The sequence below is a fragment of the Shewanella sp. SM71 genome (assembly GCF_025653905.1).
GTDB classification, from domain to species: Bacteria; Pseudomonadota; Gammaproteobacteria; order Enterobacterales; family Shewanellaceae; genus Shewanella; species Shewanella oncorhynchi.
The window spans coordinates 57672-115342 of sequence record NZ_JAKKRW010000017.1 but is presented as its reverse complement, the minus strand read 5'-3'; the positions used below and the strand labels follow the sequence as shown (position 1 = coordinate 115342).

The 57671-nt window shown below is 44.5% G+C and carries 51 protein-coding genes, 1 tRNA gene and 1 pseudogene (2 of these 53 cut by a window edge); 19 read left to right on the top strand and 34 right to left on the bottom strand.

What is annotated here, in order from left to right:
• The 14 genes from L5L97_RS16635 to L5L97_RS16570 form a co-directional block, all read right to left on the bottom strand.
• Positions 1-1342: the 5' portion of an SIR2 family protein gene (locus tag L5L97_RS16635; protein ID WP_263182992.1), read on the bottom strand. It extends 92 nt beyond the left edge of the window; 1342 of the gene's 1434 nt are visible here — the first part of the coding sequence; the start codon lies at positions 1340-1342; the stop codon falls past the left edge of the window.
• A 107-nt stretch (positions 1343-1449) separates the two neighbouring features.
• Positions 1450-2082: a uracil-DNA glycosylase gene (locus L5L97_RS16630; protein WP_011625458.1), complete on the bottom strand. Its 633-nt coding sequence runs from the start codon at positions 2080-2082 to the stop codon at positions 1450-1452.
• Positions 2079-3239 carry a nucleoside triphosphate pyrophosphohydrolase family protein gene (locus L5L97_RS16625; protein WP_263182988.1) on the bottom strand — a complete coding sequence of 387 codons (1161 nt, stop codon included), beginning with the start codon at positions 3237-3239 and terminating at the stop codon, positions 2079-2081. The genes L5L97_RS16630 and L5L97_RS16625 overlap by 4 nt, the downstream gene beginning before the upstream one ends.
• Positions 3199-3834 (bottom strand): hypothetical protein, encoded by a 636-nt coding sequence (locus L5L97_RS16620; protein ID WP_263182986.1) that lies wholly within the window; start codon positions 3832-3834, stop codon positions 3199-3201. Before L5L97_RS16620 ends, L5L97_RS16625 begins: the two co-directional genes overlap by 41 nt.
• The gene (locus L5L97_RS16615) at positions 3831-4301 is read right to left on the bottom strand and encodes a TIR domain-containing protein (RefSeq protein WP_263182983.1); all 471 of its coding nucleotides are present in this window, start codon (positions 4299-4301) and stop codon (positions 3831-3833) included. The genes L5L97_RS16620 and L5L97_RS16615 overlap by 4 nt, the downstream gene beginning before the upstream one ends.
• A gap of 418 nt (positions 4302-4719) precedes the next feature.
• Positions 4720-5085 (bottom strand): hypothetical protein, encoded by a 366-nt coding sequence (locus L5L97_RS16610; RefSeq protein ID WP_263182981.1) that lies wholly within the window; start codon positions 5083-5085, stop codon positions 4720-4722.
• A 434-nt stretch (positions 5086-5519) separates the two neighbouring features.
• Positions 5520-5909: a hypothetical protein gene (locus L5L97_RS16605; RefSeq protein WP_263182911.1), complete on the bottom strand. Its 390-nt coding sequence runs from the start codon at positions 5907-5909 to the stop codon at positions 5520-5522.
• A 28-nt stretch (positions 5910-5937) separates the two neighbouring features.
• Positions 5938-6750, bottom strand: coding sequence for a hypothetical protein (locus L5L97_RS16600; RefSeq protein ID WP_263182910.1), 813 nt, complete (start codon positions 6748-6750; stop codon positions 5938-5940).
• A gap of 236 nt (positions 6751-6986) precedes the next feature.
• A complete protein-coding gene (locus tag L5L97_RS16595) occupies positions 6987-7247 on the bottom strand; it encodes a hypothetical protein (RefSeq protein ID WP_263182908.1) in 261 nt (86 codons plus the stop codon).
• Between the two features lie 145 nt (positions 7248-7392).
• Positions 7393-9015 (bottom strand): hypothetical protein, encoded by a 1623-nt coding sequence (locus tag L5L97_RS16590; protein ID WP_263182907.1) that lies wholly within the window; start codon positions 9013-9015, stop codon positions 7393-7395.
• On the bottom strand, positions 9016-12126 hold the full coding sequence (mobF, locus tag L5L97_RS16585) for a MobF family relaxase (protein ID WP_263182906.1): 3111 nt from the start codon (positions 12124-12126) through the stop codon (positions 9016-9018). It abuts the gene before it with no gap.
• Positions 12123-12305, bottom strand: coding sequence for a hypothetical protein (locus L5L97_RS16580; RefSeq protein WP_263182904.1), 183 nt, complete (start codon positions 12303-12305; stop codon positions 12123-12125). The genes mobF and L5L97_RS16580 overlap by 4 nt, the downstream gene beginning before the upstream one ends.
• A gap of 2 nt (positions 12306-12307) precedes the next feature.
• Positions 12308-14098: a type IV secretion system DNA-binding domain-containing protein gene (locus tag L5L97_RS16575; protein WP_263182903.1), complete on the bottom strand. Its 1791-nt coding sequence runs from the start codon at positions 14096-14098 to the stop codon at positions 12308-12310.
• Positions 14085-14441: a hypothetical protein gene (locus tag L5L97_RS16570; protein WP_071180751.1), complete on the bottom strand. Its 357-nt coding sequence runs from the start codon at positions 14439-14441 to the stop codon at positions 14085-14087. The genes L5L97_RS16575 and L5L97_RS16570 overlap by 14 nt, the downstream gene beginning before the upstream one ends.
• Before the next feature lie 1314 nt (positions 14442-15755).
• Between L5L97_RS16570 and L5L97_RS16565 the strand changes: the two genes are divergently transcribed.
• Positions 15756-16160, top strand: coding sequence for a hypothetical protein (locus L5L97_RS16565; RefSeq protein ID WP_263182898.1), 405 nt, complete (start codon positions 15756-15758; stop codon positions 16158-16160).
• A 78-nt stretch (positions 16161-16238) separates the two neighbouring features.
• Here L5L97_RS16565 and L5L97_RS16560 read toward each other — a convergent pair.
• Positions 16239-17441 (bottom strand): annotated as a pseudogene (locus tag L5L97_RS16560) (IS4-like element ISSod3 family transposase); the annotation flags it as partial.
• A 649-nt stretch (positions 17442-18090) separates the two neighbouring features.
• Between L5L97_RS16560 and L5L97_RS16555 the strand changes: the two are divergent.
• The 7 genes from L5L97_RS16555 (at position 18091) to L5L97_RS16525 (ending at position 27008) form a co-directional block, all read left to right on the top strand.
• Entirely contained in the window at positions 18091-19347 is a 1257-nt protein-coding gene (locus L5L97_RS16555) for an efflux RND transporter periplasmic adaptor subunit (RefSeq protein WP_263141722.1), read from the top strand.
• A 2-nt stretch (positions 19348-19349) separates the two neighbouring features.
• On the top strand, positions 19350-20021 hold the full coding sequence (locus L5L97_RS16550; protein ID WP_263141724.1) for an ABC transporter ATP-binding protein: 672 nt from the start codon (positions 19350-19352) through the stop codon (positions 20019-20021).
• A gap of 12 nt (positions 20022-20033) precedes the next feature.
• Positions 20034-22472: an ABC transporter permease gene (locus tag L5L97_RS16545; RefSeq protein ID WP_218738445.1), complete on the top strand. Its 2439-nt coding sequence runs from the start codon at positions 20034-20036 to the stop codon at positions 22470-22472.
• Positions 22473-22482: 10 nt separating this feature from the next.
• On the top strand, positions 22483-23859 hold the full coding sequence (locus L5L97_RS16540; RefSeq protein ID WP_263141727.1) for a radical SAM/SPASM domain-containing protein: 1377 nt from the start codon (positions 22483-22485) through the stop codon (positions 23857-23859).
• A gap of 66 nt (positions 23860-23925) precedes the next feature.
• On the top strand, positions 23926-24123 hold the full coding sequence (locus L5L97_RS16535; protein WP_218738442.1) for a hypothetical protein: 198 nt from the start codon (positions 23926-23928) through the stop codon (positions 24121-24123).
• Positions 24124-24199: 76 nt separating this feature from the next.
• Positions 24200-25294 (top strand): aromatic ring-hydroxylating oxygenase subunit alpha, encoded by a 1095-nt coding sequence (locus L5L97_RS16530; protein ID WP_218738441.1) that lies wholly within the window; start codon positions 24200-24202, stop codon positions 25292-25294.
• Entirely contained in the window at positions 25287-27008 is a 1722-nt protein-coding gene (locus L5L97_RS16525) for an ABC transporter ATP-binding protein (protein WP_218738440.1), read from the top strand. The genes L5L97_RS16530 and L5L97_RS16525 overlap by 8 nt, the downstream gene beginning before the upstream one ends.
• A gap of 1453 nt (positions 27009-28461) precedes the next feature.
• Here the strand turns inward: L5L97_RS16525 and L5L97_RS16520 are convergent.
• The 5 genes from L5L97_RS16520 to L5L97_RS16500 all read right to left on the bottom strand — a co-directional run bounded on the left by L5L97_RS16520 (position 28462) and on the right by L5L97_RS16500 (position 30846).
• Positions 28462-28752, bottom strand: a complete 291-nt coding sequence (locus L5L97_RS16520; RefSeq protein WP_263182896.1) for a hypothetical protein — start codon at positions 28750-28752, stop codon at positions 28462-28464.
• Positions 28742-29659 (bottom strand): helicase RepA family protein, encoded by a 918-nt coding sequence (locus L5L97_RS16515; protein WP_263182894.1) that lies wholly within the window; start codon positions 29657-29659, stop codon positions 28742-28744. Before L5L97_RS16515 ends, L5L97_RS16520 begins: the two co-directional genes overlap by 11 nt.
• Positions 29656-29895 (bottom strand): hypothetical protein, encoded by a 240-nt coding sequence (locus L5L97_RS16510; RefSeq protein WP_263182893.1) that lies wholly within the window; start codon positions 29893-29895, stop codon positions 29656-29658. The genes L5L97_RS16515 and L5L97_RS16510 overlap by 4 nt, the downstream gene beginning before the upstream one ends.
• 238 nt (positions 29896-30133) lie before the next feature.
• Positions 30134-30259 carry a hypothetical protein gene (locus L5L97_RS16505; RefSeq protein WP_263182892.1) on the bottom strand — a complete coding sequence of 42 codons (126 nt, stop codon included), beginning with the start codon at positions 30257-30259 and terminating at the stop codon, positions 30134-30136.
• A 20-nt stretch (positions 30260-30279) separates the two neighbouring features.
• The gene (locus tag L5L97_RS16500; RefSeq protein WP_263182889.1) at positions 30280-30846 is read right to left on the bottom strand and encodes a hypothetical protein; all 567 of its coding nucleotides are present in this window, start codon (positions 30844-30846) and stop codon (positions 30280-30282) included.
• Positions 30847-31267: 421 nt separating this feature from the next.
• Between L5L97_RS16500 and L5L97_RS16495 the strand changes: the two genes are divergently transcribed.
• The 3 genes from L5L97_RS16495 (at position 31268) to L5L97_RS16485 (ending at position 34893) form a co-directional block, all read left to right on the top strand.
• Entirely contained in the window at positions 31268-31855 is a 588-nt protein-coding gene (locus L5L97_RS16495) for a hypothetical protein (RefSeq protein WP_263182888.1), read from the top strand.
• A gap of 422 nt (positions 31856-32277) precedes the next feature.
• Positions 32278-34386 carry a hypothetical protein gene (locus L5L97_RS16490; protein WP_263182886.1) on the top strand — a complete coding sequence of 703 codons (2109 nt, stop codon included), beginning with the start codon at positions 32278-32280 and terminating at the stop codon, positions 34384-34386.
• Positions 34387-34482: 96 nt separating this feature from the next.
• Positions 34483-34893, top strand: a complete 411-nt coding sequence (locus L5L97_RS16485; protein WP_263182884.1) for a hypothetical protein — start codon at positions 34483-34485, stop codon at positions 34891-34893.
• Positions 34894-34949: 56 nt separating this feature from the next.
• On the opposite strand, the gene L5L97_RS16480 is transcribed toward L5L97_RS16485, so the two are convergent.
• Positions 34950-35090: a hypothetical protein gene (locus L5L97_RS16480; protein WP_263182882.1), complete on the bottom strand. Its 141-nt coding sequence runs from the start codon at positions 35088-35090 to the stop codon at positions 34950-34952.
• A gap of 316 nt (positions 35091-35406) precedes the next feature.
• Here L5L97_RS16480 and L5L97_RS16475 point away from each other — a divergent pair, with 316 nt between their 5' ends.
• Complete coding sequence (locus L5L97_RS16475; protein WP_011625439.1) at positions 35407-35634, top strand: DUF4224 domain-containing protein; 228 nt, start codon at positions 35407-35409, stop codon at positions 35632-35634.
• On the top strand, positions 35627-36643 hold the full coding sequence (locus L5L97_RS16470) for a tyrosine-type recombinase/integrase (RefSeq protein WP_263182875.1): 1017 nt from the start codon (positions 35627-35629) through the stop codon (positions 36641-36643). The genes L5L97_RS16475 and L5L97_RS16470 overlap by 8 nt, the downstream gene beginning before the upstream one ends.
• A 92-nt stretch (positions 36644-36735) precedes the next feature.
• Here L5L97_RS16470 and L5L97_RS16465 read toward each other — a convergent pair.
• A tRNA-Trp gene (locus L5L97_RS16465) sits at positions 36736-36812 on the bottom strand.
• A 381-nt stretch (positions 36813-37193) separates the two neighbouring features.
• Between L5L97_RS16465 and L5L97_RS16460 the strand changes: the two genes are divergently transcribed.
• Positions 37194-37532, top strand: a complete 339-nt coding sequence (locus L5L97_RS16460) for a PBPRA1643 family SWIM/SEC-C metal-binding motif protein (protein ID WP_113939267.1) — start codon at positions 37194-37196, stop codon at positions 37530-37532.
• A 100-nt stretch (positions 37533-37632) separates the two neighbouring features.
• On the opposite strand, the gene L5L97_RS16455 is transcribed toward L5L97_RS16460, so the two are convergent.
• The 4 genes from L5L97_RS16455 to L5L97_RS16440 are packed head-to-tail and all read right to left on the bottom strand — an operon-like array spanning position 37633 to position 40673.
• Complete coding sequence (locus tag L5L97_RS16455; RefSeq protein ID WP_263182873.1) at positions 37633-38577, bottom strand: hypothetical protein; 945 nt, start codon at positions 38575-38577, stop codon at positions 37633-37635.
• 40 nt (positions 38578-38617) lie between these two features.
• Positions 38618-38776, bottom strand: coding sequence for a hypothetical protein (locus L5L97_RS16450; RefSeq protein ID WP_168822757.1), 159 nt, complete (start codon positions 38774-38776; stop codon positions 38618-38620).
• Complete coding sequence (locus tag L5L97_RS16445) at positions 38773-39705, bottom strand: 3'-5' exonuclease (RefSeq protein WP_263182871.1); 933 nt, start codon at positions 39703-39705, stop codon at positions 38773-38775. The genes L5L97_RS16450 and L5L97_RS16445 overlap by 4 nt, the downstream gene beginning before the upstream one ends.
• 35 nt (positions 39706-39740) lie before the next feature.
• Positions 39741-40673 carry a DUF808 domain-containing protein gene (locus L5L97_RS16440; RefSeq protein WP_105251669.1) on the bottom strand — a complete coding sequence of 311 codons (933 nt, stop codon included), beginning with the start codon at positions 40671-40673 and terminating at the stop codon, positions 39741-39743.
• 239 nt (positions 40674-40912) lie between these two features.
• Here L5L97_RS16440 and rpiA point away from each other — a divergent pair, with 239 nt between their 5' ends.
• On the top strand, positions 40913-41575 hold the full coding sequence (gene rpiA, locus L5L97_RS16435; RefSeq protein WP_028761507.1) for a ribose-5-phosphate isomerase RpiA: 663 nt from the start codon (positions 40913-40915) through the stop codon (positions 41573-41575).
• A 183-nt stretch (positions 41576-41758) separates the two neighbouring features.
• On the opposite strand, the gene L5L97_RS16430 is transcribed toward rpiA, so the two are convergent.
• Both L5L97_RS16430 and L5L97_RS16425 read right to left on the bottom strand, forming a co-directional pair.
• Positions 41759-42949, bottom strand: coding sequence for a class I SAM-dependent rRNA methyltransferase (locus L5L97_RS16430; protein WP_012090004.1), 1191 nt, complete (start codon positions 42947-42949; stop codon positions 41759-41761).
• A 302-nt stretch (positions 42950-43251) separates the two neighbouring features.
• A complete protein-coding gene (locus tag L5L97_RS16425; protein ID WP_263182870.1) occupies positions 43252-44457 on the bottom strand; it encodes an endonuclease/exonuclease/phosphatase family protein in 1206 nt (401 codons plus the stop codon).
• Between the two features lie 784 nt (positions 44458-45241).
• Here L5L97_RS16425 and L5L97_RS16420 point away from each other — a divergent pair.
• The 4 genes from L5L97_RS16420 (at position 45242) to L5L97_RS16405 (ending at position 49684) form a co-directional block, all read left to right on the top strand.
• The gene (locus tag L5L97_RS16420; protein ID WP_263182867.1) at positions 45242-45949 is read left to right on the top strand and encodes a hypothetical protein; all 708 of its coding nucleotides are present in this window, start codon (positions 45242-45244) and stop codon (positions 45947-45949) included.
• A gap of 19 nt (positions 45950-45968) precedes the next feature.
• On the top strand, positions 45969-47342 hold the full coding sequence (gene mgtE, locus L5L97_RS16415) for a magnesium transporter (RefSeq protein ID WP_263182866.1): 1374 nt from the start codon (positions 45969-45971) through the stop codon (positions 47340-47342).
• Positions 47343-47607: 265 nt separating this feature from the next.
• Positions 47608-48696 (top strand): methyl-accepting chemotaxis protein, encoded by a 1089-nt coding sequence (locus tag L5L97_RS16410; RefSeq protein WP_263182864.1) that lies wholly within the window; start codon positions 47608-47610, stop codon positions 48694-48696.
• A 214-nt stretch (positions 48697-48910) separates the two neighbouring features.
• The gene (locus L5L97_RS16405; RefSeq protein WP_263182863.1) at positions 48911-49684 is read left to right on the top strand and encodes a substrate-binding periplasmic protein; all 774 of its coding nucleotides are present in this window, start codon (positions 48911-48913) and stop codon (positions 49682-49684) included.
• A 73-nt stretch (positions 49685-49757) separates the two neighbouring features.
• Here the strand turns inward: L5L97_RS16405 and L5L97_RS16400 are convergent, their stop codons facing one another.
• From L5L97_RS16400 to L5L97_RS16375, 6 genes are all read right to left on the bottom strand, one after another.
• The gene (locus tag L5L97_RS16400; protein ID WP_263182862.1) at positions 49758-50489 is read right to left on the bottom strand and encodes an RluA family pseudouridine synthase; all 732 of its coding nucleotides are present in this window, start codon (positions 50487-50489) and stop codon (positions 49758-49760) included.
• 187 nt (positions 50490-50676) lie between these two features.
• Complete coding sequence (carB, locus tag L5L97_RS16395) at positions 50677-53901, bottom strand: carbamoyl-phosphate synthase large subunit (protein WP_105251663.1); 3225 nt, start codon at positions 53899-53901, stop codon at positions 50677-50679.
• Between the two features lie 27 nt (positions 53902-53928).
• Positions 53929-55089 (bottom strand): glutamine-hydrolyzing carbamoyl-phosphate synthase small subunit, encoded by a 1161-nt coding sequence (carA, locus tag L5L97_RS16390; protein ID WP_263140018.1) that lies wholly within the window; start codon positions 55087-55089, stop codon positions 53929-53931.
• A gap of 168 nt (positions 55090-55257) precedes the next feature.
• Positions 55258-56070: a 4-hydroxy-tetrahydrodipicolinate reductase gene (gene dapB, locus L5L97_RS16385; protein WP_105251661.1), complete on the bottom strand. Its 813-nt coding sequence runs from the start codon at positions 56068-56070 to the stop codon at positions 55258-55260.
• Between the two features lie 71 nt (positions 56071-56141).
• Positions 56142-56759 carry an FKBP-type peptidyl-prolyl cis-trans isomerase gene (locus tag L5L97_RS16380; RefSeq protein ID WP_006083907.1) on the bottom strand — a complete coding sequence of 206 codons (618 nt, stop codon included), beginning with the start codon at positions 56757-56759 and terminating at the stop codon, positions 56142-56144.
• A gap of 219 nt (positions 56760-56978) precedes the next feature.
• Positions 56979-57671, bottom strand: the 3' portion of a protein-coding gene (locus L5L97_RS16375) for a M48 family metallopeptidase (protein ID WP_263182861.1). The gene runs 117 nt beyond the window's last position; 693 of the gene's 810 nt are visible here — the last part of the coding sequence; its start codon lies beyond the right edge, outside the window — the gene reads right to left on this strand; the stop codon is at positions 56979-56981.

The following is a 57671-nucleotide window of genomic DNA, read 5'->3' as shown; positions in this document are numbered from 1 at the left end:
ATATTAGTTCTGTATTTGATTCATCATAATAAACGGTTAAATTATTCATTACTTCGGTCCAGATCTCTTGTGCCATAAAGCCGCTACAACCGATAGGAATTAAAGCTAAGCCTAACTTATGAGCAATTTCAAACTCCTTTCGGACGCCATCTGCTGAAACAATTTTACCATCAACAATCTTGTTCCCCATAAAGAATATTGCGATTCCTGCAGAACCTATTATCTCATGTCGATATTTTGACCATGTTTCATTGCGCTGATTGATATCGTCGATGTGTTGTGGAAACGGCTTCATATTCAGATAGTCATTTATACGTCCGTTGTGGCGAGCGTATACACCTTGGATTGCACCTGTAATGAATACATTCCCAATACCTAAGCCAATCCCAGATGAAATTTTATAGTTTCTTTCGATTAACACTCTTCCTAATTGGCAAAGGAATGTTTCTATATCTGCTTGGTTAAACTTCCCGAAATCACTGGCGCTACCAGATAAAAATATGGTTTTTCTCCTGAAAGTTCTCTCAATTCGACTAAGGATAAGTGTTACATCGGAATATGATTCTACGAGTATTGTTTTGACTTGAAATCTTGAAAGATCTTTAATCAGCAGACCCTGCTTGATTACTGCATTTTCATACGTTGGTATATCACGGAAATCGTCTTTATTGCACTGCTTAAATATGCAGTAATGTTGCCTCTGGTGTTCTTCAAAATATGCCCTGACCCGACTCATTATGTAGTCCAAATTTGGGTCAGTGAAACTGAAACCTAAGAACAGAAAAGTCTTGGATACTAGATCGCCTGACAAAGCTGTAATATAAGGTTTCTTGAGTAATGGATATCTCTCATAGTCATCTTTCGTTATGACAGCTGAATCAGCATGATCTATATCGCCATGCATTTTATAGATTATCGCATCTCTTTTCTTCTTCGTTACGGCCAAGTGATTATTCGTGTACTTTACATCAACTACTTTTCCTTGCTCTTCCAGTGATCTTTCAATCAGCTTATCGTAGTTGGTAGTCCAATATGTCCTGATAGGAAGTCTGGCTAGAATACTGTGATTTTCTGTAGGTTTTTTTGCCGTGGCTATTTCATCTATTAATTGCTGACTTATGCGGTTCCTGCCGTTTTCGTTTAAATAAAACTGTGCAACCCCAACTAAATCTTGTTCATTATCTATGTCAAGATTCAACTCTTTAGCTAACGGCCTTAATAGCTCTCTCCAATTTACATAGCCAGCCGAGCAGGACATACCGGCTCCAGCAAATATGGCGACATTATCTTCTTCAAGTTCACTTAAAAAACGTTGGATAAATTGTTCTTGTTCTTTTGTCATTAAATAACTCCTTTTAAACAACATTGCCGACAAAAGAGTAGTTTTCAACACTCAAAAACTGCTAATGCAGCAACTTCATCCTTCTTAGCCACATGTCTAGTTGGCTACTAGATCTGATAAAGTTCAGAAATTTGATTTAAAAACTCTATGTGCCCGCCATAGCTCGGGTGTCGTACCTTATAAGTCTGAATTGTTCCAGTCATCAACGATGCCGAACGTGCGGCATCATTTCCAATGGCTATAATTTTCTGAGGTTGGAGCAACGTGATTAATTGTTTTAAAACTTCCTCACCATGCTTTCTCTCAAGCGAATTATGTTGGCGGTTAGTGAATGGCTGATCTTGCTCGTGTGGATGTAACGGAAAGACGTTCCATAAGAAAATATTAGCGTTTATCTGATTGAGTTTGCTCCAAATAACAGAGGCTGTTCTTTCTGTAACCATGGAACTAGATGTTGGGCGTGAAGCTTCAAGGTCCCAACGTTGAGCGTGTTGACTGATATGAGCATCATCTGTCAATGCTAATCCTGTCCGGCGACCTCCCCGATAGCCAAGATCTCTTCCGATCCAGATTGCATCTATGGGACGTGACTCAGCTCTTCTAATTATAGCTGATAATGCTAAGGCTCTGAGTTGAGGAGCATTATCATGATCATGTATTTCGCAACGATCTGAATATGGATTAAAGCAACGTTCTAACCTAATGGAGGTCAACTCTTTTACAAAAGGATGTATGTTCATTTTTCATATTCCAATGGTTCGTACTTTAATGTCCGATTCTCTCGGTCTCCAATGATCCATCCCCCTTTAGAAGACTTTATTGCTCGAAATACTTCATATCCTTGGAGGATAGCTTTTTCCCATAATTTTAAGGGACATTGCGCCACTTCATACCCCGCTACAAACTCTTCAATCGTTTTTAGCATGCCTAATGAAACACGTTCTTGGCCTTCAAAGAAGTTTAGCTCCTTTGCTCTTGAGAATATCCAAGCCGTTAAGCCCTCTTCTACAACAATCGCTCTACCTCCATCCTGTGACTCATCACATTTTGGGTTACTTTTACGTTTGTGTTTAATCAGGGCTCTCATTACTGGAGACCAATGAAGTATGGCGGCATAAGACAAGTGAAAAATATCGTGAAATCTGTAACCATCAGCATCGGCGATGTTATCTGTTAGTGGATCACCAATGAATACACCTTGCCATTGAAGGTAGCACTTTCCTCCATTCCGTTGACTAACCCGAATACGAAATTTAGTCGGAAGTCTCTCTTCTTCTTGATACTCCACATCAAAGTCAGGTAGTTCAGAGGTATCGGGTTCAACATAAGCTCCACGAGTTTTTTTAATGTTACTTCTTACCACATTTGAAAACGTCATATTGGCGGCATTTAGAGATACCAGATAACTTTTCGCAAAGTTCACTATTTGGTCTCTGGAAGGGCTATCGGTGAGAAGTGCCGCTGCGGCATGACCTAACTCGAACATTGTTTTGTCTATGGATTGGCTTGCCGGAAGGATAAAAATTTGGCCAAATGCTCCTTCACTAAAGTCACTCGCAACACCAACCCTTTGCGGCATTGCGCTGCTTGTAGCATCATTAAATATATCTTCTAAGGGATATTTTAACCGCCTGCAAAGCGCTGCCAGATACCATAAGGTATCTCCAAATTCTTCCTCAGCAGCTTTTGTTGAACCTGGAAATGCTTCTTTATCTCTTGTCACCTTTTTGGCTGTCGACATTATGCCGCCAACTTCTCCAAAAAGTCCTTGTAGTATTGGGTTTAGCTCGTCTTGATTTATTATGTCGGTATCTCTGACTGCTTGCTCATAGTCTGAGATTTTAATCGTGCTTGAACTAGCGACTATTTGTTTGTTGCCTAATACTGATCCATTCATAAGGTACTCCTTGGTATCCATCAACCCTTAAACCCGCTAACCATTCTTCGAAAGCTTTAATTAATTGCTGGTCTGTAAATATTGAATACCCTATACCTGAGTGGACCACCGTTGTAGATCCACCGCTCTTAAGGTTTTCGGGTATTTTTGGGCCTTGTCCGCCGAAATAGACAAAATCGTTACTTATTAAAACACGGTCTGTTTTTGTATCTTTTTTGAGGTGATCGTAGTTGATAGAGCCGTCATCTCTTGAATGGAATGAGTCTCTTTGCAGGCGTGAAATACCATCAACGTCGTGGTAATAGATATTATCCCCACAACTTTGTCTTCTGCTGCCTTGTCGGAAAGGTTTTTTTGCTTCAAATCTGGGGTCGTTATTAAACTCTTCAAAGGTCAGAATTTCTGTAACTCGCATTGCATAAACAAGAAAACCACCACGACCGACACTTTTACTACCCGAGCCAACAACCCAGTTACCAACACTTGCAGTACGTCTAATGTCAGGTTTACAGGTGGCGAGTGAGCAAAATCCATAAAATGGATTAGGTGCAAATCCGCTGTCATACCTCACTACGTAAGAATAGAGCTTACTCATGAGCAGGGGTGCCGCTTGATCCCAACTTTGTCGTAAGATTCACCATCTGGTTTTTCCCATGAATCCTTTCCGTTGATGGCATCTATAATCGAGTCACCGTTCCACCCAACGACTGCGTCTGCATATTCACTTAATGCTGCCGGTAAGTCGCATTCTTTTTCTCCGTGAGCCCAAACGCCAACAATCCGTTTACCTTGTTTAGCAGCGTATTCGATTTCCCAATTTACATAGTCACTGTTTTTGGTTTGTGGGGACACATAACAGATAAAAACTCCTGCCCACTTAATTGCCGGTGCGAGTATGCCAGTCTTTATATAGTTGGGTTCTTTGGCGTCGTTAAACTTACCAGTATGTATTGACGAATCTCTGACTTCAACACCTTTGGGAGACAACAAGTCCTTAAGTTTTTTTAGACCTGCGTCATCTTCGTGAACATGACTAATAAAGACATTCCTGATGTCAGTCATTTTACCCTCCTTGAACTAATCCCATTGACTAAGAAATACACTCTATTAGCAGACGATCCTTTTAGGCAAGTAGGGAGGCTCTTTTTTTCTATTTTAGTTACTTTATTTTGAGGGCGACTGCCTGTTCTCTCTTGGATTTAATCTTACTTAACTATCTGAATTTATTGAGTCATATCCTCTGTTTTTTGATGACTTAAATTAGAGCTTGATTGAATATTATTTATTTTTTTAAATGACATAAATGTTCACTTTCAGTTAAAAGCAACGATTCGAAAAAGGTCAGAACCATCGTCAGCAATTGGTACATGTGTGACTGCCAGATTGGATATAGTCCTATTAGTCAAATCTGACAGATTAAGTTAAGACTTAACTATATAATTTATTCACAACCGGAGCATGGCTTTGCAAATGGACTTACTTACGCTTTGTTATCTTCAACATAGGCCTTGTAAGCTTCCCAGTATGAGTCCCTATCCAATATTACGTCTCTGATAAACTCAGGATATAGCTTGAGTGCGGAACAATAGGACTCCCGGTATATACCTTTGATTCCACTTGGATCTTCTGGCACACAATTCTTCACAATCTCCAGTGCTTGTTCTTCTGAAAAAGTGGATCTGTGCCTTTCTAATTTTTCAACGTCGGTAGCGATCACGCGGCAATTTTCTACTAATTTTATAAATGGCTGTAAGGTTAGGCATATTGGCTCGAACTGGTCCCTGCGCAATATTTCAATTCGTCCATCACGATTTTTAATAAAGGGACTAACATCTAGTTCAAACATGCCTCGTTCTGCGGCCGATTCAATTGGCGGAGGTTTATACCCTAGAGCTTGTTCCCTCCATTTGATATATTCGCCCTTACACTCACTGTAACTGTTTACTGCACCTTATTTTTAAACACAAGTCTATATCACTAAATGTCTCTCCACCTCTAGCCAAACAGCCAACTAATGCGACCTCCTCTATTTCATAGTAGAAAGAGTAAAGCTCATTCCAATCTTTTAGCCTTACTAAATCCCTTTTAAGTTCTTGTAAGCAAATGCTTTGCTTATCTTAGAACTATAGTTTTTTGGCACGGCAATCCTCGGACTTATACCTATTAGAATCATTTTTACTCGAACATACACCAAGGTTTGGTTAATTTTAAGCCACTATAAATAGCAAAAAAGGCAGGTAACCTGCCTTTGTTTATAAATGTTAAAATTTGAGGTAACTCTTATTTTGCCTCATCCGGCTTAAGCGCTACTAGTTCCTCTAAAGGGCTCGGTCCAGTCTGCTTATAATTAATTACCACCGGATTATTATGACGAACATCAGAGAAGTCCAGACGCAATCCTGCTTGGCTCTCTCCTGTTACATCCTCCAGGCAACGTCGAGATTCCCCATCAAGAGCAGCCATATATTTCTGCTCATTACCTTGAGGGCCTAGTGCCATGGTAATAAGGCAATCTTTGCCATGTTCGATCTTGTAGGTAACATCAATGGTCTCATCACTTGCTGGGATCTTAAAAATAGTTAGTGAGGTGGTACAGATTTCTGGTTTAGTTGCACACCCGGCCAAAGAAAACAGGGATGCAGCAGTCAGAATGAAGATTATTTTTTTCATTTCAGTTTCCTCAATTGCTTAAAAATAATTAACGAGAAATAGACTTGTTTTTGTCTCGATCTATTTTGGGCTCGTTGCTTAGTTGATTTTGGTTTTCTATTGCGGAGTGACGCACTTTCTCTCTCGCTTGAGCTTGAGCTATGGCTTTATGATGTTCTGGTTGAGGTTGATATTGGCTATAGTCTTTTCGAGCAGACTGGGATAGCTTGTTATAGGTGCTAACAATCAGTCTGTCGGCGTCTTTCTGTTGACCACCTTGTTCTAATTGCTTGGCATTAGTGATGGCTTCAGACATAAGTCCATGTCGCTGTTCTGTTTTGGCGTCTAGTTGAAGACGTGACAACTCAACACCAAGGGTTTTTGTCATTTTCCCAATATCTTTTTTTAGTTCCTGGACAGCTTGTTGTTGCTTAGGATTATCTGGCTCAAAAAAGATTTTCTGAATAGCCTTTGCCGCCATCCAAACCAAAGCACCTGCGGCCTCGGTAAAAATATCGTTCTCTAAATATCCCCGCTGATAGTTAGAAAGTGTTTTAGAGAGCCAGTTATCTTGGGTTGGTTTCTCGTGCCCCATGCTTTCAACTTGCTTAATTAGCAACTGAACCGAATCAACAATTTTCATCTGCTGCTCAGATAGCTGTCGATACTGCTCATTCATATGAGCATAATCAAAAACGCTGGTTTTCATCTGCTCATCTTTAATAGGATGGCTATTCATGCTTTGCACAATTGACTTAGCCGCTGATTCAAGCTGCCCAACCAACTTGTTGGGGTCAGAGCCATCAGCTTTGCTAAGTTCTTGATAGAGCGCCGCAACTTTCGCTTTTTCGTTCAATTCCATTCCAATTACCTCTTAATGACGATGTTTTACATGTAGGTTTCCATTAACCCACTCTGCGCTAATGAAATTATTGGGCTCGATGATGTGTTCAAAGTGGCTAGCTGACGCCTCTATATCTGCATGAAAGCGCTCGATCTTAGCCTGAAAAGTCCGCATTTCAGCCACAAGGTTAGATAGTTGAGAGTACAGATCAGGCTTGGGCTCTCTTCTGAAGATTTTTCTGAAAATACTATTAATCATTGAGTGCCCCCTTGATACCAAGAAGCAATAGGTTCGAAATGATCTCCCCACTCCATGATCTTCAAAAAGTCATCGGTATTATCGACTCTGGCAAGTCCACAATATGTTTTCGTGTATCGACCATCGAGACACTTTAATACCGTGAAGTGAAGAGGTTCACCTGCTTCTGTTCTTGCAGCGGTTACACCTCGTCTTTGATGAATATGAGCGTCATTTATTGGAAGTACTAATCCGTTAACTTGAATATCTGCCGTCATAGTGTCCTCATTTATCTATACTCTCTTTGAGCTAATATTCTCTCAGGTGAGCAAGCATCAGATGGCACGCCAAAGTGCCCAATTTGGACAAAAAGAAAGGGGCATGAGCCCCTAAACGAAGAGTGTAGAAATTGAATTCAATGATCTAGCGTTTGTGTTCGCCAGCTTCTATCTGTTCGCGAGAAAAGACTGTGGGACAACGTGACAGATCCGGTTTGCCATATCCATTCACAGCCTCAGACCTGCTGCATATATAGGCATCAAACCGACCTGCGGCTTGCATCATTTTTTCTTTGGCCTTCTTTGACTCGCTTGCCTTTTCTAGGTAATCACAGGCAGGATAAGACCAACTTGTGAGTCCTGAATGGCCTGCCGCATATGTGGAGCAGGTTTCCCGATCCGTAACTTTCTCTGTGTAACTTGCAATACCACTTCCTTTTTTCTGGAGTTGAGTCTGAATAATTGAGTCGTGCTGGTACGGACCGGGATAGCTCCAATAGGGCACCTGATAGCTGTTGAATGTAGGAGAGTACACCGACATAAACCCACGAAGACCCTCGGTTTCGCCAGCAATGTAATCAGCAACACGTTTCCAGTTACCATCTGTCCATTTCAAGCAGTGATAACCACCATCCGCTTGACGAGGTTTAGCTCCCAGCGCGATAGCGAGCTCATCAATTTCGATGTCACTATCCTGGCTGCTATTACCTGCACCAAACGCTGCACACATACCACCCACGTGCATTACGGATATGACACTGGATCGCCCGATCGCGTAAGGTCTGATATCAAACGCATCAAAGTATCCAGTTCGTTGATAATTATAGAAGTTGGCAGCTATTATATTCATTGCTCCAGATCTGGATTGCATGTTTAACACATCACGAGACATTTTAAGCGCACTATCCCAACCAACTCGCGATGCAGCCGCCGCAATAAGACTACCCATCACATCATTGTCATGAGACGAGATAGTATATTGAATAGATGAAACAGGAGTTCGCACAGCACAGTATTCATAATATTCATTAAAGGCTTGATCCTTGTTCTCCTGCGAGGCGGCTTCATTATAGTTCACCAAGAATTTCTCTAGGCTCAGCTCCTGACCGTCCTTCGTACACTCATTGCCTCCGTTGATCAAACATCGCTCATAAAGCTCAGCCGTTCCATTGAAAGAAGCAACATTAGTACGCGCATAGTGACTGATAAAATCGTCAACTGAGAGCAACTGGCTAGAGTCATCGAAGCAATCATGGAATCCATATTTCATAGCCATATTAGCTTTATCGGAACTGCTATCTAGGTTTGAGAAACTCCAACTCCTTTGTTCTTGGCGTCGTTTATCGTTGGCGGTGCGAATGCGCTCCAAGGCTTGCGTTTGATTCTCTTGACCTAGCAGCTTGACTGTCCACAAGTTGAAGGTTTGCCATTCCGCACCTAAGTTTGCCACCGTCTTAGCTGCCGAGTTAAATGCCTCCTCGCTACCGAAGTCCTCCTGTTTGAATCCAACGAGTTTCATGTCGGCTAGTGCCGCTTGTATGTCCGGATCTGTTTTTTCAATTTTTTGGACCGACGTATCTGTCTTAGTCTTGCCGGCGATGTTAGGCATGCTCGCGGAGCAACCTGCCAGTGCAGTCATTACAACGATTGACGTAAAAAGAACTTTCACTTTTAGATCTCCCTTTAGGTTCTGTATCCATTCCATTTTTAAATAAAAGGGCAGTCTAGCCAGTACGCCAAACTGCCCTTTTTGGACAATAGACTGCAATCATCTTGTTAGACTGTGCTGTCTGCCGCCTCTCGATTTATCCCGTTCTTGAACCCTATCCGCTGATTGCTCTAACGGGCGTCCTGACTCTGGATGTTGCCATAGCTTATCAATCAAGTGATCAAGCGGTTCCAGCGACTGATAACTGCTTTCCTTAGCCGTCTGCTTCTGCCCTGAGCGCAGCTCCACAGCTCGAACCAGCCCTTCTTTTGAATCGGTATAGAGATACACGCGGTCTCTTGCTCTCGATATTTGCACGTAGAACTGCTCGGTATTCAATAGCGATTCTCGGTTAGTTTCGGCGTGAACAAACACGTTCTGGGCTGTCTTTCCCTGGGCAGCGTGAACAGTCATGGAGTAACCGTGATCCCAATGGGAATTTGCCATTTTGGACATGTCAAACTCACCGTTTTTCCCACTGGAAAGTCTGAAGGTTACGTTCGTGCCTTCTATCTTCTCAACTGTGGCGATGTCATTATTCAATCGTCCAGTCAGCTTATCATTATCACGCCAGACGATCTTCTCACCAACGGCCAAACCACTTTCAGTTAGGTTGAACATCTGGATGTTCTTGGCCGCATAGTGTTCAGGAGGGAATCGAATCAGCTCAGCCTGTTCATTACCCCCCAACTTCTTCAGTAAGAGATCGTGATTCTCTCGACCAACGACCTGATAATAGAGGCCCTGCTTGATGCCCTCACGTTTGAAGCTACGCGCAAACCGGACGATGTGCCCATTTTGATATGACGTCACCATACGCCTTTCAGCTTCAGTTGCATCGACTGGTGATAGCTGGTTAATTCGGAGCTCTTCGCCCAAAGCTCCTTCTTTTTTTAAGGCCTCACGAACCAACTCATTTGTGCGACGGCGGCCATCACGACTTGGTTCGAGGATGATGCTGTTGGCTCGCTCCTGCGGCCTGAGTACCATGTAGTCCTTCACAAGCTCTTGTCTGCGGGCTTCCCCACTTTTCTCGTGGTCAATTTTTCCACTTTTCTTACGAGTGACCAATTCTTTTATCGTGCTGCCACTCTCCTGTAATCGACAGAGAGCATTAGAGGCCATTTTCATTAGGGAGAGGTATACAGCATCCCTTGTGCCTCGGTTCGTCTGCCGAACGATTTCTTCTAGTCGATATGTTTCCATTCCATGAGCCTGAAGCTGACGAAAGGCAGCACCAGCCTCTACGGAAGCAAGCTGACGGACGTCGCCAGTCAACACAACCCTAGCACCTACCTGGCTAGCTCTTTGAAGTAGATCGCGCATCAGTTTTGTACCGATCATTGATGCTTCATCAACAACCCAAAGTTGAGGGGACCGTTGTATTCCCTTAGCTAACTCCTCCCGCTGACTTTTTAACTCTGTTTGTTCGTAACAAAGTTCATCGAGTCGCTTTTGGTAAATGGGAGCGGTTTCAGAGATCTGAGCACCAGTTTTTAGGTCTACTTCGGGGTTTTCAAGGGCCTTCGTGATCCGTTCCAGCCGCCTGTCTATTCTTTCTATTTGGGCGAGCAATCGTTTTTCTTCTACCCATTCATTGCGATTTTGCCCCAGAAAACTTTGGATTGTACTTGAGGGAATATTCGCCCCCTCAGATAGACTTTGAGCAGCCGAGTTAGTTGGAGTAAGGCCTCTTACTTCGTATCCCATATCTCGTGCTGTTTCAGCAACAGTACTGAGCACGGAGTTGGTTTTAGCCGTACCGGCCAATCCTTGCACTCCAACGATCCGATTCTCGGAGCTCAGAATGCCCTGGGTGGCTTTCCTTTGGTCAGCGTTCCACTCATATCCAAATTCGTTGGCCTTCTCCTCAGCATTGGAAATGGCCGCAGCCGCCTGTTCCCGGCTGCATAATGCCTGAACTCGGTCGCGGCCAAGGTATTCCTCCTTGAGTACCTCATCCTCGATGGCGATGGCCGCTTTCGACGTATACCCCCGCACATCAATCTCTTGCTTGCTGACCTTATCAAAGGTTCTAACCGACTTATCTATGAGCTGACCACTGCCAATTGCAGCATCAATCGTATTCTTAACATCAGAAAGTAGTACTCGCGATCCGGCATAACGGCTAGCCTCTTTGACTAGATCGTGGTGCGTCCAAGATGTATCACGCTCTCCAAGGTGCTCAGTCGCCCACATGACGGCTTCGTTGGCTAATTGAACCCGTGCCAAAATCGCCTCGGATTGCAGATCTAGGGATGGGATGTTTTCCCGAGACTGAGCAATGACCCCTTCCAATCCTGCCAGCTTCTCTTCGCCCAATTCGGCATGCCAGCGATTCAGAAGCTCACCTCGCTCAGCGGCAACCTTTCGATCCCGCGTGTCGAGCGTGGCGGTCTCCTTTTCCCTAGCAGTGGCCGTCTCACGAGTCTTTCCCCTAGCCTCCAGCGCATCTCCGATTGCCTCTGATCGTTTCGACAATTCACGCACAGTCTCTTTACTTACCCCAGCAATCTCCCAGGTCCCATCTTTACCCTGGTGCTCTAGTCGAAAGCCCAGTGAGCCAACTTCTTGAGCGAGAAATTGACGGTAGACCAGACCAAGGTGCTTTTGGTCAATGAAGATTGGTTTATTCTCCGTTGAGCGCCACTGGCCGTCATTTCGCTGTGTTAAGTTCATTACCACGCAGTGTGTGTGAAGCTGAGGATCAAGAGCACGACTGGTTGTATGTTTGAAAGTTGCTGCGACCATTGAACCTGTCTTCTCGTATTCCAAGGTGTTCTCGGTACGATTGCGGTTCCTTGTGACGATATATTCGTTCTCTATATGTTGAAGAACGGCTTGGACTGCTCGGTCATGGGCTTCGAGAAGCCGCTTATCACCAGCAACTTCTGCCAAGATAGAAACACTCTTGGGTGCTGAAAAAGTGAGGTCGGTCCCTGGTTGGTGTTTCCACTCGCCGTCACGGAAAGTGCCGGCCAGTTGACCGTCTGGGAGCTGGCCCTCCAGAAGTGATTTAAAAGTTCCTCGCTCCACCTCACCAGCAAGGCTGAGAGCCTCTGCTCCAGAACCTATCCATGCGGAAGGAGATAGCCCGTCTACATAGTAGTCATCATGCTCAAAATAATGACCGGCAGCTCCGGCACTTTTAATAGAATATGCAGACATCATGATTTTTTGCCTCCTTTTCCAAGCAGACCAAATACCAAATCATCATCCATTCCATCCGTTCCCAACACTGAATGTACTTCCTGTTCTATATCACTTAGGGCTGGTAATTGCCCGTTAGACACCTCAGTACCATGCTTATTGGAAAGTTCTTTCGGAGCAAAGTCAGTATCAGCTTCCATTTTCAAGGCCGTACAGCATTGAGCAGACGCATACCAACTGTCTCATTCTCATCACCTTGAATAAAACCGTCAGCGATCTTCGGAAGTCTCAAGAAAGGAATATCAATACGGGCTTTACTCTCCACGCCCCAAATTTTGGCAAAACAAGACAAATCAGGCAGGTCCATGATTTCACTGGGAAGCACAATTTTTCGGTTTTGACGTTTAGAACTGACCCGAACTCCGTCTCGAATGTCATCGGCGGAGTAGTTTAAGTCTTCATCAACTTCCTCACGCTCAGCTTCACCAAGTACTTTGGAGACCCATTCCGCAGTATCGGCATTATTCAAACGGAAGTGAAGCTGCGTGGAGCACAAGCCAAGTATGGTTTTAGAGGTATTTTTTCCAAACTCTTCCTCTAGCTGGTTTATTTCCTGAATACCCAAAACAACAGCGGCTCCGAAGCTCCGACCTTCGGCCATTAGCATTGAAAGTGCGGGGATTTTTTTAAGACTTGGTAGCTCATCGACAACAATCCAAAGAATCCGCTCATTATTAACCCCACGCGCCATTAACCCTTTGGCCGCAGCTTGTATCCATGTAGAGATAAGAGGTTTCTGTATCTCTATTTCAGATTCCCGTACAGGTAAGAATAACCAACTATCATCAGCATCAGATTCATCGCCTTCTGCTATCCAATCTCTGATTGAGAAGAATCCCTTTGTATTTTCATCTTTCAATAGGCGAAGTGGACGAACACCATCTACGATTGTTGAACGGATACTTTCGAGGGTTCGCTCGTTATCTTCATTGAAATATGTCGCTGCGGGAGTGCCTTCAACCAGTTCTTTGAGTAACTCAAGATCATTCCACGCAGTCGCCCTAAGAAGTGAAAGCAATGACTTAGGTCCGTCTAGATATAGCTTTTGAAGTGCGGCAGAAACAATCGCTCTGGCAGCCGATGTAAAGAACTTCTCTGAACCACTGTTACTATTAGAACTAGGTAAAAGTGTCTCAGCTATCCAGTCCGCATCGAATGGCCCTGCCATTTCTTCCCACGGAGTCCACTGGTGTGAGCGGCTGTCAGCCGGATTGAGTATGTGATCTACTCCGTCCCGATAGAACATTTCTACGAATTCGCCCTTTTTATCGTAGACCACAGCTCGATCACCACGAGCACGAATGGCTTTAAGCAAATGCGTTAGTGCTGTAGATTTACCGGCTCCCGTGGTGCCGCTAATCAGAGTGTGCTTTTTTGAAAATCCTGTGGGTAGGGGGAAAACGCCAAGGGTTAAATCAGAAGCACCATGCTTTTTTACGATTTCTTCTTTCAATTTTTCGGCTGAAACAAGTTTTGCTCCTCGGATAAATTTGTCTTCTTTTATCTCCTTACCTCTTTTAACTGCTCTAACAACTAGATAAATACCAATAGGCAAGTACAGCACAAAGAACAAAGTCAAAGCCCATCCAAAGGACTTGAGAAGCTTAATGGCCGCATCTTGGAAAAGCGGTTCATTTATAACCACTGATGATGGTAAAGAATCTCGCCCATCTACAGCGATACAGGTTCCAATAGAAACGCTTGAAAATGGTTGAACTAGTCCCTTCAGTTGTGCCAAAAGATAAGTACTAGCGTTTTGCAAGACACATTTATCAGCGTCTATCCAGAGATATAGCAGACCACCGACAATCGCTAACAAAACACCAGGCAGAAAGATCCAAATTCCGCTGAATAACAACATCTGCTGACTGTGAAGCCATGTATCCGCTCCGCGAACAAAATCCCCTATACGGCCTTTTCTAATTGTTGCCATTATCGTCCCCTCCAATAAAGTGAGTACGCAGAGCATTTGTGCGCGCTGAAATGACCTGTTTAGCCTCAGCCATTTCATCCTCTGAGCAGGTCTTTTTGAGCAGAAAATCTGTGGTTGCCACATTTATCGATAGCAGGTTAATTAGCTGCTGATAAATCTCCTTCTGATCCACTTGTACGTTTCTGATTTCGTGCAGTGTTGAGTCATTATTTAACGCCTGCTCGATCAAAGACACCGCAGTTTTACTAACCGTTTGTCCCGATTCTTTAGCTAATTCCTTCAACAAAATATGAACTTGTCTCGGTGGATATATTTGTACGCGGTACGCCTTAGAAACTCCCATTGCAGTCCCCCTTATCCCTGATTCTCTTGTGTGTAACTCCCTTGCAACTCTGCATGTGCAGAGGCGCAGGGAGTCCCCTCAGAAGGCGCTACTGCGCCGGATGAGACAGACCACTCGCGGTGAGTGGGGTGTGGAGAAAAATCCGGGCGAAGCTCGGAGTTTTCTTTTTGTGGGATGGGGTCCCTGCGCGATAGAGCGGGGTGAATTGTTTCAGCCATTAGCAGGAAAGAAATTGCCAATTTACGTGTCTCATACTCATGGTATTTCCTTGCCCTACACATCAGGCTGTTGGCGATCGATGTGATAGCTTGCTCTACAGATTTTGAATTCGATGCAGTCTCAAGAATTGCGAGAATTGAAGCGCCAGAACAATGCTGGCACTGCCGAGGATGAAGTTTCATTCGTTATCTCCTGATTGATGAATTTCAGGAGAGATTCTGGCCTTTAGGTGTGTAAATCCCGGCACGTCAAAGTGCCCAATTTGGACAAATCGGCCACTTGGAAAAATGGCTAGTGTCATTCAAAAGCCACCTGTTGATAGCTTTTTGATGTGGGCAACCACTCGGCTCCTAAGCATTCATCGAAAAGCTACCTATTAGTGGTGTTACGGTTGCCTTCAGGACGTTTTAGATAGCCCTATCTATTCAAGATCATCAAAAAGCCACCCATTGGTGGTGTTTCAGTGACTTTTGAGGAAAACAACGAATGCAGGTTTGTCTTAAGAGTTCAAATAAAGCAATGGGCTGAGCTTGAGGAATGCATACAGGCCTAAGAAGAAATAGATTTAATCTTCAGGTTACAGATATCGAGATTCAATGTAAGGCAGTACACCATTAATTTCGTCACTTTTCCTCTGCAAGTTCACTTGGTAGAAATGATGGTAAACATCTTATCGCAAACACGCTTTTGCCCCATTCCTTGTTAGCAAAGTTGCATCCAACTTACTTCAACATCTGTATGTTGACTCAATTTTAGTAATGCTACAGGGCTCTGGTCTAATCAGTGTTATCCAAACGCAATTACATTCGCAGATGAGAAAATGTGGTATGAGTTTCAGCCGTAATTCGAGGCCAAAATGCTGTCAACCAAGGTTAATAATCAGTCGAAAGTGAGCGTAAAAGAATGAGAAAGCTAAAACGATATCAAGTGATTACCCATCAAACTGTATAAAAAACCGCTACCGCAAAAAAGCAAATTCCTATAGCATCATTTATACCAATTGACATGGATGTGGCAGCGGCCAAGTCCAACAAGCGATTTATGCCCTGCAAACAGCGCAGCGCATAAATACTAAGATGTTATACGTGAGGGAGTATGTGCCTAGCATTATATATAGCAAGTGATATAGAGATCCCTAGAGCGGCACATAACGACCGTATTCCAAGGTTCTATGTTTCTGATTTGGGTTCGGAGGATGTTCTGGTAAAAAAGCAATTCTGTTTACCCAATGTTGCATATGCAGGCAGTAACGAAGGCTGCGGCTGTGGATTTTTTAAAGATGGGCTTGAAGGAGAAGAGTTTGAGCTCGCGCATGAAAATTATTATTCTCTCGCACATCTTATCGCAGCATTAAAATTGAGAGGCGGAAAAGTAGCTTTATTCGCGTGTTGGGAAGGCGACCAAGGAACTATACCGAAGACGAAAGAAAAGTTGTCTGTAAGCGGGTTAACATCTAAAGAATTCGAGTTTAAAGAACCTGCATACTATGAAATCGTATAACAAGTTACTTAATTTCGTTCCGGCCACAAACAGCGTGGCCTCCACGGGACTGCCTACGCTGCGCTCTGTAGGATCCCCTCCCCAACAACCATGAATTAATGAGAGTTCAGCTAGTTTCTTCGCAGCACAAAGCAAATCATCTGCTGATATGGGGTAATCATGCCGTCGTCGCAGCAGTTCTTTGCCCATCCTGATTGTTGATAGCACATTCCTTTTCTTTACCGTGTTGGCTTGGAAGTGCCGCTGTAATTGCTGTGTTTCACCGTATAATCCTACCCACCAAAATGCCAGTTGCACCAATAACGCTATCAATAGCAGTATGTCCATCCTCGCCGCATAACGTGTTCTGCTATGACGTAAACCAAAGCCATAAGCGGGACTTTTTAAATCTCTAAAGGTTTCTTCTATTTGCATCCGTTTTTGGTAAATATTAACCAGTTTTTGAGGCGACATGGCTTCTATGGTCAAGTTGGTCACCAGTGCCCAAGGCTCTTTGGCGGTCAGTTCATACGTCCATTGCGCCGTATGGTGACAGTCTGTTGTCGTACTTCGCTGACCTTTTCTGCCTTTACTTGGAGCCCTGAACAATACCATCTCGCATAACAAGGGTTTCTTTACCGATAACGCCACCCGTCCAACATGTTTTGCGCGACGACTGGCTTTGGGATAAAGCGCTTTTAGCGAAAATTGGCGACCGAAGGGGGGCGGCCGATAGACACTTAATCCTCTGACACGACCCAGCCAATACCAACCGAGCTGCTCAACTTTGCGAAACCATGGATTACGAAAGCCAGCGTCAGTGACTATCAGCGGGGTAATGTTGTCAGGTAAGACTTTATGGAGTTCATTCAGAAACTGATTATGGGCGGTTTGAGTCCCTTGCTGGATTAACGGAAATGTTCGCTCGTAGAGCGTGATTGAGCGGCCCTTGATAGCAATAGAGGCGCGTAGTGCAATCAGTTCACGACCTTCACGCATATCCGACCAATCCACCAGTATGGTCGGCATCGTATGTGCTGTTAGCAGCCACTTTGCATGCCACTGATAAACAGCCAGTCTTTCATGGTGAAGGTGCGGGTTGCCCAACAATCTATCCATGCGTTTTATTGAGTGTTTAGTATGAGTGCTGGTGCCATCAATGTGCCGCCCTAAATGCGTGAGGGTGAGACAATCCGCGTTGATAAGTGCTCGGCAAGCAACCATGAGTGTATTCAGTCGCTTTTGATGGATTTCTGGACAATGTTGATAGAGAGATTGATGTAAGATAGTTAACACTTGCACCTTAATGCCCTGTGATTGATGTTTGTTCGCACTTCCATCTGATCACACGTTAAGGTGCAAGTTCACTCTAATTTAATGATTTATCTGAAAATCATCAGGGGATTCTTCAGCGCCCTGCAAGATGAGCCACTCATGACACGTGATCAAATGAGACGAACGGTATTTGAGCCCAGAAAACTTTAAATTAAATTAAAAAATAGTGCTTAGCAAAGTGTCCACTATTACTAGATCAGGTCATACCTAAGATTGATTTAGGCAACAACGCCATTTTTAAGATATGGTGGAAAGAGTTATGTGTTTATATCAATCACCCTGGACGTCCGACACCGATATATCACCACTTGGCAAGTGACCAGCAATTTAAGTTACCGTTACGCTAAGTACATGGATTTATCAAAGGTTTACTCGTCTTATTTGGCAAGCCTCACCTCCGATGCCCTGAATATACTCTGCTCTAAAAGCGCTTAAATACGCTTGGGTTAACCACTCCTTGTTTTAAGCGTCGCGAGGGAATAAGTGATGATGATATTGTCGCGATATCCATTGACTCTACATATCAATTAAACCATATCGAGTTGACGCATCACTTTGTCCTATGTACATTAGCGCATATTAATATCTTGTGTTGTTATTTTAAATGGGGTCTTGAGTGGATAGTGTCTTAAGTGGGGAAAACCGAAAAATAAAACACCTCATCCGTAAAAATATCATTTTGATATTAGGTTTTTTCGTAATGTTAGCTTACATAGTTTTTTATTATGGCAGTGTTAATCACACTGAAACTGACTCTTATACCTACACTTATGTTGAAAATAAGTTCATTCAAAAGACTGTGAGTGGTTATGGAAAGCTAAGGCCTCTGCGGAATCATTTTTTAACCGGAGAGGTTATTTCGGTGGTTGAAGAGGTATTAATAAAGCAAGGAGAGCAGGTTAGTAAAGGTGAAATTATTGCCGTATTAGCGAGTTCCGAACTTGATAGGGACCTTAATACAGCAAAATTGAGTTACGAAAGGTCAAAACTGCAGCTATCTGAAACTCAGGCCAACAATCGTTTAGAGGCCCTTAGAAAAGAGTCGACCATTAATGATATTGCTATCGAGTTAGAAGAAGCCAAAATGATTGATGTCATTTATAAAAAACTATTTGAAACCAAAGCTGTATCAGAGTTGGAAGCGAAACAGGCAAGTCTCAAAGTTAAGCTGCTGACTAATCGATTTGAGCGAGAAGACTACCTGTTAGAGCAAATGAAATTGGCCCACCGACAAAAAGAAGTCGCCCAAGAAAAACTTGTTCAGCAAGAAAATTATTCTTTGCAGTCAATACAAGCGATTAAAAATAAGTTAGTTGTTAAAGCTGAAATGGATGGCAATGTTACTGAGCTTAATATTGAGCAGGGGCAGACAGTAGCTGTTGGCGGAAAAATAGCGACAATTAGTACAAATACGGAGCTTGTAGCAGATTTATATGTTCCACAAGATGAAGCTTCTAATGTGTTAATTAACGCAGAGGGGATTGTTAATACAGGTAGTGGGCGTATCAATGGTCAGGTTGAACGTATTTTTTCTAAAGTATCTGATGGTACAGTTCTGGTTCAATTAAAACTTAATAAACCGTATCCCAATAATGCACGGAATGATCTAAAAATATCAGGTGAAATCTCCATTGGAGAGCCAGAAGAAATGCTGGTTGTCAAACTACCTCAAGGAAAAGGGGCGAGTAAACAAGGGCTACATGCTTTTTACGTTGTATCAAGTGATGAAAAAGTCGCAAGTTTAAAGAATATTATATTTGGTGAACAGTATGATGGCTACCACGAGGTTAAGTCAGGCGTTATTTTTGGCGACAAACTAGTGGCTATACTACCCGAAAATTTTGACTACCAACCCACATTGAATTTGGACTAACAATGAACAATTTATTAGAACTTAAAAATATAAATAAAAGCTATCAAACAAAGACCCTTAATACGCTTGCTCTTAACGATATTAGTTTAGCGGTGAAAGAGGGCGACTTTATTTCTATATGTGGTCCATCGGGAGGAGGTAAGTCGACATTACTTTCTATACTTGGAATGCTAGATGAATTTGATTCGGGTAGTTATGTCAGTAAGCAAAGCAATCTTGGTGAGCTAAGTAGAAAAGAAAAGGCCAATTTAAGAAGTAGTTTTTTTGGCCTAATATTCCAATCATTTCATCTTATCGATGAACTTACGGTACTAGAAAATGTGTTGCTACCGTTAAGGTATGCGAAGAACGTCCGCAGGGATGCTGAGAAGGATGCTAAGCAATGGTTACGCAAATTCAATTTGGACAGCAGAATCAACCATTATCCGAATCAACTCTCCGGAGGTCAGCAACAGCGAGTAGCTATTGCTAGAGCGTTGATAGCCAACCCCAAAGTGCTGTTGGTAGACGAAGCAACGGGCAACTTAGATTCAGAGAACTCTGAGATTGTCATGACATTGTTGAAACAACTTAACGAGGAAGGATTAACCATAATAATGGTAACGCATGATGAGCACTGTGCGGCTTATTCGAAAACGCGATACACCATGAAAGATGGCTGTCTTTTGAACTAGATTGGGGTTTAGATGAACAATATTATGATGGATTTTCGACATGCGTTTGTGCGCTTACGTCGAGAAAAACACTTTACCGCGGCTTTTGTCGCTACACTGTCAATTGTCTTGGCTTTTACTTTTAGTGTCATGGCGTTAGTAGATAATGCTCTGATAAAACCACTCCCATATCCGAAAGCAGAAAGCATTGTAGCGATAGAGACAGCGGTTCATCTTCCCGACGCCACGATGAATGGTAATTCTCCCGGCATCTCAAGAGAAATTATTGAAACGTCGCCACTATTGGATCTCACGGCACTACATATATTGGATCAACGTACTACTGTGGACCGTAGCGGTAAAACCTCCCTTCCCGTCGGATATGTCACACCGAGCTATTTTGAAATGCTGTCTTTTGAATTTCAACACGGCTCAGCTTTCCAGGATGACTTTGTTCCAGGGAAGAAAAACCTAGTTGCGGTTGTCAGTGAGTCATTTGCTCAATCTGAGTTGCGTAAATCACCCATAAAAGTGGGAGACCAAATACAACTCAATGAAGAGTTTTTCCGCGTGGTAGGTATTGTGCAGGACATCGACACACCGTGGAACCTTTCTGAAAAGCCTATTAACGTTTGGTTGCCCACTTCTGCCAGTGGGAAAAACTTCTATAAGATTCCGGAGTTTGGCAGTGAAATGTCGCTACTGGCCATTCCGAAGAATAGCGATTTAGCGGTACTCAACGAACAACTTAATAAAGAGATGAAAGATATTGGTCGTAAGGGGCTACCGCCGTTCATTCAAATTGACGGAAAAGCGACATTATTGAAAGACCTTATTGTAAAAGATAGTAAAAACATCATTCTTGGTATCGGGCTGTGTGCGATCTTTTTTGTGGTATTGACTATGGTTAATTTAGCTTCGTTGTATATTGCTAATGCAGCGAAGGCCAAACACCAGATGCTGATCCGCCAGGCGTTGGGCGCAACCCAAAATGATGTTGCACGATTATTGTTCAGTGAAATTTTGCTGTTAACGCTATTTTCTTCGGTTATCGCGATATTGTTATCTGCGGGCTTACTTAACGGCTTTAAACATTTCTCAAGCGACTTTCTAGCGGGAGCGAACACGTTAGGGCTAGATGCAGGCTTGATTGCTGCTTACCTGATTACCTCAGTACTGATCTGTTTAACTTTCCAGCTTTCAGTGATGAAAACTCTGCGTGTAAATAATATCTATTCCTCACTTAATACTGCAACGAAAGGCGCTGGGGCCTTACTTTCCAGCCGTACCCGTAATGCTATTGTGTTCTGTCAGGTGATGCTGGGAACGTTGTTGTTGATTATTTTTGTTAAGTTCTCATTTGAATTTAATAAGCGAGTGCTTATGGAGCCCAGTTTTGCTTTGGAGGATGTCTATCAGATTGAAGTCAAAGCTCGGGAAGCAGATAGTGCTAAACCAGGCTATATGAACAACTTAGTGAGTAGCATTCAACAAATTCTTATTGACCAAGGGATTAAACATAGTGCATTTACCAATCAGCGACCTTTGGATACGGGGATATTCACAACCGATGTTAAAGATCTTCAAGGCCATTTCCTTAGTCAAGTAAACCCCATTGCAGTAAGCGACAGCTATCAGAGCGTAGCGGGGTTAACATTAATAGACGGCGAATTTTTCTCTGAAAATGATCGATTGAATGCGGCAGCGAAAGTGATTATTAGCCAATCTTTAGCTGGCTACCTTTTTCCAGATGGTAATGGTTTAGGTCAGTTTGTTGAAATTACTGCTTTAGAAAAAGATTTCGAAATTATTGGCGTAATGGAAGACATACAGAACCCAGGATTAATGGATACCGCTGGGGTAGCTAGCGTCATGAATAATCAGGCATATGTACCATACAATGCCGACGAAAAGCAAAGTAATACGCAAGAAGATGTTGTGATTCTATTTCGATCTAATGGCGACACTGAGCAGCAGGCGAGCTTACGTTCCACTATTGATGAACGCCATCCAGAACTATTGAATATTACGCTCACCTCATTGGACAACGAGTATGCTGAAATTCGTGCTCCGTATGTTGTTGGAAGCGTGCTCTTCAATTCTTTGTTGTTGATAACATTAGTTATTTCTTTTTCAGGGTTATACGGTTTGACTAAATTTAATGTGCATGCAAAATCAAGAGAACTAGGGTTAAAGCTCTCCTTGGGAGCAAGTGATAAAGCGCTTATTGTTGACTCGGTAACTCAATATTCAAATCCGGTAATTTACGGATTAGTTTTTGGCTTGTTAACAACGGTTCTATTGTCAATGTTAGGTTTTAATTTTGCTAGTAAAGCAGTGCTAATTGAGCCTTCAATTATTATGACGACAGCATTGCTAACTATGGTTACGTCACTGTTGTCTATTGTTCTACCGACAGTTCAAATTCTTAGTAATAACAAAAATATAAAGTCACTATTAGAAAGTAACTAGGAACACAATAATGCATAAGGACATGAAAAGAATCGATGTAATAGATGTCACTGAGCCGACTTATGATGCTAAGCAAGTTGTGGATGATGCGCTTTCGCATCGTTTATCAGACTCAACGGTGGAGCTGTTTGACTTATTAAGTAAATTGCCTCAATCACAGGCGGCGGCGGAGCTAATTGGGTTGCAAACCCCTGAGTCGATTTTAAACGCAGATGAATTAGCGATTTTTTACGATGTGGCGAGTAAGCCTATTCGGTCGGACAGTACCGGTGCAGGTAAGGCCGTAGTCGTGGTTAAAGCTACTCGTTTATGTAATTTACGCTGTACTTATTGCAATGCTTGGGCTGAAGGGCCTGGTAATGTTATGAGTTTTAGAACACAAGCAGAATCGATTAAGAACCTATTAAACATAGAGGGTGTGACTAGGTACGATTTTGTTTGGCATGGTGGTGAAGTCACCATGCTTCCGCCGAGTTATTTCAAGAAGCTTATCTGGCTGCAACAACAATTTAGACGTCCTGGGATCACGATTGGTAATTCTTTGCAGACAAATGCAACCATGCTGACTGAAGAGTGGTTGGAGTTTTTATCTTTAGCCAAAGTGGGCATTGGCATTAGTATTGATGGCCCTCCAGAAGTTCATGACCTCCGCCGACTCGATCGACATGGCAAAGGCACATCGGCCAAGGTCGCGCATGGCATAAGTCAATTGAGAGCGCATGGTATTAGTTTTGGTGGATTGGTCGTGGTGGATGAAAAAGTTAGAGCCATACCTGCAGCCAAGCTATTACAATATTTTGATGAAATTGGTTTTTATAATATTGATTTTCTTAACTTAGTTCCCGATAACAGTCAGGCGCCTTGCACCTTAGGAAAAGCGTTTGTGAATTACGACGATTTTATTGTCTTTCTGTGCGAAATCTACCAAGAGTGGTTTGCGCATTATAGAGAGACGATTACCGTGCGCATTTTTACTGATTTGCTTGACGTTATTGAACAGCGAGAGACTACAACGACAAATTGTTATTGGAGCGGTAATTGTTCAACGGAAATCTTTACCTTGGAGTCAAATGGTGTGATCGCACCGTGCGACAAGTATGTCGGAGATAAAGACTCTCGACACGGTGATGTCACCAAAGTAGGACTCGGGCAATTACTAGATAAATCAGATTACCATCAAGTCGGCTTACAGGAAGCTGAGTCGGCACAAACACGCATGAAACAGTGCAATTGGTATCACCTATGTCAAGGGGGATGCCCGCATGATCGTCTTGTTAACCTTAAGAATAAATTCAAGGAAGAGGATGAATATTTGTGCTGTGGAGTCGCGCCTCTGTTTAACTTGATGGAGCAAAAATATAGAGAGTTTGGGCTATCACGTCCTTAGTTTCTGTATACCATAATTCTCACAGGTAGTCTGTTAGGGAATTACACTAAATAAAAAGGAAATACTATGTTAACTATTGAAAAAAATAACGAAACGTTAAGTGATCAAAATATTGAACAACAACTGTCTCAAGCGAAATTACTTGCTGGTTTAGTTAAATCAGATGCTAAGCTTGTCCTAACTTGTCAGTCGTTAGAAAGAATGAAAAATCTGCCTAAGCACGAGATTACTAACTGGACTTGGGGTCACCAATTCGAGCAATAATTCGACACTAACTGTTTAGTTGCTAAGGAGAGCGTACCTCTCCTTTTTTTGTCTCTATGTATAAATGGGTAAAATTATGGATTGGCTTAAAACAGCTAAACAACGGCTAAAATCAGGGTACGCTTTAGATCGTCGATTCTACTTTGACACAAATGTATTTGAGCTGGAAACAGCCTATTTGGAGAAGCACTGGGTAGCGTTGGCTAGAGTGAGTGATTTTGAAACGGCTTACTCTTATAAAACTTATAATATACTCAATCATAAAGTGATTATTGCGTTAGATAAGGCTAATCAGTTTTATTCATATTCTGCCATATGCCCCCACCGAGGTGCAGTGATTGCCGATGGCGTCGGCGTCGGCAAGCATCATCGTTGTCCATACCATGCTTGGAAATTCTCGATTGATGGGAGTTTAATTGGCGCGCCGTTTATGGAGAAAAAAGACTGCCAAGGGTTGCATCGATACGGCTGCTTGGTTTGGCAAGGCTGGATTTTTGTCAACTTATCTGGTGATGCCGATATCGAGATGTTTAATACCGACAGTGTCAATGCCGAATTGCAGGATTACCGTTTATCTGAGTTGGTCCCCTTAGCTGACAAAATTACTTTCGAAGGAGCGTTCAACTGGAAGAGTGTTATCGATAATTTTGGCGAATCTTATCATGTGATAGGGACGCACAAAGATTCTATATACGATAGTATTGATTTTAAGCGGAGCCACTGGCGAGCCACTGAACAATTTAATGCTTCAAATTATCCCTCCTTTGATGCTGAACGGACTTTTTTTCCCCAACCCCGGTTCAATCTTAAAAATACTGCTGCAAATACTTGTAACTTTCAGTTGTATCCGATGCTGCTGATCGGTTTGACGCCAGATTTTGTTATCTGGATAGAGCTCGAGATTGTAGAGCGACTCTATACCCGTGCTCATTACCATATTTTGGGCCTTCCAGAGATTATTGCCGATGAGGCTATGAGCGTGAGATTGCCGCAATTAAGAAGTTCAATTGAACACATAGCCGGGGAGGATATCGGTGCCTACTTGAATGTAGGCAGTAGTGCGATGAGTAAACCATACCCTTCTGGTCGACTTAGCCAGTTTGAACAAGGTACCCAGTCTTGGTTTCAGTGGTATTTGAACAATATGCTCAAAGGAGCTGTAGATGTATAGCAAGCAAGTTACGACCATCAGTTTACTTGAACGTCAGTATGTGATTCTTGTCGTAGGGCTGCTATTCATCATTAGCTCTTCATTACTATCCTTATTTGTTTTCGTCCATTTTGGAGAGCTGGTTGAAAGTGGCTCATATCAATACGTTATTGATATATATCCTGTTAGTTTAGGTATTCTGGTGTTGCTTGGTGTGTGTACTGGCTTACGAAAGTACACTATGGAGCTATTGGGAGAACGGGTTCGGTGTCGATTGCAAGCTGACCTATACGCACAAATCATGCGGATGCCTTATTATGTCTTAAGTGAAAAAGAAACCGGATTTTACGTTTCACTGTTAACTAATGACACCATGGTGATTAAACAGTTTTACGGTAGCTCATTGTCGCAGATTCTTCGTGGTGGACTGACGATTGTTGTCGGCATTGTCATGATGGCAATGATGAGCTGGAAGTTACTACTGTGCTCTTTATTGATCTGTCCGATTGCGCTTGCTGTATTATTACTGACCGGTAAAAAAATTGGTTTGTATGCGAGAGATGTGCAAGAAGTTAATGACCGCATGAGTAGCGCAATTACGCAAAGTATTCAATCTTTAGAAGTTATTAAATGTTTTAATGCTGAGGCAACCCTAACACACAAATTCAACGGCAATGTCAATTTATCTTTGGTGAAAAGCACTTACCTCTTACGTATCGAATCCTTGATGTCTAGTTTATTGATTTTGATGGTATTTGGTGGATTGGCTTCTATAGCATTATATGGCCTTGAGCTCGTTAACTTTCAAATCATGACTATTGGCGAATTAACTTCCTTTATGGGTGTGCTGCTTATGGTTGCCATGTCTTTTGCATCAATAAGTGGAGTTTTTGCCAAGTATAAACGGACGCAAAGTTCGATGGCTCGTATCAATAAACTTCTTATGTCCGCTCAAGCTACTCGCCTGGAGAGCCTTCTTTCGCCTATTGAAAATGTCGTTAGTATTGCGTTCCATAATGTCTCTTTTACCTATCCGAATACAACTGAAAAAGCATTAGACGATGTATCTGTAACTTTTACTATTGGTGAAAATATCGCACTAATTGGTAACTCTGGGGCAGGAAAGTCAACCTTATTCAAATTGCTACTAAAAATCTATTTGCCGACATCCGGTGAGATTTTGGTAAACGGCGTTAATATTAATGATCTATCTAGTGCAATGCTCCGCGAACGATTTTCGGTTGTGCTGCAAGAGCATTTTATTTTAGATGGAACGATTCTTGAAAATATATCGTTCGGGAAAGAGGTCAATTTTTCAAGCAAAATTGAAACAGCGGCTCGAAAAGCGGAATGTCTAGATTTTATTAATCGCTTACCTCACGCATGGAATACAACAGTTGGTGATGGTGCAAACAAGTTGTCTGGTGGTGAGAAACAGCGATTGTCATTGGCGCGAGCCTTGTACAAAAGCGCAGATGTGTTACTGCTCGATGAGGCCACCAATTCACTTGATGTGAAGAATGAACATCAAATCCAAAGCGCAATTGCAGCGGCCAGCCACGGTTCTCTAACTTTGACCATAGCGCATCGCCTAAATACGATTGCGAATGCGGACCGAGTACTGTTTATGTCGAAGGGAAAGATCATTGGTGATGGCACTGCTAGTCACCTTTCTAGCTGTTGTGATGAGTACAAAGAATTCATGTCATTACACCAAAATATGTTAGCTACCTAAGTTACGGTACAAATGACGGCACAGCCTGACAAAATTACAGCTTGAATGTTTTTCAGAACGTCAAATTGGCGTGAGTGTTATCGATGGCTACTTAAAAGCTTGTGGCACTAAGGCTTAGTGTCGTAAGGAGTCGTAGTCTAACTATAAGCATCCGGTAATTTACCTCTAGCTAAGTTTGGCCTTCAGGGGGGGGAGGGCTATTTATATCGAAGTTAACGTAAGATAACTGCTCCAGGGAGTGCTCGATGTAATCGGTAAGTGTAGCGGCTTGCATACCCTCTCGTTAACGGCTTCTATCGTTGTCGATGGTTTTCTCGTCCACACCTCCATGACAGGAGTATCAGGTATGGAGAGTGTCCGCTGGCATCGTCCAGTTACCCTTCCTAACCAACTGAGCGTTCGTGTCACAGCCGTAGGAAAGAGTCCGCCAAAGGCCGGAAAGGGCTATGGTGTCCTCAGGTGCAAACTAGAGGCATTAGAGCAAGACGGTGGCCTCGTTATGTCAGCAATGGTAGATTATCTTCTGGGGTCTAAGTCATGACTTTGGTGAGTGTCTACCTAACCAATGGCTGTTGGCGGACGTACCTACGCTGCGCTCCAGCACGCCGCAAAGCCAAGCGTTAAACCCATAGAAATTTTAATCCGAAACTGACGAGTTAGAGCAAAGGGTCTATCACGCTTTTGTCCCATTTTCATTTAAGGACGGCTTACTGGCCGCCCTTCAGCATCCTTTTCAACCGTTTGAGAAGTTCGAAGAATCCCCCTAGCCAGTATGGTAAGGGGAAAGGCTTTGCAGGGCCAGAGAGCTTAGCGGTTAGCCGAACGCCATAAAGGCGGAAGGCTATGCCGCCCTGAATATACTGAATATCCTGTAGATACTGCCGAAATCGGGCCGCAGTAGCACGCATCCAGGCCACTGTGGCACACTGTCTGGCCGTTGTGACACGCTATTGGGCCGTTGTGGCACGTTCTCCTCAGCACAGTAAATCCAATCAGGCCGCTGTGGCACGCATTATCCGGGTTGCAGTTTCGCATAACTCAACGCCTACCATCTTTAAACCTTCTCTATCTTCCTTCAACCGCCGTCGGCCATTGCGTAGATCCATGCTTGTAATATTCTGACCATATACAGCTCGGAGTAGAGTATCAGTGTACCAACCACCATTTGGATTGTTTTGATGGGTTAACACATGACGAGCCACAGCTTGACTAACTCCATGTTGAAGTCGGGCTATGGGTCCAGGTGAGTAGTATAGATTGAGGTCTCGCTCTAAGAGCATTACTAGAGCAATGCCTAGTCTTACTCGCCAGAGGTGACGCTCACCTCCTGTAAGTGGGTTGTAACGCGTTTTAGGTGAAGGGATCACGTGATCGATCAGCCCACCAATAATCCGATCTCCTGACAGCTCAAACTCTGGCGTGACAATTTCAACTGTTGCGCTTCGGAGGTCTTTTAACAACGACTGTAGACGAGACAAACTGTAGTTATGGTCAGACAGAATTCGACGAACTTTGGCTGGATCACAATTCCCCCATCAGAAATCTCTCTTTTACGCTCTGCCGTGTACATTATCGCTTCAACCACATCAGCATGTCGTTGCCCTAAGCGGCCATTGACGCGACAGCGACCGAACGATGTTGAGATCCAATCGCCTTGCATTTCCTTTGGGCGTAACGATGGTTGATATAACATGACTCGCGCTTGTAATACTGTGCTAGTAGGCACGACTTCATTACCAGTCATTCTCGCCTCCCACCCCAACAACTTTGCTTAACCGTGGCTTTCCATATTTCTCCTTCATCGTCAATTTTGAAGAGCCACCATACGAAAGCTGCGCTGGTTCTAGCACACCTCTAGGACCTCTTTGGAACCATCGATCTTCTATCGGTGCGGAATAATTGATCTTTGGGAATGACAGTCGTACAAAGTTACGGCGGCAATTTTCATCGATGTTGAATTGTTTAGCCTGATCTAGAGTCATTCCGATCAAATTCGCCTGAAATCGAGCGTTGTCAGTCAGAACTGAGCTGCCCCTACTGGCTTGCTGGGCATCACCACCATTGAGTGCTCCGGCTTTGCTTGTGTGGTGAAGGAATAGCACTGTTGTTGAGTTCTCACGGCAAAGTTGCTCCATGTAGGCTAGCAGTCCAGCCATGTGACCGCCGTCATTCTCGTCGAGTTTGTGAAAGCGCCGCAACGTATCAACAATGACTAGCCGTGCATCACGAGTGACGCTGGCAAGCCAGCGCCGCCATTCTATCGTCATCACATCCACGCCACGGCCAACAAGGGGAGCAACATGTAGGTTAGTGAATACTGTTTCCTTCTCTATTTGTTTAAGGCGTTCACCGATAGAATAAAAACGCCCATTAAGCACATCGGAAGGATCTTCACCTGTGAGGAATACAACTCGACCAACATTTCGCTGCCATGCTGTGTCCATGCCAGTGAAATTAAGCATGTCAGGGCCACCAGATACTGTGATGGCAGCTTGTAACGCAAGCATCGTTTTCCCTGTCGCGCCAGGTGATACAAGTGCACCCACGGTTCCTGATTTGAAACCTGGTAACACAAAATCGAGGGGAGCTGGCTCATGTTCTACAGCGTGTCGCAAATCGAGCCACGAAAAATTCTCCATGAACTCGCTCATGCAACACCTCCAGCTATGCCATATTGGATAGCAAGTATCGTATTGCGGCGATTAATTTCAGCTTCTACTGCTGGATTTACAGCGATTGGAAGCAGTTTGGCAGAGTGAGCAATAGCCAAGCATACATAGGCCTTATGAGTTATTGAGCCGCTTGCAGCCGCCACATCGATCATTTGTGAAAATGGTTCCGACAATACAATCTTGTGGAAATAAGAAGGGTGAATTTGTACGGTCATAACAAACCTCAACGAATAAAAAGTTGAGGCACTGCGATCGCGGCTGTTGAGCACTCCGCCCCATTCGCGCCTGATTAACGGGGGGTTATGGCGATACGCTTTAACCAGACAGGTCTAAACCTATAAGGCTGCTCATGCCAGGCATGAACTCACGGTGGAACTTTCACATGTGAAAGTTTTCCGCTTACCAAATCAATTAATATGCTGTTTGTTTAGAGAGGCCAGCTACCTCCCTTTATTAAAAACTTGCCATTAAGATTGAAGTTAATATCATTCCAGCAATTTTAATAATGTCCACTCCGAACAAACTTCCGATTGCTAAGCCAGCGATTACCATTTCAATTTTTGTAATTTGTGTGTACATAACAAATCTCCTTAACGTCTTTAAAATAAAGCCTGTTGCTGACTACGCTTGGGAGATGAAGCAATATGCCCCAAGCGATGCTCACTTTTTGGATGCTCCCAATTATTTTTTCCACAAGCAGGGCAGAATTTACTGACAACTTTATCTCTCAAACCCGGCCCACTGAAAACTTCATTTTCACAATGTACACATTCAGCAAAAAAAGCCTCCCCAGCACTTATTTCCTCACAGGCTTTGTATAAACCTGAAATATCAAAATCTTTTCTAGTTTTTAACCATGTGTATGCTTCAAGAACTGATTCTAGATGAGTTAGTTTCTCGCGTAATTCACAGTAAATTTGTATTGCAGATGAATAACTCACCCAATCGGACTTTGACAGAATATTTTGTCCATACGTTGCGCACCTACGCTCACGAATGGAAAGGTCCTCTCTTATTTTTCTAACTTGTTTATAGCTGAAGGAAGTTTCCTTCTGAACGATTGAATTCGAAAAGCCAATTTTGACCAAATAGTAGCCAAACGCCCATCTATTTAGGTGATGGTTATCTGGCAGGAACGGTAGCGGTTTGAATACATTGGAACGCATAAAGCCCCCTGTTCAAAGTTTAAAACAATGAACAAGCGAGGCCCCATGCCTTACTTGGTATCCCAAACACAAATCATGAATGGGCTATTTGATGTGCGAAGGAATTAATCCTTACGCGAATGAATATGCTGTTTAAAGGCCAGCTACCGTTATTTAAATAATAGCAAGACGGAGGGAGTTGTCAACAACTCTAAAAACAAAATTAGTCAATTATTTCATTAAGTTAACTTTGTCACGTCAGGACAAATTTCGATTACTGTAATTATCATAATTACGATAATACCGTAATTATCGTAACCCTAATCATTACGCCACTTTGTCCAAAAAGGGCAATTTGGCGTACCAAGATATCAGGTAATCGCCTTCAAAATTATCCATGCGAATAACGCACAACTATTTCATTCACATGGAGATGCAATCAATGCAAACATTTAAAAACGCCGCTGTCGTAGCAGTTATTACCCTGTCGTCCACAGCCGCTTTTGCTGGTACAGGCACCGGAACTTCTCAAATTTCAGCAACACCGCCAGCTCTTTCAATAGTCGAGATTCAGCCATACAAAATGACGCTTGAACGAAAGGCAGGAGCATCCCCTACAAGTGGCTTCTCATTAAAAAACTGGGCAACTCATCTGGCACAAAATCCAGAGGACACAGCGCAGCCAGGGTGTTTAAAAGTGCAAGGGGATATGGCGAAAAACGTCGGTATTACAATTACTAACCTGTCAAATCCTGCTGCGCCTGGAGGGGCAACGTTGAGCTTCTCAGGAACACCAAAGGTTAATCTAACCACTTCAACTGTTGATTGCGCGGACGCCATATCTAAAACAAGCGCTGGCGTTGGTATAAACGCAGCACCAGTTTCAGCAACCACCGCCTCTTCGGGCGAGCTTTATATCGCCTGGTCGTATCGCCAACCCGCCACAGCCTCATCAGGATTCATGCAGCTCAGCGCGTGGGAAGAAGGGATCTTCACAGGAACTGTCGATCTTCAAATCGATTATCAGTAAGCAAACGTGTAGGAACTGGCTCAGCTAGTTCCTAGTCTTTTCGAGGTCCCTATGAAGCCCCTTATTAATTCAATCATGATAGTGACGCTAGCAGCTTTCATATCTGTACCTACGGCGGCATTTCAACTTAAGCTCCATGACGTGGAGATTAGTCGTAAGTCAGCGACTGAAATCCCAGTTTCAAATACCCTAAATTCGCCAATAATCGTGAAAATCACCCCACCAGATGGGGTACAAGTATTTCCCCGACGCTTCCAACTTCTCCCTGGAGAGCGGCAAGTAGTAAAAGCCCTTGAGAGTGATGGGAAAGTATTAAAGCCAGACGCTAAGATGGCATTTTCTTATGCTGTAATAGGCGAAGGCAAACAAGGGGTTCAATCAAGAATTACACTAAGACTGCCTGTCAGAGAGGAGTCTGAGTGATGAAGCAAAAACTTTCACATGTGAAATTTTTTGTGCCCTCTATCTTGGCCGCAGCTTTCACACTTACAGCCTCACCAACACGTGCAGATGACTACTTGATGAAGTTTGTCATGAACGGACAAAACAAGGGGGAATACCTTGTTTCTCGTGAAGTAGATAACACCACGGCTGAGCCAGGGCTATGGCAAGCTGCTGGTGTAAACACCACCGCATCACTACCCTTGGAAAGGTTAAACAACCTTGGTCACGTCAAAATTGTTTGGTCAGAACAAACCATCTACTTTTACACACGTAATAGCACGATCAAACCCAAGACAGCCAAACCAGAGGTTACAATTGAACCAGCTGTATCTAAGCTGGATGTGAAATCCTTTGACTACTTTCTCACCTATCAAAACAAAGGTGATATTGCGGGTAACATCACGGGAACAGGCCGCGTAGCAGATCTCGATGTTGATGTTAGAGCTGGACTAGAAGGGCAAGAGTCATATTTCTCATCACAATGGCATAGCGAAGACAATCGCTATATAAAAGACGTTGAGCTGGGACGAGTGCAGCGATATGGCTTGGATGGCTTTGCTGCAACCAACGAGAACTATTTGGCTACAGGTTCATTTTCTAGTGACCAGATAGAGTTGTACTGGCCTGTTGGAACAAGGGTAGATGTATACCGTGACGAAATCTATCTAGAATCTCTGGTTCTGGATAGTGAGCCGTTCTCTTACAAAATCGAGCTGGATTACAGCACTAATCTATATAAATTTGACGCTGTATTGCCCGATGGCACAACGGACACCAAAACAGTAGAAAGAGCCATTTCGGGACGACTTGCGCCAGTAGGAGGTCTAAACTACCAGGCAGCTATAGGCAAGTCTCCAATCTCAAATGAAAGCAAACTAATTGGTCACTTGGCCTACGGAGTAACTAACGAATTGTCGCTTTTCGCTGGTCAGGATGAACAGGAAAGACATTATTTTTCCGCTTTATATTCAAGAGATGATTTTTCATTTGAGCCTGCTTGGTATGGCAGCAGTGGGTACGCTCTGAACGGCTCTTGGCAGGATGACAATCTTGCGATCTTTGGGCAATTAAGTGATTTAGACAACTATCAATTGCGCTCTGTTAGTGTTTCATCACGCTCTCTGTTCCAACCAACTATTCAGTACTCTTCCCGCACGCACGGCGGTTATGAAACTCAAGAAACGACGCTACGCACGTATCACAGCGCTCGCCTTGAGGCTCTGAATACATCAATTTCTTTATCTCCATACTACTCCAATCGTTTAACCAATGGTGTCAGATCCAATATGTTGGGAGGGCGAATGCTTGCTAACATGGCGGAAGGTTGGCAGGTTTTAGCGTCCTATGAGCATGAAAGTAAAGAGCTTGATGGTATTAAACATATAGAACGTTTCAATGGAGAGGTATCAAAACGATTTAATCTGGGACGGCTAACTTATCGCTACACGGCAAGCAATTTTGGTCATGGATGGGAAGGCCAGCAACAAAGCCTACGTGCTGATCTTTGGAACTGGAAATTTGCAACTGTATCAGCTTCGTTCAACCACTCGTCTAATAGCGGTAACAACGTTACTTTATCAGTCAGTGGTAGCTTTGGCCGAACTGGATTATCAAGAACTCCTCAGCGCAGTCAAGCTCAGTTGGAACTGTCAACCTGTAAAGATTTAAACCTTAACGGAATCTGTGAACCAACTGAGCCCGAAGTTGAAGGTATCACTGCAACAGTGGCAGAAAGAGAAGTTGTAACACCAGCCATCGTTGATTCACTCACACCTTATCAAAGTTACACCATTCAGGTAGGTAGCGGCTTCAACTTGTCCCCTCGTTACAAAGCTGTGGAATCAACAAGATTGATTAGAGGCGGAGTAAATAGGTTACGTTTACCGTTAACTGAAATTAGTGAAGTTGAAGGCCAGCTTGAGCGAGATGGAATTAGAGTAGCTCTAATTGACACAGAAACGGGAGATGTTCTGGCGGAACAAACCACTGAATTTGGGGGATGGTATCTGTTTTATGCTCCATCTGGGCGCAAGGTCAAGGTTGTCGAAGAACCTAAGTCAAAACCAGCTAAAAACTTTCACATGTGAAAGTTTTCTAGTGTCCAAAATGGGCACTTTGGCGTGCCAACTATGACTAGTTTTTGAGTAAAAATAGCTCTGTGTTAAGCAAAGAGGAGATTGGTCATGGCATATCACTTACACCTTAACTTTAAAAACAAAGAGTATTTTTTATCAGATGGCGCGTGGTCAACCGAAGAAACCATTCAGGGCCTTCTTCTACCAATAAGTGCGTATCAACACGCCGATGAAAAAAGTGCGTTGAATGCCGTCGATGAACTTAAATCTTTGATAGATGAGGTTCTTGATAAGGTTGAGATTGAGTGGAGCGACTGGATGACTCAGAAACCAACGATCATCTACAAGGAAGATGTTAAGTTGTTGATAAGAAGAATTAAAGAGGAGTTTTATGTTAACTCATTCCACTCTTACTTAAACAATGGAAAATTTAGTGAACAACATAAGGAAAGGGCTACTGAAGAGTTTTACGGGAATTTACCTCGTCTCGAAGATGAAGGCTGGTTCAACTTCAGTTGAATCATGCTGAGGCACAAGAACTTTCACATGTGAAAGTTTTTATATCCACTTCATCGTCAGCCGTCGGATTGCTCCTTAGCGGCTGACGCCTCTGCCTTCTCATCAATATCCTTTAGAATTTCCGCAGCCTTCTCATTAGCTTGCAAAACCACTTCTGGTTTTTCCTGCTCCAGAATCTGCTCAAACGCTCTTGCCATAATGCCCTCCTTCCAAGTCCAAGCTATTATAAACAATAGATGTTAAATAACGAGAGGGATGAGCGATGACGCCGTTAATATGGGGATTACTGGGATTATTCGTTTTCTTCACAGTGGTGACTTTCGGAAGCTTGTATCTTTACAACAAGCGGGATAGGCGTTAACTCCAATTTTAATCACCATAAAAAAGGCTTTATGTGTCCGTATTGGGCAGTTTGAGAGTTCATAACTTGAAAAAATGAATGAGAAAATAGTCGCAAATATATCGGAGCCAAAGGATTAATAATTCTTTGCTCAAGCATTATGGATAACTAATATGGCGACCATTTTAAACGAAATGCTAACAGAGCAACAATTAATAGAGCTAACCGGCTATACGAAAGCAAGCGCCCAAATCAAGCAACTAAAGTTACAAGGAATACATTATCACTTACGTAGTGACGGTAAGCCTGTAGTGACATGGACGGCGGTAAACTACCCATTTACACATCGAGCGGTAGCAAATGACAATGTTCCTAATTTTGGAGCAATAAGCAATGGCTAAACGCAAACCAGAAGATGCATGGATGCCAAAAGGCGTATACCTGCATAAAGTTCGCGGTAAAGCTACCAGCTACATCATGAAAAACAGCAAGCGCACAATTACCTTGTGCTCTGCATCTTCAACACGTGCAGAAGTTTGGACTGCATACGAAGCAGCTATTGAAAAATCACTGGCCAAGTACACATTCAAACGCATGGCTGACGAATACCAGGCATCTGCAACATTCAAAGAACTAGCACCTCGCTCGCAAAGGGATAGAGAACGAGAACTAGCGATGTTTAATAAAGTCTTTGGCGAAATGGAACCAGACACAATTAAGCCACACTACATTCGTCGATACATGGATATTAGAGGGAACACAAGTCGTACTCAGGCAAATCACGAATTATCAGCATGTAGTGTAGTCTTCGGCTGGGGATACGAGCGTGGTCATTGCAAAGAAAACCCTGCTAAAGGCGTTAAGAAATTCAAGAATAAATCACGTGATCGGTACATCACTGACTATGAGTTTAACGCACTGCTTGAGTGCTGCGAACAGCGGCTAAAAATTGCTTGTGAGATCAGTTATCTATGTGCAGCGCGACAAGCCGATGTGCTATCACTAAAGTGGTCACAAGTGATGGATGAAGGGATTTTTATTCAGCAGGGTAAAACTGGCAAGAAACAGATCAAGGCTTGGTCGCCACGCTTGCATGAACTCATTAATGAAGCGAAAACATTACGCAAAGGTATTGCCAGCGTCTTTGTAATCAACAAAACAGGTGGAGGCAGGTTAACAGCAGATGGTCTGCGCAGCAGTTGGCGCAGAGCGATAGACAAACTAGCATTACAATATCCAGACATTGAACGAACGTTCACATTTCACGACATCAAAGCGAAAGGCATCTCTGACTTTGAGGGAAACATTCACGACAAGCAGCAATTTAGTGGGCATAAAACCGTTGGCCAAGTGAACGTTTATGACCGCAGAACTGAGATAGTGCCAACTATCGGCAGTATTAAGAAGTGAATCGTTATTCAAAAAGCTGATTAGACATTTCTAACAACTTTTCTAACAAAATAAAACGGCTCGCATATTTCTATGCAAGCCGTTGTTTTATTTGGCAGGGGTGGCAGGACTCGAACCCGCAACCATCGGTTTTGGAGACCGCTGTTCTACCAATTGGAACTACACCCCTGTTGACGTGGGGCATTATGCTAAAAGCACCTCCAAAGGTAAAGTACTTTTTATGGCAAAACTCATTAACTGAAGGTTTTTCAAACAAGTTAGGCTATTGCTGTTGATTTAACTGCCACTGAGATTAAAAAGCCATCGCATATTAGCGATATGACGTAGTAGATACTTAGTTTAGAGCCCATAGGTTAATAGTAACTCGACTAAATGATCCCACAACAAATCAGTTTGATGACGTCGAATAAGTGTGCCGTTTCGGCCATTTTGAGGTGCTTAAGGGTTAAAGACGCGCATTTATCGAAAAAAGATCTGAGTTCGATTTATAAAATCGGCGTTTTATAGTATAAGCATCGTCAATTTCATACACAGCTCGACGGAACCACTCATGTCTGACAAATTTTTCTTCAAGGGTCGTAAAACCCCTAAGCCAAAGCACGAAAGCTATGGCTACAACACTAAACGTGCCGCTAAACCGGGTACAGAAGCATTACCATTACAATTAATTGTTGCCGACGAAGCGCGTAAACTCGAAGTTGCCGCGATTGTTGCCGAACACCAGCTGTTCGCCAATATCGAAGTCAATGCCGACGTCGCTGAAGATATTGTTGAATTAGACGGTTTATTAAATAAGCCTAAGACCACGACTTTCGAGAAAAAACCGAATCGTAACGAGCCTTGCGTTTGTGGTAGCGGTCAAAAATTCAAGAAGTGCTGCGGCAAGTAAGCGCTTTCATAAGCGTGATATAGATAGGGACTTTTGCTGTAACGCTTTTGTGCGTCGGGAATCGCCCCTTTACTCCCCTCTTTTTAGTTTCTGCCCGAAGCTAATCTTCCAACTTTGAGATAAAAATCCGCTGCAAATCGTTATTCCATAGCTGAATAATTTTGCGGGTCTTTTCTTTATTCCAAAAACATTTACCAAATAAAATCAAACCAGCGCCTTCAAAGCAGCGTTTATCTTCTATTTCAAATTGCGCTAATAATGGTTGCTTTATCCCATCGATAGGAATGCCGATATCTTTGCTGTCGGCGGGGTTAAGCCAACTCATCGTCGGGTCAGTGTGGGATATCGTGCCCCAATACATGTGGGGTTTATTATCGCTTGGGTCCGCATCGGCAAAATTGACAAACAGGTTCTTCGCCCGCCAACGGTATTTTCGCTCAGCGTCTGCGTATACCCAGAGATCCGATTTCGCCAAATCTGTACCGCGCAATAAACTGTGGAGTAACTTTTCGAGCCCTTGGCTAGGCACTCGTTTTTCAGTGGTATGTTCAGCGGTGTTAACTTGGTAGCCTGTTTTCGACTCTTGTATCCGATCATCCACTGACGATGCAACAGACGCTTTCGATGACTCAGGCATAGAGGACAATTTAGGCGTTGGCTCAGTCTTGCCGCTTAATGCCTGTGTTGTCGAAACTTTGTTTGCAGGCGTATGGCGACGAGGTTTACGGCTAAAATCGATCATTAACGCATCGGCATCCACCAGCTGTTGCTGCACTTCGAGGGCATCTTGTTCTTCACGGGATTTTTGTGCCGAAGGTTTAAATTCAATGCAATCAGCTTGGTGATATCGCGAGCCAAAACAAGCGGCTTTACCGTCTTTTGAGGCTTTACGGAAATATGCTTTACCACCGCAGGCGGGGCAAATTAACCATTGCCGCAAACGCTCGATATCCTCATCGGGTAATTGTTGAAACTTAAAAACACTATAAGTCGTTCTCGCAATTAAATGATCCTCTGTTTCGAGTTCACAAATAGCATCTAACATAGTGTTCTCCTTTATTTTCGACTGCTGGCAATACCGCTATCTATGCCCAAGCATTAATCCCAAAAGTGATAACACTTAACAGAAGCAAGATGCCAAGTACGCGGTAAATCAAACCTAAAGTACTGGTGCCTTGTGAGCTCGCATCCGAATGTAATGACATGATTTTAACTTTTGCGGCATCTTGGGTTTTGTGTTTCATTCTGCATCCTTAAAATATTTCGCCAATGGCACTATCAAACTTGAAGGAATTGATAATGCGGCTTTTGCGGCACTCGATGCATGATAAAAGGGTGTCAGTTGAGTGATTAACGCGTTGAAGCATTTGAGTGCGGCCAAGGCATCGGCGGCGGCATAATGAATTTGCGCACTGGATAAAGGCACGTGCTGCCAATTCGATAAGGTGACTTTTTTAGGTTTGTCGATACGTACACCCAAAAGCGCCGCAACTAACTGGCGCGTCCCCATTTCCTTCTCCGCTCCAAGTTGAGCCAGTGCCCAATTTAAATCTAATGTTGAGGCGACATTAATGCCCCATTGCCGCCTGAGAGCGTGTGCATCACTGCGTAAACCAACCCCGACTTTGAGTATGGTTTCATCTTCTAATAAGGCTTTTAACTGGGTGAATTGCTCACCCAAAATGGCATGCTGAAATAAATAACAGGTATCCACTGTCGCGATTTGAATAAGACTCAAGGGATGTTGCACGCCGCGCTCAAAGCTTGCACGGGTTTCAGTATCAAAACCTAAGACTTGCTCAGCCTGTAATCGCGCGACAACCGCATCGAACTCCGATGGTTCAACCACCTCGATGCGGACATGTTGAAATTCAAAAGCTGCTAACGCTGCAAGTTCAATATCATCAATACGTGTAGTCAAAGCGATACGTTGCTGCAGCCACAAATATGCCCACTGACGCTGCGCTTGAAGTTGAGTTTTAGCTTTAATTGCATTTTCAGCCTTGGCCGATACCTGCTCACTTTTCTGCAGCTCGGTCAAGGCATTGAGGTTATCAAGATAAGCCGTGCCAGCAGCATCCATTACCGCCATTAACCCATCGGCATCTTTGCCAAACTCTTTACGTAACCAAGCCAGCTTACTCGGGGAGACACAGTACTTCATTAACTTCATCGTGCTCATCCTTGATGGTTGATGCGCGCAGCTAGTTAACTACGCAATTTCTGTATTCCTGTCATCGCAATAAGTGCAACAGCGCCAGCAACGACACCAAATAAGCCATTAAGAATACTTGGCGTCAGCACAGCAAACACAGGTCCAACAACACCAATGGCAGCAACCGCTTGTTCAGCATGGTGGATTTGCTCGCCGACTAGGTGTAGGCCATGAGTTAAAATCCCACCGCCCACCATAAACATGGCTGCCGTGCCAATAATCGTTAAACTTTTCATTAATACGGGAGCTGCACTCAATAAACCAAAACCTAATTTACGGTTCATTTGAGTTAATACAGAGGCGCCTTCACGTTGACTCAAGTACAAACCCGCATCATCCATTTTCACAATTGCCGCCACTAAGCCATACACGCCTATGGTCATGACTATCCCTATGACAGCTAACGTAAAAAACTGTGTCGATAGGGATTTGTCCGCCACGATACCAAGGGTAATGGCAATAATTTCCGCCGATAACACAAAGTCGGTACGAATCGCCCCTTTGACTTTTTCGGCCTCGTAGGCGGCGAAATCTTTAATCTCAGGTAACTCATTCTCTACTTGGGTTTCGTGTTGTTGCTGGCCTTTTCTATGGCTATAGCTGTGATGCAGTTTTTCAAACCCTTCGTAGCATAAAAACAGTCCACCAAACATTAATAAAGGGGTGACAGCCCAGGGAATAAAAGCGCTGATAAGCATTGCTGCTGGTACTAAAATCAACTTATTACGGAATGACCCCTTGGCCACTGCCCACACGACGGGTAATTCACGATCGGCGCTTACGCCCGTCACTTGCTGGGCATTGAGGGCTAAATCATCCCCCAGTACACCCGCGGTTTTCTTTGCCGCTACTTTACTCATTACCGCTACGTCATCCAAAATCGATGCGATATCGTCAAGTAAGGTTAATAAACTCGCGCCTGCCATGCTAAATCCTCAATAAATCATTCTGCTTTTGCCATAGTAGCTTAGTTAGATTAGTTGCGTATAGCGAAATGCTTTCCAACTTAACTGCTTAAGTTACTTACGTTATTGGGACTGGTTGCTAATGTGAAAATGCCAGCAATCTAGATCACACCCACGGTGGAATTGCGCCACATTATTTATCGGAAAAGAGTATACTAAGCCCAGAATTTTTTACTCATTTGCCGTTACAGGATGTCAACATGACTCAAGATGAAATGAAAAAAGCTGCCGGTTGGGCCGCACTTAAGTACGTTGAAAAAGACAGCATTGTTGGTGTTGGTACGGGTTCGACTGTGAATCACTTTATCGATGCACTGGCGACCATGAAAGCCGATATCGAAGGCGCAGTCTCTAGCTCTGAGGCATCAACTCAGAAAATGAAAGCGCTGGGTATTCCCGTTTATGACTTAAACAGCGTCGATCGTTTATCTGTCTATGTGGACGGTGCCGATGAAATCAACGACCGCATGGATATGATTAAAGGCGGCGGCGCGGCATTAACTCGCGAGAAAATTGTCGCGGCAGTGGCTGAGAAGTTTATCTGTATCGTGGATAACACTAAGCAAGTCGACATACTAGGCGAATTTCCACTACCCGTAGAAGTCATTCCGATGGCACGCTCTTATGTGGCGCGTCAACTCGTTAAACTTGGCGGCGATCCTGTGTACCGTGAAGGCGTTGTTACCGATAACGGCAACGTGATCCTCGATGTGTACAATCTTAAGATCCTTAATCCAAAAGAATTAGAAAGTCAGATCAATGAGATAGTCGGTGTAGTGACTAACGGTCTGTTTGCCAAACGCGGTGCGGATGTGTTACTCGTTGGCACCCCTGATGGCGTAAAAACCTTTACCGCCAAATAAGTTAAGTGTAAAAATCCTATCACAGTCACAAGGCTGCTGATTGTAAAAATGCACAGTAAAAAATATGCTGTAAAAATGCCAGCCACTTTATTCAAAGGGCTGGCATTTTTTATGGTTCTTTTTAGGGTTCAATGTTATCTAACTCAGCTGCCCATCGCAGACAGCTTATATCAAGCTCTTGGCTTACCAAGCTCTGGCGACTAGACCTTTTAAGTAGAATCCTTCTGGGAAGGCGCTACCGATAGGGTGATCGCTCGCTTGGCTTAAGCGTTCAATAAACTGGATTTCACGTTTCGCATCGAGCGCGGCATCGGCCACGATTTTTTGGAACAGATCCGCAGGCATTAATCCTGAGCAAGAGAAGGTCAATAACACGCCGCCCGGATTCAACAACTGCAATGCAATCATATTGATGTCTTTATAACCACGGCAAGCCCCGTTTAACTGTGCCTTGTTATCGGCAAACTTAGGCGGGTCGAGCACAATCACATCAAAGGTTTTGCCTTCATCACGGTACTGGCGCAACAACTTGAACACATCGGCTTCGTTGTAATGCACATTGTCATCACTCAAACCGTTCACTTGCATATTGAGGCGCGCTGTCGCCAAGGCGAGAGAAGACACATCGACGTTTTCAATACTGGCAGCGCCTGCTTTCGCAGCGTACAGACCAAAAGTCCCTGTGTAGCAAAAACAGTTCAATACCGATTTATCTTTGACAAAACGGGCGGCAATGGCGCGGTTATCACGTTGATCGAGATAGAAACCTGTCTTATGGCCTTTAATCACATCGACGGCGATCTTGATGCCGTTTTCTTCGATAATCACTGGCATTTCTGGCAGAGTGCCGTGCAGTAAACCCGTAACCGGCAACAGGCCTTCTTTCTTACGGGAATCCACATCAGAACGCTCATAAATAGCGCAATCAGGATATTGCTCAGCCAATAGCTCAACTAAGGTATCGCGCCATAAATCAGCACCTGTGCTCAGTAACTGGCACACCAGCACATTGGCATATCTGTCGATGGTGATCCCAGGTAAACCATCGGACTCAGCAGCCACTAAACGATAGCCCGTTAAGCCTTGCTCGCGGATTAAATCGTTACGGCCGATTTGCGCCCGCTGTAAACGTCTGGCAAAAAACTCGCGATCAATTTCCTCTTCGCGATCGAAAGTCCAAATCCGCACTTGAATTTGCGACTCAGGCGACCAAGCACCACGACCTAACCAATGACCATCATGCGCGACCACATCGACTGTCTCACCCGCTTCAGGTTTTCCCTTAATGTTATGAATAGCATTGGAAAATACCCAAGGATGGCGACGCTCGAGTGACTTCTCGCGGCCGGGTTTAAGTTTGATTCTGATAGCCATAGTTGCCTTTAAAAATAGGGCCGCCACTAAAAAAGGGCTGCTGTCTAAAAATGGGAAACGGATGATATACCCAATGCCACCTAAGTGCGAGTACCGAACGCGCCGCAGCGCTTATTTTCCATCATCCACGGGTGGCCGATCATACCTTATTTTAACGGTTAATTCTGAATGATATTCATGCGAAATGATGTAGGAATGGTTAATGACACAACGCTAACAAAACCGTAGCGAAAAGATGCCTGCACGATAAAGACAACTGACATGATTTGAAATAAGACGAATTAATAAGCAAACACGAGAACTTAGCTACGTAGCGCTAACTCAACAATGACGGGCGCATGGTCAGTACTGTAGGCGTCGCGTTCATATTCAGGTCTGACTAAGTGTCTATCGCAGGTCTGATAATCTATGACTTGCGCTAAACTGCGGCCATGGCTCGCATCAAACTCACTCGAAAGCAAAATATAATCCAGCACTGAACCTTTAGGGCCATAGTAATGGGTCGCCGCTCTGTGTTCCCTATGGTAAGCGGTATTGCCAATCAAACTGTCCCTCAAGTTCGCTTCAATAAATAACTCATAGGCATCCTTAAGTTGATACTGAGCAAACACCGCCGCTAATGCCGCATCGGATAAATGCCCAAGGCCAGCGGCTTTAATGTCATTACTGTGGATACTCTCGCCCTGTATCGTTAACGCATCTAAGGCGCCCATTGTCAGACTGTCATTAAAGTCTCCCATCACGATAACGGGATGTTTAGATTCTTGCCTGCGTACCAATATGCCATTGAATAATAATGCAGCTTCCGCGCCGCGCTGCATGGTAGATGCCCAGCGGCCTAAGGCTTGCTCTGTGAGTAATTGGGTTTCTGAATGCAGTTTCATGCTTGCTGCGGGAGCCAAGTTATCTAACCCAAGTGGCTGATGTTCGAGAGGTTGATGTTCAAGGGACTGATGTTCAAATAGCTTAGGCTCGAGCGCTAATCCGGCACGTTTTGACTTAAAGTGCACCACATAATAGTCACACTTGCCGATATGTGGCACTTCAACGGTTGCGCGCAGCACCTTACGGCTAAAGGCAAATTCACTCGATAATCCCATGGCTGCCACTAAACGCGCATCAGGTTCGACACTGCTGATTTCCACTATGGGATAACGGGAGGCAAGCGCGACCACAGGGCTACGATAAATGTAATCACTGATAAGAGTTGGCTCATCAACGATCGCAAAATACCCTAGACCTTGCTCACTGGCGATTTGTTTGAGCGGTTCAGGGCTAAACACTTCTTGAAATCCCACAATATCGGGCTGGCGATGTGCGAGAAACTCACTCAACCACTGACACTTTTTCTGCCATTGCCCATGGCTATAGATATTTTCAAAATCATAGTAAGCCAAAGGCGGCTCAATAAAGTTAAACAGATTGATACTGGCGATCTTGATATTCGCGGTGCACTTAAGATCGATAGGTGCAGTAATTGATTCCAACTCATCGATATTATGTGCCACAGCTTAATCCCCCCAAATCTGAATACAGCAAACTCTCTTAATCTGACTTAATCTGACTTAATCTGACTTAATCTGAGTGAGCACAATGACTCACCGCAGGCACGACAAGGGTATACCCGAAGTGCACTAATGCCAAATCCCCCATTATGGATAAAGTGTTAACTCATCTCTGGCGACTCAAATACAGCTTACTGAGATAAGTCATACCGTTAAAAACCACAATTCAATATCACAGTTAAATCCGACAACAAAAATCAACCGCTACCAGCCAGAAAATAAACAATCACACAACAATGATTAGCACGCAAAACCACCAGCACTCCCAACAAAATCACGCAAGCCCAAGAATGATCATAAAATTAACTTTTACTTAAAGTGTAAATTCAAACAAAAACATATGTAATAACATGTGCGGTTGACTTTACATTTCAGTCCCTTAGAATGTGGCGACTTTAATCATTGCGGAGACCCACTGTGGGCACACACATAAGCGACAGTAGATGCCCTGTCCAAAAGACAGGATTTAACGCCTAGCACTAGCCCGCAATATTTGCTGCTACCTGCTAAGCAGGGTAGTAGTGTGAACCATTCTTCACTCAGCCTCCCCCAAAATATCAATCACAGACAATAAGCCTGAGCCTACGGCTGCGCTTTAGCAATTCCAGCATTTTGCTGGGGTTCAGTTATGTGTATTTATTGCATCTCAAAGCAAGTTTTTTGCCTCAGTGGACTTCGTTTTCCCTATGGATTTACATCTATGGGTTTACATCTGAGGAGCCTAAATATGGCTTACATAAACAACACATCAATTTTGCGATCTTTATCCTGCGCAAGTATCAGCTTGTACTACAGCATGAGTGCGGCGGCATCCCATCTCGAAGTGGATGATCCTGCCCTCGCAGAGCGCTGTGAATTAGAAATGGGCTGGCAACAACCTAGGTCGGATCATGCTCGTCCACAATTAAACGCGGCCACGACTTGCAGCCGCAATCAATGGGAATGGCATTTAGGATTAGCGTCCAATGCCAATGACGATAATCGTGGGGAGCAAGCTGAAGTCGGCATTAAGCTGCCGCTCAACTTAAACTCCCTCTCAGATTCAGAGCAGCAACAGGATAATTGGCACAGCGCACTGGTAATCAACTTGCAGAAAAACCTCGATGCCAGTAACGAATTAGCCACCGAAGTCTTCGGCATTTTTGGCAAAACCTTAGGCGATTCTGATGTCAGTCTCTATGCCAATTTAGGTTTTACCCATGAATTTAATCAATCAACCCAATTACTTGTGGGTATCGCGGCAGCGTATGAACTCAGTAGTCACCATCGCGTGATAGCCGAGATTTATCAAAAAGAATTGAGCGAGACTGCCTATCAGTTCGCCTATCAACACACATCACAACAACAGCTACAGCTGGAATTGAGCTTAGGCAATGCCCTTCGTGGCAACGCGCTGCAACTTGGCGCAGACATCACCTTTTACTTTGGTCACTAGATCGTTGAGAGAATGAACTATGAACATGAATAACAGCACAAACAACACTAAAAAAATCATCCATAACCTGCAAATGATTATCGAGCAACGCAGTGCCAGCGCCATGGCTGAATTAGCCAAAAAACGCCACCCTGCCGATATTGCAGCCGTATTTAACGTCTTTAATCAAGCTCAACAAGTCCTATTATTGCAACTGGCCTCACCTAAGGTTTGCGCCAATTTGTTTCGCTACCTGACCGATGAATTGCAAGCCAGCTTAGTACAGCAATTAGATAAAACCACGCTATCTGCGCTACTGGTTCACATGGCTGCAGATGAACGTGCCGACCTCTATAATCTGCTCGATGAAACCCAGCAAGCGGCGATTTTACCTGCGCTCGCATTGGCCAAACGGGAAGATATGCGCACCCTCGCCGCCTATGATAAAGCTAAAGTCGGCGCAGTCATGACCTCGGATTACACATTACTGAATAGCCGCCATACTGCGGCAGAAGCAATTGATACTCTGCGTACTGAAGCGGCTGATAAAGAAACAATTTATCAAACCTATGTGGTGGATATGTTAGGCCGCTTAATAGGAACTGTATCATTAAGGCAGTTATTGCTCGCGCAGCCGCACGAGCGAGTGGTCGACTTTATGAAACCCGATCCCGTCGCGCTCGATGCCAATGCCTTTCGCGAAGAAGCGGTGCAGATGATCGCCCATTACGACTTAATGGCGCTGCCAGTAGTCAATGGCAAAGGCCAGCTCGTCGGTATCGTCACCTATGATGATGCTATGGATATCGCCAGCTCACAGGCGGATCTTGAGTTCACAAAAACTGCGGCCATCGGCAATATTGACCATAACCTCAAGACTGCCAGCATAGGCTTACTTTACCGTAAGCGCGTGGTTTGGCTGGTAATCTTGGTTTTTGGTAATATTTTCTCGGGAGCGGGGATCGCCTTCTTCGAAGACACCATTGCCAGTTATGTCTCTTTAGTCTTCTTCCTGCCGCTACTGATCGATAGCGGCGGCAATGCGGGCTCACAATCGGCGACCTTAATGGTACGCGGCTTAGCCACAGGGGAAGTGGTTCTCAAAGATTGGTTATCTATGCTAGGGCGCGAGTTATTTGTCGCCGGATTATTAGGAGCCAGCATGGCAGCGGCAGTGTCCTTGCTCGGATTTTGGCGCGGCGGACCTGAAATCGCGCTGGTTGTGGCACTCACAATGCAAATTGTGGTGATTATTGGCAGCTTGATTGGTATGTCTCTGCCTTTCTTGCTGAGCAAGTTAAAGATGGACCCTGCAGCCGCGAGTGCGCCACTCATCACCTCCATCGCCGATATCATAGGTGTACTCGTGTATTTCAGCATAGCCACAGTGGTGCTCGACTTACCTATGCCATAGGCCTAAGACCTAAGACCTCAAAGTGAACCAAGCTAAGTTAACCTTAGCGTGGTTCACTTATCATTCGATAGTACTAACCCATTTATGACAAAGCATAAAAGCTTCAATAACCTTAAAAAAATTAAGAATAAAGCTTAAAGATCAGTTAATATTTCCATACCTGAATCGTTTTACTTTTTATTAACATTGCAGTATTTACCGCTGAGCCCAGTCACAGTAAGTCGATAAGCAATAGTGATAGTCCTAGCGACTTGAGAGGTTTTATATGTGGTTTAATTCCCAGCTCAAAGCTGAAAACCAGGCGCTAAAAGAGCGACTCATCCAACTAGAACGCCAACACCAAAATGAAATAGATGAACTGCGTGGCATGATCCGTGAAAATGAGACTATGCAGCAACAGTCGCGCCAAAATGCAGACCACTACACTGAAGTGATCACCTGCCAAAACCTAGGCGGAGATATGCTTAATGCCGTGCGCGAAGGCTTAGCCAGCAGTGCCGAATTACTCTCTGCGGAAAAAGAATCACTGTCTGAACTCAATCACGTTTTTGATCAAACCCGTGTGGCCATTGCCAATTTAGGCACTAGAGCAACTTATATTAATGATCAAGCATCGAACAGCATGAAAGCTGTCACAGAACTCGATGCTACGACCTCTTCAATCAATCAATTTGTCGCGGCTATTCAAGGAATTTCAGAACAAACAAACTTGCTGGCATTGAACGCCGCCATTGAAGCCGCCCGTGCAGGCGAAGCGGGACGGGGGTTTGCCGTGGTGGCCGATGAAGTGCGCCAGCTTGCAAGCAAAGCCCATGAAGCCAGTAGCCATATTGAAAAACTCGTGAAACAAATCGTCGCGCAAGCGGCTGAGATTAAAGAAATTGTTCATAATAATCAAAGTAGTGCCGTTGATGTAGCCACCTCCTCAACCCAAATTGGTCAAGTCGTTGAAGATGTCCTGCAACGCTCAAAACAAATGCAGCACGTTATCCATAACGCAGCCACAGCGTCATTCTTGAATACCACTAAGCTCGACCACGCAGTCTGGAAAAGTAGCGTTTATCAATTAATTGAAAAACCACAGCATAACCACAATGTGAACTCACACACTGAGTGCCGCCTAGGGCAATGGTATTTCAAAGGATTTGGTGCCGAGAATTATCAGCATTTAAGTAATTTCAAAGCATTAGATGCACCACATAAAGCGGTACACGAGGCAGGAAAAGCGGCGCTCAATGCGAGACAAAAAGGTAATTTGCCTGAGATGGTCAAACAACTGCACTCAATGGAAGACGCCAGTATGCGTGTTGTGCATTGCATTGATAACCTTATGCGAGATGTATATCGAGCGTGATATATAAGCACAGAAAGATAAGCTATCGCCCATAAATCAGCCTGCCTAAGAGCGCAATACTCGCGCTCTTTTTTATCGTTAAAACGGTATAGTAAATTTAATCTTAGAAAATGAACCCCTAGCTATACTTGATTTAAACACAGCCTTCATCTTTAATCGTTTCAAGAGCAAGCAGTGAGACTCAATTATAACATTCTAATTTTTAGGGTTATTAATGAAATTAGTCACAAGTTTATTGTTATCACTCACCCTTAGCAGCGCAGTTTCTCTTCGCGCGCAGCCGCTCAACATCTATACCGAAGAATGGTCACCAATCAGCTTTTCTGTCGATGGCAAACCCGATGGTTTAGCTGTACAGGTAGTACAAGAAATTCAAAAGCGCATAAAGAACCCAGATCCAATCAAGGTCGTACCTTGGGCTCGCGGCTGGAAAATGCTGACCGAGCAACCTAACACTGTGTTGTTTACTATGACGCGCACAGCAGAAAGGGAGCAAATGTTTACTATGATTGGGCCTGTTGCTGTCGGCACGACTAATTTTTATGCCTTAAAAAATAGCGGTATAAAAATAACCACTATAAATGATGCAAAGACGGCTAAGGCAATTGGTGTCTATCGTGCCTCGGTGGAAGAACGCCTATTGCTCGAACTGGGATTTACGAATGTTGCGGCCTCATCCGAACCCTTATTGAGTGCAAAACAATTGATGAAGCAACGTGTCGATCTTTGGTGTAATGCCAATCTCACCGCGCCGAGTATTCTGTCGGATGCAGGCGCGAGCATTGATGATGTAGAGTCGCTCTTCACGATTAGTGCTAATCATCTTTACATTGCCTTCTCACAAGGCACGCCCAATGATGTGATCGAACAGTGGAAAAACAGCCTAGAAGCGATAAAAGCAGATGGCACCTTCGCAACGATTTACCGTACTTGGCTCCCCAACGATGCGCCGCCCATGCAAACCGAACGTATCGGGTTTAGCAACTAAACCCATTGCTCTAAATTCTACGTGCTAAGTGATGAGTGCTGAGAGCTAAACTCTATTGCTCTTTTAAAAGCGCTTAAAAAGGACACTCACAAACCCAGCCGATACGCTCACCCGTGATAGGATGATTAAACGCTAAGCGGGTCGCATGCAGCATTAATCTGCTGCTCGTCGTATTAGTGATATCAGCTTCATTTGCATCAGCCTTATCAGTCACGCACTCACCCACGCCGCCGTAGAGATCGCACCCCAGTATTGAGTGACCCAATTGCTGACTGTGGATCCGCAGTTGATGAGTGCGACCAGAAACAGGGGTAAATTCGACCCGCGTGGCGAAAGGTTCGGTTAATCGTTCCAGCACCTGATATTCACTGATCGCAACTTTGCCTGTGCTATGGCAAATCTTTTGTAGCGGGAAATAGTCACTATCTTTAGCAATCGGCAGATTAATCACCCCGCTGTCAGCGGCTAAATGCCCGTGGAGCAAGGCGGTATAACGCTTTTCAACCGTGCGCGCCTGAAACTGCTTGGTCAGCAAACCATTCACGCTTTTATTCAGCGCCACCAGCATGATGCCCGAAGTGCCAAAATCGAGTCTGTGCAACAAAGTGGCCGTCGGAAAATCCTGCACTAAACGATAATGCACTGAGTCGAGATTCAGCGGATTCTTCCCCGACAAACTCAATAATCCGCTCGGCTTATCAATCAGTAGAATATCGTTATCTTGATAAAGCACGCGTATTTGCCCGAGGCAAGGCGGCGCAATAAAAGTATCGACTTTGGCAAGGCTATCGGCTGGCGCAGGCATAATTTTTCAGGCTACCTAAATGGGAAATAAAATGAGTTAAGTCATACTCAAATCAAACGGCACAACTCAATAAAACAGGTTAAATAAAATAGACCCAATAATTCAATAGAACAGACACAGGCCTAAATAATAAGGCCGCATAACCTAAGTTATGCGGCCCTCTAATTAACGGCATTAACGCTGTGGCTTATTTAGCCAGTACGCGCAGATGCAGTTCTTGTACTGACGTCACGTTAGTACGGTCATCGGCGGCATGGGCCATACAAGTGGCGAATGCAGCATTCATGGTCGTCGTGTAGTTAACTTTGTAACGCAGTGCACCGCGGCGCAATTGACGAGAATCTTCAATCGCTTGGCGACCTTCGGTAGTGTTCACGATATAAGTGTATTCACCATTCTTGATGCGATCGAGAATGTGTGGACGCCCTTCGTGTACCTTGTTCACTAAGCGTGGGTTGATACCCGCTTCGCCTAGGATAACCGCAGTACCATGAGTCGCATCGATTTGATAACCGAGCTCAATTAACTTAGCCGCTAAATCGGCAACGCGTTTCTTATCGCTGTTACGCACAGACAATAATGCACGACCCGACTTAGGCACCTCAGAAGTCGCACCTAACTGCGCCTTAGCATAGGCTTCGGCGAACGTATCGCCCACGCCCATGACTTCACCGGTAGAGCGCATTTCTGGGCCTAACAGTGGGTCAACACCTGGGAACTTATTAAAGGGCAACACCACTTCTTTCACTGAGTAGAAAGGTGGGATCACTTCTTTAGTGAAGTTTTGCGACGTTAAGCTTTGACCCGCCATCACACGCGCGGCGATCTTAGCTAAAGGCACACCAGTCGCTTTGGACACGAATGGCACAGTACGGGCAGCACGTGGGTTAACTTCAATCATATAGATTTCGTTATCTTTCACGGCGAACTGTACGTTCATCAGGCCGACAACACCGAGTTCCATCGCCAACTTACCGACTTGAACGCGCATGCGATCTTGGATTTCTTGGCTTAGCGTGTATGGCGGCAGCGAACAACCTGAGTCACCTGAGTGAACACCCGCTTGTTCGATATGCTCCATAATCGCGCCAATCACCACGATTTCGCCGTCACATACTGCATCGATATCCACTTCAATCGCATCATCTAAGAAGCGATCGAGCAGTACTGGCGATGCATTCGATACGCTCACGGCTTCGTTGAAGTAACGCAGCAAATCTTGCTTGTCGTAGACGATTTCCATCGCGCGGCCGCCCAGTACGTAGGATGGACGCACAACTAACGGATAACCGATACGCTCAGCGGCAATCACAGCACCTTCAACCGTAGTCACGGTATCGTTTTCAGGCTGCTTCATCTCTAAGCGTTGAATCGCTTGCTGGAAACGCTCACGGTCTTCGGCGCGGTCGATGGCATCTGGGCTAGTACCAATCACAGGTACGCCAGCGGCTTCTAAGGCACGGGCCAATTTCAATGGCGTTTGACCACCGTACTGCACGATAACGCCCTTTGGCTTCTCGATACGGACGATTTCTAATACGTCTTCCAGTGTGACGGGTTCGAAGTACAGACGGTCTGAAGTGTCGTAGTCGGTTGAAACGGTTTCAGGGTTACAGTTCACCATGATGGTTTCATAACCGTCTTCACGTAGCGCTAACGCCGCGTGCACACAGCAATAATCGAACTCAATACCTTGACCGATACGGTTTGGCCCGCCACCTAACACCATGATTTTGTCACGGGTCGATGGGTTAGCTTCACATTCTTCTTCATACGTTGAGTACATGTAAGCCGTGTCTGTTGCAAACTCAGCCGCACAGGTATCCACACGCTTATAGACTGGGTGCAGGTCGAACTTATCACGCAGCTTACGCACTTCGGCTTCGTTCACGCCTAATACATCGGCCAAACGCGCATCGGCAAAACCTTTACGTTTCAGCTTACGCAGTAAGTCGATATCCAGACCCGCCAGACCCGCTTCAGCGACAACACCTTCGAGCTGAACCAGCTCTTCGATTTGCACGAGGAACCAAGGGTCGATATTGGTCAGTTTAAAGATTTCATCTAAGCTCAGCCCCGCACGCATCGCATCGGCTATGTACCAAATACGGTCGCAACCAGGCTCTTTCAGCTCGTGGCGAATACGCGACATCGCCTCAGGTTTAGACATATCTGTGACAGGATCTAGACCGTTACGGCTAACCTCTAAACCACGTAAGGCTTTTTGTAGTGACTCTTGGAAAGTACGGCCAATCGCCATCACTTCACCCACAGACTTCATCTGGGTTGTTAAGCGATCATTCGCACCGGCAAACTTTTCAAAGTTAAAGCGTGGCACTTTAGTCACAACGTAATCGATAGCAGGCTCGAATGACGCTGGCGTGCGACCGCCAGTGATGTCGTTCATCAGCTCATCAAGAGTGAAACCAACTGCTAACTTAGCAGCGATTTTCGCAATCGGGAAACCCGTTGCTTTTGATGCTAATGCTGAAGAGCGCGATACACGTGGGTTCATCTCGATGATAACCATACGGCCATCTTTCGGGTTGATACCAAACTGTACGTTCGAACCGCCGGTCTCAACACCAATCTCACGCAGTACGGCCATAGAGGCGTTACGCATGATTTGGTATTCTTTATCAGTCAGGGTTTGCGCGGGTGCAACTGTAATAGAGTCGCCCGTGTGCACGCCCATAGGATCGAAGTTTTCGATGGCGCAGACGATAATGCAGTTATCGTTGCGATCGCGGACCACTTCCATCTCGTATTCTTTCCAACCGATCAGTGATTCGTCGATCAGCAGTTCACTCGTTGGCGATAACTCTAAGCCCTGTGAACAGATCTCTTCGAACTCTTCCCTGTTGTAAGCGATACCGCCACCCGAGCCACCCATAGTAAAGGATGGGCGGATAATACAAGGGAAACCCACTTGATCAAGTACGCCATAAGCTTCGTCCATATTGTGGGCAATGCCCGCGCGTGGACAATCAAGACCAATACTTTTCATCGCTTTATCAAAGCGGCTACGGTCTTCAGCTTTATCGATAGCATCGGCAGTCGCGCCAATCATCTCGACGTTAAATTCTTTCAGTACGCCTTTGGCTTCAAGTTCTAATGCGCAGTTCAGTGCGGTTTGGCCGCCCATGGTTGGCAGAATCGCATCTGGGCGTTCTTTAGCAATAATGTTACGGACCACTTCCCAGTGAATCGGCTCGATATAAGTGGCATCGGCCATTTCTGGATCAGTCATAATGGTGGCAGGGTTAGAGTTCACCAGAATGACACGGTAGCCTTCTTCACGCAGCGCTTTACACGCTTGTGCGCCAGAATAGTCAAATTCACATGCCTGACCAATCACGATTGGGCCGGCGCCTAGGATAAGAATACTCTTTATATCTGTACGTTTTGGCATTGCTTCTCTCTTCTCCTAGCTAGCGTACTACTTGGCGTTCTGACGGTATATGTCGATTAGCTCGATAAAGTGATCGAACAGCGGGGCGGCATCGTTCGGGCCAGGGCTCGCTTCAGGGTGACCTTGGAAGCTGAACGCGGGCTTGTCCGTGAGATGGATACCTTGGAGTGAACCATCAAACAGCGACTTATGCGTCACCTTAATGTTGGCGGGTAAGGTCGTTTCATCGGCAGCAAAACCGTGGTTTTGGCTGGTGATCATCACGTTACCTTTCTCGATATTGCTCACTGGGTGGTTTGCACCGTGGTGACCAAACTTCATCTTCAAGGTTTTTGCACCTGAGGCCAGCGCGAGTAGCTGATGACCTAAACAGATACCGAAAATCGGCGTGTCGGTTTTCAGAATGTGTTGAATCGCTTCAATCGCGTAATCGCATGGCTCTGGATCGCCAGGGCCGTTCGAAAGGAACACACCATCGGGATTCATCGCTAACACTTCGGCAGCTGAAGTTTTAGCTGGCACAACTGTGACGTCGCAACCGCGGTCCACTAACATGCGCAGAATGTTTTGCTTAACGCCGTAGTCGTAGGCTACTACTTTGTATTTAAGCTCATTTGCTGGCGTATCTTCTGGTAAGCCGCCCACTAAACGCCAGCTACCTTTACGCCATGGATAGGCAGTTTTAGTCGTGACTTCTTTAGCGAGATCCATGCCTTTTAAACCGGGGAAAGCTTTGGCAGCGGCGAGCGCTTTTGCTTCGTCTAAGTCTGCACCTGCCATAATACAACCGGCTTGAGCACCTTTTTCACGGAGAATACGAGTTAACTTGCGGGTATCGATATCTGCTATGCCAACGACATTGTTCGCTTTGAGATAATCACTTAAGCTTTGTTGATTACGGAAACTACTTGCGATGAGCGGAAGATCACGAATGATAAGACCACAAGCGTGAACCCCATCGGATTCAATATCTTCATCATTGGTACCAGTGTTGCCTATGTGTGGGTAGGTTAATGTTACAATCTGGCGTGAGTAGGATGGATCAGTTAAAATTTCTTGGTATCCTGTCATGGAAGTGTTAAAAACAACTTCACCAACAGAGAGACCATCGGCACCAATTGCTGTGCCAGAGAATACAGTTCCATCTTCGAGTACGAGTAAGGCAGACTTTGTCAACGCGACCTCCATAAAGAGCCAAGCCACTGAAATATAATGTTTTTATGTTATGTTAAGATACCAATTTCCGCTAATTTACGAAATTTTGACAAATTCCAGCGAGTTTACAGTAAAAACGCGAAACCGTCCACCCACTGGTAACTGGGTGCAAAAAAAAACGCCATATCGGCGTTTTTAATATTAATGCAAACCTAAAACCTGCTGCATATCATACAAGCCCGGCTTTTGCTCCACGAGCCAGTGAGCAGCACGCATAGCACCATTAGCAAAGGTCATACGACTCGAAGCTTTATGGGTGATCTCTAAACGCTCACCGATATCGGCAAACATGGCCGTATGTTCACCAACGAGATCACCGGCACGAATGGTCGCAAAACCGATAGTTTCACGGTCACGTTCACCCGTGATCCCTTCGCGGCCATATACGGCACATTTCTCAAGATCGCGACCTAAGGTCTTAGCAATCACTTCACCCATTTTCAGGGCTGTGCCCGACGGCGCATCTTTTTTATGTCTGTGGTGACCTTCGATAATTTCGATATCCGTGTAATCACCCATGACTTCGGCAGCCAGTTCGAGTAATTTCCACATCAAATTGACACCCACAGACATATTCGGCGCCATTACGACCGGCGTTTGCTCGGCAAAGGCATTGATCTGTTCTTTTTGAGCATGATTGAAACCCGTTGTGCCAATCACCATGGCTTTCTTATGGCGAACACACCAATCTAAGTGGACAATACTGGCGTCTGGCGCGGTGAAATCGATCAACACATCAAAATCATCGGTCGCATAATCGAGCGAATCCATGATCATGACGTTTAATTTACCCACACCAGCTAACTCACCCGCATCCACACCTACTAAACTTGAGCCTGCACGCTCAATGGCAGCACCCAGTAAAATATGGTCGTGATTGTAGGCCGCTTCAATAAGAGTGCGTCCCATACGACCACCGGCACCGACGATTGCCACTCTCACTTGTCCACTCATTTCAATCTCCTCAATCTTTCTTTGTATTCCATAAGAAAACGCCTAAGACAGGCTTAGGCGTTTTTTCAATATTAGATGATATCTAATAATTCAACTTCGAATACCAAAGTTGAATAAGGAGGAATCGATGCCCCCGCGCCGCGCTCACCGTAAGCTAAGTGATGTGGCACAAATAATTTCAACTTAGTGCCTACTGGCATCAGTTGCAGTGCTTCAGTCCAGCCAGCGATAACGCCAGAAACTGGGAACTCAGCAGGTTGGCCACGAACTACAGAGCTGTCGAACACATCACCATTGATGAAAGAACCATGGTAGTGAGTACGAACAGTATCTTCGTAAGTTGGAGTAGCACCGTCACCTTGGACTAATACTTCGAACTGCAGACCAGAGTCAGTCACAGTCACGCCATCACGCTTAGCATTTTCAGCTAAGAAGGCATCGCCTTCAGCAGACGCAGCAGCAGCAGCTTGCTCTTGAGCAGCTTGAATACGACCGCTAATTTCAGTGAAAGCAACTTGCAGATCTTGCATAGACACAGCACTTTCCAAACCGGCAAACGCATCGGCTAAACCCGCTTGAACGGCTGGAATATCCACGCCATCAAAAGAATTGGCGGCCAGTTGCTCACCCATTTGACGGCCTACACCGTAGCTTGCTTGCTGTTCAACAGTACTGAATTTATCAGACATAATTAACGACTCTCAATTATCAGTGGAATTTTGCGCGCCAGTTTACCATAGTTCAGCGAGCTATGCTGATAAACTGACTGCTTATTTAACTAAGAAGGCTTTTTTACACACTTATTGCGTATTTATCCAAAAGCATAAATAGGTTAAGGACACGTATCTCTCCACAAACGACAGCGAACACTCACCAAACGGGCACTTAGATCTTAAATAGACTTCAGCTTATTTCGGCGCCACACATTGATTCTTCACCTGCGCTTTAGCACTGGCATAAAGTGGCTGCATCTGTGCTTGCAATTGTTGTAGCTGAGCAATGCGATTACTGTTCGATGGATGGGTCGATAATAACTCCGGCCCTTGGCTACCGCCCACCTTCGACATATTCTGCCATAACTCAACACTCTGAGCCGGATTGAAACCCGCTCGAGCCATTAGCTCTACGCCCATAATATCGGCTTCGCTCTCTTGTGCGCGGCCAAAAGGCAGAATAACCCCCACCTGAGCACCGAGTCCCAATGCCGACATATATAAGTCGCGATTCGACACACCACTCGCCCCTAGCGCCGCATCGGCAATCTGCATTCCAACGCCCGTTAACTGTCCACGGGAAACCTGCTCATTACCGTGCTGCGCCAACACATGCGCGACTTCGTGACCGAGCACAGTAGCAAGCTGATCAGGTCCCTTAGCGACCTTAAGCAATCCGGTATAAACCCCAATATGCCCACCCGGCAGAGCAAAAGCGTTAACTTGTTCAGAGTCAAACAAAACCACATCCCAGCGCTGGGTTTGGTCCGGCAGCACTGCAGTAATACGATTAGCGACACAATTGACGTATTGCGTCAGCTTTTTATCACTACTCACTTTTTGCTGTTTTTTCATTTCCTCGAAGGAGGAATCGCCCATCTGCTGCAT

What these genes read in the sequence shown, in the direction of transcription:
- L5L97_RS16630 (WP_011625458.1), bottom strand. Translation starts at nt 2,082, where the DNA reads ATGAACATACATCCTTTTGTAAAAGAGTTGACCTCCATTAGGTTAGAA.
- L5L97_RS16625 (WP_263182988.1), bottom strand. Translation starts at nt 3,239, where the DNA reads ATGAATGGATCAGTATTAGGCAACAAACAAATAGTCGCTAGTTCAAGC.
- L5L97_RS16620 (WP_263182986.1), bottom strand. Translation starts at nt 3,834, where the DNA reads ATGAGTAAGCTCTATTCTTACGTAGTGAGGTATGACAGCGGATTTGCA.
- L5L97_RS16615 (WP_263182983.1), bottom strand. Translation starts at nt 4,301, where the DNA reads ATGACTGACATCAGGAATGTCTTTATTAGTCATGTTCACGAAGATGAC.
- L5L97_RS16610 (WP_263182981.1), bottom strand. Translation starts at nt 5,085, where the DNA reads ATGTTTGAACTAGATGTTAGTCCCTTTATTAAAAATCGTGATGGACGA.
- L5L97_RS16605 (WP_263182911.1), bottom strand. Translation starts at nt 5,909, where the DNA reads ATGAAAAAAATAATCTTCATTCTGACTGCTGCATCCCTGTTTTCTTTG.
- L5L97_RS16600 (WP_263182910.1), bottom strand. Translation starts at nt 6,750, where the DNA reads ATGGAATTGAACGAAAAAGCGAAAGTTGCGGCGCTCTATCAAGAACTT.
- L5L97_RS16595 (WP_263182908.1), bottom strand. Translation starts at nt 7,247, where the DNA reads ATGACGGCAGATATTCAAGTTAACGGATTAGTACTTCCAATAAATGAC.
- mobF (WP_263182906.1), bottom strand. Translation starts at nt 12,126, where the DNA reads ATGATGTCTGCATATTCTATTAAAAGTGCCGGAGCTGCCGGTCATTAT.
- L5L97_RS16580 (WP_263182904.1), bottom strand. Translation starts at nt 12,305, where the DNA reads ATGGAAGCTGATACTGACTTTGCTCCGAAAGAACTTTCCAATAAGCAT.
- L5L97_RS16575 (WP_263182903.1), bottom strand. Translation starts at nt 14,098, where the DNA reads ATGGCAACAATTAGAAAAGGCCGTATAGGGGATTTTGTTCGCGGAGCG.
- L5L97_RS16570 (WP_071180751.1), bottom strand. Translation starts at nt 14,441, where the DNA reads ATGGGAGTTTCTAAGGCGTACCGCGTACAAATATATCCACCGAGACAA.
- L5L97_RS16565 (WP_263182898.1), top strand. Translation starts at nt 15,756, where the DNA reads ATGTGCCTAGCATTATATATAGCAAGTGATATAGAGATCCCTAGAGCG.
- L5L97_RS16550 (WP_263141724.1), top strand. Translation starts at nt 19,350, where the DNA reads ATGAACAATTTATTAGAACTTAAAAATATAAATAAAAGCTATCAAACA.
- L5L97_RS16545 (WP_218738445.1), top strand. Translation starts at nt 20,034, where the DNA reads ATGAACAATATTATGATGGATTTTCGACATGCGTTTGTGCGCTTACGT.
- L5L97_RS16540 (WP_263141727.1), top strand. Translation starts at nt 22,483, where the DNA reads ATGCATAAGGACATGAAAAGAATCGATGTAATAGATGTCACTGAGCCG.
- L5L97_RS16535 (WP_218738442.1), top strand. Translation starts at nt 23,926, where the DNA reads ATGTTAACTATTGAAAAAAATAACGAAACGTTAAGTGATCAAAATATT.
- L5L97_RS16530 (WP_218738441.1), top strand. Translation starts at nt 24,200, where the DNA reads ATGGATTGGCTTAAAACAGCTAAACAACGGCTAAAATCAGGGTACGCT.
- L5L97_RS16525 (WP_218738440.1), top strand. Translation starts at nt 25,287, where the DNA reads ATGTATAGCAAGCAAGTTACGACCATCAGTTTACTTGAACGTCAGTAT.
- L5L97_RS16520 (WP_263182896.1), bottom strand. Translation starts at nt 28,752, where the DNA reads ATGACTGGTAATGAAGTCGTGCCTACTAGCACAGTATTACAAGCGCGA.
- L5L97_RS16515 (WP_263182894.1), bottom strand. Translation starts at nt 29,659, where the DNA reads ATGAGCGAGTTCATGGAGAATTTTTCGTGGCTCGATTTGCGACACGCT.
- L5L97_RS16510 (WP_263182893.1), bottom strand. Translation starts at nt 29,895, where the DNA reads ATGACCGTACAAATTCACCCTTCTTATTTCCACAAGATTGTATTGTCG.
- L5L97_RS16505 (WP_263182892.1), bottom strand. Translation starts at nt 30,259, where the DNA reads ATGTACACACAAATTACAAAAATTGAAATGGTAATCGCTGGCTTAGCA.
- L5L97_RS16500 (WP_263182889.1), bottom strand. Translation starts at nt 30,846, where the DNA reads ATGCGTTCCAATGTATTCAAACCGCTACCGTTCCTGCCAGATAACCAT.
- L5L97_RS16495 (WP_263182888.1), top strand. Translation starts at nt 31,268, where the DNA reads ATGCAAACATTTAAAAACGCCGCTGTCGTAGCAGTTATTACCCTGTCG.
- L5L97_RS16490 (WP_263182886.1), top strand. Translation starts at nt 32,278, where the DNA reads ATGAAGCAAAAACTTTCACATGTGAAATTTTTTGTGCCCTCTATCTTG.
- L5L97_RS16485 (WP_263182884.1), top strand. Translation starts at nt 34,483, where the DNA reads ATGGCATATCACTTACACCTTAACTTTAAAAACAAAGAGTATTTTTTA.
- L5L97_RS16480 (WP_263182882.1), bottom strand. Translation starts at nt 35,090, where the DNA reads ATGGCAAGAGCGTTTGAGCAGATTCTGGAGCAGGAAAAACCAGAAGTG.
- L5L97_RS16475 (WP_011625439.1), top strand. Translation starts at nt 35,407, where the DNA reads ATGGCGACCATTTTAAACGAAATGCTAACAGAGCAACAATTAATAGAG.
- L5L97_RS16470 (WP_263182875.1), top strand. Translation starts at nt 35,627, where the DNA reads ATGGCTAAACGCAAACCAGAAGATGCATGGATGCCAAAAGGCGTATAC.
- L5L97_RS16460 (WP_113939267.1), top strand. Translation starts at nt 37,194, where the DNA reads ATGTCTGACAAATTTTTCTTCAAGGGTCGTAAAACCCCTAAGCCAAAG.
- L5L97_RS16455 (WP_263182873.1), bottom strand. Translation starts at nt 38,577, where the DNA reads ATGTTAGATGCTATTTGTGAACTCGAAACAGAGGATCATTTAATTGCG.
- L5L97_RS16450 (WP_168822757.1), bottom strand. Translation starts at nt 38,776, where the DNA reads ATGAAACACAAAACCCAAGATGCCGCAAAAGTTAAAATCATGTCATTA.
- L5L97_RS16445 (WP_263182871.1), bottom strand. Translation starts at nt 39,705, where the DNA reads ATGAAGTTAATGAAGTACTGTGTCTCCCCGAGTAAGCTGGCTTGGTTA.
- L5L97_RS16440 (WP_105251669.1), bottom strand. Translation starts at nt 40,673, where the DNA reads ATGGCAGGCGCGAGTTTATTAACCTTACTTGACGATATCGCATCGATT.
- rpiA (WP_028761507.1), top strand. Translation starts at nt 40,913, where the DNA reads ATGACTCAAGATGAAATGAAAAAAGCTGCCGGTTGGGCCGCACTTAAG.
- L5L97_RS16430 (WP_012090004.1), bottom strand. Translation starts at nt 42,949, where the DNA reads ATGGCTATCAGAATCAAACTTAAACCCGGCCGCGAGAAGTCACTCGAG.
- L5L97_RS16420 (WP_263182867.1), top strand. Translation starts at nt 45,242, where the DNA reads ATGGCTTACATAAACAACACATCAATTTTGCGATCTTTATCCTGCGCA.
- mgtE (WP_263182866.1), top strand. Translation starts at nt 45,969, where the DNA reads ATGAACATGAATAACAGCACAAACAACACTAAAAAAATCATCCATAAC.
- L5L97_RS16410 (WP_263182864.1), top strand. Translation starts at nt 47,608, where the DNA reads ATGTGGTTTAATTCCCAGCTCAAAGCTGAAAACCAGGCGCTAAAAGAG.
- L5L97_RS16405 (WP_263182863.1), top strand. Translation starts at nt 48,911, where the DNA reads ATGAAATTAGTCACAAGTTTATTGTTATCACTCACCCTTAGCAGCGCA.
- L5L97_RS16400 (WP_263182862.1), bottom strand. Translation starts at nt 50,489, where the DNA reads ATGCCTGCGCCAGCCGATAGCCTTGCCAAAGTCGATACTTTTATTGCG.
- carB (WP_105251663.1), bottom strand. Translation starts at nt 53,901, where the DNA reads ATGCCAAAACGTACAGATATAAAGAGTATTCTTATCCTAGGCGCCGGC.
- carA (WP_263140018.1), bottom strand. Translation starts at nt 55,089, where the DNA reads ATGGAGGTCGCGTTGACAAAGTCTGCCTTACTCGTACTCGAAGATGGA.
- dapB (WP_105251661.1), bottom strand. Translation starts at nt 56,070, where the DNA reads ATGAGTGGACAAGTGAGAGTGGCAATCGTCGGTGCCGGTGGTCGTATG.
- L5L97_RS16380 (WP_006083907.1), bottom strand. Translation starts at nt 56,759, where the DNA reads ATGTCTGATAAATTCAGTACTGTTGAACAGCAAGCAAGCTACGGTGTA.